At 58.9% G+C, this 57,671-nt stretch carries 47 protein-coding genes and 1 pseudogene (2 of these 48 running past the window's edge); 32 read left to right on the top strand and 16 right to left on the bottom strand.

Features of this window, described 5'->3' with window-relative positions; translation table 11 throughout:
• A protein-coding gene (locus tag ACFVTJ_RS12845) for a Y-family DNA polymerase (RefSeq protein ID WP_386907896.1) crosses the window boundary here: on the top strand, positions 1-346 show its 3' portion. 1,172 nt of this gene lie to the left of the window's left edge; only the last 346 of its 1,518 coding nucleotides appear in the window; its start codon lies beyond the left edge, outside the window; it ends in the stop codon at positions 344-346.
• The gene (locus tag ACFVTJ_RS12850) at positions 343-3,618 is read left to right on the top strand and encodes an error-prone DNA polymerase (RefSeq protein WP_386907898.1); all 3,276 of its coding nucleotides are present in this window, start codon (positions 343-345) and stop codon (positions 3,616-3,618) included. Before ACFVTJ_RS12845 ends, ACFVTJ_RS12850 begins: the two co-directional genes overlap by 4 nt.
• An 8-nt stretch (positions 3,619-3,626) precedes the next feature.
• On the opposite strand, the gene ACFVTJ_RS12855 is transcribed toward ACFVTJ_RS12850, so the two are convergent.
• The gene (locus ACFVTJ_RS12855; RefSeq protein WP_386907900.1) at positions 3,627-4,565 is read right to left on the bottom strand and encodes an AraC family transcriptional regulator; all 939 of its coding nucleotides are present in this window, start codon (positions 4,563-4,565) and stop codon (positions 3,627-3,629) included.
• 196 nt (positions 4,566-4,761) lie between these two features.
• Between ACFVTJ_RS12855 and ACFVTJ_RS12860 the strand changes: the two genes are divergently transcribed.
• A complete protein-coding gene (locus ACFVTJ_RS12860) occupies positions 4,762-5,979 on the top strand; it encodes an MFS transporter (RefSeq protein ID WP_386907902.1) in 1,218 nt (405 codons plus the stop codon).
• 128 nt (positions 5,980-6,107) lie between these two features.
• On the opposite strand, the gene ACFVTJ_RS12865 is transcribed toward ACFVTJ_RS12860, so the two are convergent.
• The 5 genes from ACFVTJ_RS12865 to ytfQ all read right to left on the bottom strand — a co-directional run bounded on the left by ACFVTJ_RS12865 (position 6,108) and on the right by ytfQ (position 11,654).
• A complete protein-coding gene (locus ACFVTJ_RS12865) occupies positions 6,108-6,842 on the bottom strand; it encodes a FadR/GntR family transcriptional regulator (protein ID WP_386907904.1) in 735 nt (244 codons plus the stop codon).
• 17 nt (positions 6,843-6,859) lie between these two features.
• Positions 6,860-7,840 (bottom strand): galactofuranose ABC transporter, permease protein YjfF, encoded by a 981-nt coding sequence (yjfF, locus tag ACFVTJ_RS12870; protein WP_386907906.1) that lies wholly within the window; start codon positions 7,838-7,840, stop codon positions 6,860-6,862.
• Positions 7,837-8,880 carry an ABC transporter permease gene (locus tag ACFVTJ_RS12875; RefSeq protein ID WP_386907908.1) on the bottom strand — a complete coding sequence of 348 codons (1,044 nt, stop codon included), beginning with the start codon at positions 8,878-8,880 and terminating at the stop codon, positions 7,837-7,839. The genes yjfF and ACFVTJ_RS12875 overlap by 4 nt, the downstream gene beginning before the upstream one ends.
• Positions 8,880-10,403 carry a sugar ABC transporter ATP-binding protein gene (locus tag ACFVTJ_RS12880; RefSeq protein ID WP_386907910.1) on the bottom strand — a complete coding sequence of 508 codons (1,524 nt, stop codon included), beginning with the start codon at positions 10,401-10,403 and terminating at the stop codon, positions 8,880-8,882. Before ACFVTJ_RS12880 ends, ACFVTJ_RS12875 begins: the two co-directional genes overlap by 1 nt.
• 291 nt (positions 10,404-10,694) lie before the next feature.
• Entirely contained in the window at positions 10,695-11,654 is a 960-nt protein-coding gene (gene ytfQ, locus ACFVTJ_RS12885) for a galactofuranose ABC transporter, galactofuranose-binding protein YtfQ (RefSeq protein ID WP_386907912.1), read from the bottom strand.
• A gap of 523 nt (positions 11,655-12,177) precedes the next feature.
• Between ytfQ and ACFVTJ_RS12890 the strand changes: the two genes are divergently transcribed.
• The gene (locus tag ACFVTJ_RS12890; protein WP_386907914.1) at positions 12,178-13,989 is read left to right on the top strand and encodes an IlvD/Edd family dehydratase; all 1,812 of its coding nucleotides are present in this window, start codon (positions 12,178-12,180) and stop codon (positions 13,987-13,989) included.
• 325 nt (positions 13,990-14,314) lie between these two features.
• Here the strand turns inward: ACFVTJ_RS12890 and ACFVTJ_RS12895 are convergent, their stop codons facing one another.
• The 7 genes from ACFVTJ_RS12895 to ACFVTJ_RS12925 all read right to left on the bottom strand — a co-directional run bounded on the left by ACFVTJ_RS12895 (position 14,315) and on the right by ACFVTJ_RS12925 (position 20,808).
• Complete coding sequence (locus tag ACFVTJ_RS12895) at positions 14,315-14,503, bottom strand: hypothetical protein (protein WP_386907916.1); 189 nt, start codon at positions 14,501-14,503, stop codon at positions 14,315-14,317.
• Positions 14,504-14,667: 164 nt separating this feature from the next.
• Positions 14,668-15,789, bottom strand: coding sequence for a pyridoxal-phosphate-dependent aminotransferase family protein (locus ACFVTJ_RS12900; protein ID WP_386907917.1), 1,122 nt, complete (start codon positions 15,787-15,789; stop codon positions 14,668-14,670).
• A gap of 3 nt (positions 15,790-15,792) precedes the next feature.
• Positions 15,793-16,578 carry an ABC transporter ATP-binding protein gene (locus ACFVTJ_RS12905; RefSeq protein ID WP_386907919.1) on the bottom strand — a complete coding sequence of 262 codons (786 nt, stop codon included), beginning with the start codon at positions 16,576-16,578 and terminating at the stop codon, positions 15,793-15,795.
• Positions 16,575-17,378 (bottom strand): ABC transporter ATP-binding protein, encoded by an 804-nt coding sequence (locus tag ACFVTJ_RS12910; protein ID WP_386907921.1) that lies wholly within the window; start codon positions 17,376-17,378, stop codon positions 16,575-16,577. Before ACFVTJ_RS12910 ends, ACFVTJ_RS12905 begins: the two co-directional genes overlap by 4 nt.
• Complete coding sequence (locus ACFVTJ_RS12915; RefSeq protein WP_386907923.1) at positions 17,375-18,205, bottom strand: ABC transporter permease; 831 nt, start codon at positions 18,203-18,205, stop codon at positions 17,375-17,377. The genes ACFVTJ_RS12910 and ACFVTJ_RS12915 overlap by 4 nt, the downstream gene beginning before the upstream one ends.
• Positions 18,202-19,191: an ABC transporter permease gene (locus tag ACFVTJ_RS12920; RefSeq protein ID WP_386907925.1), complete on the bottom strand. Its 990-nt coding sequence runs from the start codon at positions 19,189-19,191 to the stop codon at positions 18,202-18,204. The genes ACFVTJ_RS12915 and ACFVTJ_RS12920 overlap by 4 nt, the downstream gene beginning before the upstream one ends.
• A 9-nt stretch (positions 19,192-19,200) precedes the next feature.
• Positions 19,201-20,808 (bottom strand): ABC transporter substrate-binding protein, encoded by a 1,608-nt coding sequence (locus tag ACFVTJ_RS12925; RefSeq protein ID WP_386907927.1) that lies wholly within the window; start codon positions 20,806-20,808, stop codon positions 19,201-19,203.
• Here ACFVTJ_RS12925 and ACFVTJ_RS12930 point away from each other — a divergent pair.
• The 3 genes from ACFVTJ_RS12930 to ACFVTJ_RS12940 all read left to right on the top strand — a co-directional run bounded on the left by ACFVTJ_RS12930 (position 20,807) and on the right by ACFVTJ_RS12940 (position 25,313).
• Positions 20,807-21,031 (top strand): hypothetical protein, encoded by a 225-nt coding sequence (locus ACFVTJ_RS12930; protein WP_386907928.1) that lies wholly within the window; start codon positions 20,807-20,809, stop codon positions 21,029-21,031. The two genes, ACFVTJ_RS12925 and ACFVTJ_RS12930, sit on opposite strands and share 2 nt — an antisense overlap.
• Positions 21,032-21,184: 153 nt before the next feature.
• Positions 21,185-23,959: a DNA translocase FtsK gene (locus tag ACFVTJ_RS12935; RefSeq protein ID WP_386907930.1), complete on the top strand. Its 2,775-nt coding sequence runs from the start codon at positions 21,185-21,187 to the stop codon at positions 23,957-23,959.
• 277 nt (positions 23,960-24,236) lie between these two features.
• A complete protein-coding gene (locus ACFVTJ_RS12940) occupies positions 24,237-25,313 on the top strand; it encodes an Ldh family oxidoreductase (RefSeq protein ID WP_386907932.1) in 1,077 nt (358 codons plus the stop codon).
• A gap of 43 nt (positions 25,314-25,356) precedes the next feature.
• On the opposite strand, the gene ACFVTJ_RS12945 is transcribed toward ACFVTJ_RS12940, so the two are convergent.
• Entirely contained in the window at positions 25,357-27,351 is a 1,995-nt protein-coding gene (locus ACFVTJ_RS12945) for a putative bifunctional diguanylate cyclase/phosphodiesterase (protein ID WP_386907934.1), read from the bottom strand.
• A gap of 315 nt (positions 27,352-27,666) precedes the next feature.
• On the opposite strand from ACFVTJ_RS12945, the gene ACFVTJ_RS12950 reads away from it, so the two are divergent.
• From ACFVTJ_RS12950 to ACFVTJ_RS12990, 9 genes are all read left to right on the top strand, one after another.
• A complete protein-coding gene (locus ACFVTJ_RS12950; RefSeq protein WP_386907936.1) occupies positions 27,667-28,713 on the top strand; it encodes a class I SAM-dependent methyltransferase in 1,047 nt (348 codons plus the stop codon).
• A 122-nt stretch (positions 28,714-28,835) separates the two neighbouring features.
• Positions 28,836-29,660, top strand: coding sequence for a bifunctional allantoicase/(S)-ureidoglycine aminohydrolase (locus ACFVTJ_RS12955; protein ID WP_386907937.1), 825 nt, complete (start codon positions 28,836-28,838; stop codon positions 29,658-29,660).
• A 168-nt stretch (positions 29,661-29,828) separates the two neighbouring features.
• Positions 29,829-31,334: a diguanylate cyclase domain-containing protein gene (locus ACFVTJ_RS12960; RefSeq protein WP_386907939.1), complete on the top strand. Its 1,506-nt coding sequence runs from the start codon at positions 29,829-29,831 to the stop codon at positions 31,332-31,334.
• 225 nt (positions 31,335-31,559) lie between these two features.
• Complete coding sequence (locus ACFVTJ_RS12965) at positions 31,560-32,753, top strand: efflux RND transporter periplasmic adaptor subunit (protein WP_386907941.1); 1,194 nt, start codon at positions 31,560-31,562, stop codon at positions 32,751-32,753.
• Between the two features lie 12 nt (positions 32,754-32,765).
• Complete coding sequence (locus tag ACFVTJ_RS12970) at positions 32,766-35,900, top strand: multidrug efflux RND transporter permease subunit (RefSeq protein WP_386907943.1); 3,135 nt, start codon at positions 32,766-32,768, stop codon at positions 35,898-35,900.
• 115 nt (positions 35,901-36,015) lie between these two features.
• A complete protein-coding gene (locus tag ACFVTJ_RS12975) occupies positions 36,016-36,639 on the top strand; it encodes a TetR family transcriptional regulator (RefSeq protein ID WP_386907945.1) in 624 nt (207 codons plus the stop codon).
• 193 nt (positions 36,640-36,832) lie between these two features.
• A complete protein-coding gene (locus tag ACFVTJ_RS12980) occupies positions 36,833-38,356 on the top strand; it encodes a sugar ABC transporter ATP-binding protein (protein ID WP_386907947.1) in 1,524 nt (507 codons plus the stop codon).
• Between the two features lie 52 nt (positions 38,357-38,408).
• Positions 38,409-39,410 carry an ABC transporter permease gene (locus tag ACFVTJ_RS12985; RefSeq protein WP_386907949.1) on the top strand — a complete coding sequence of 334 codons (1,002 nt, stop codon included), beginning with the start codon at positions 38,409-38,411 and terminating at the stop codon, positions 39,408-39,410.
• Positions 39,411-39,495: 85 nt separating this feature from the next.
• Complete coding sequence (locus ACFVTJ_RS12990; RefSeq protein ID WP_386907951.1) at positions 39,496-40,449, top strand: substrate-binding domain-containing protein; 954 nt, start codon at positions 39,496-39,498, stop codon at positions 40,447-40,449.
• A 70-nt stretch (positions 40,450-40,519) separates the two neighbouring features.
• Here ACFVTJ_RS12990 and ACFVTJ_RS12995 read toward each other — a convergent pair whose 3' ends face one another.
• A complete protein-coding gene (locus ACFVTJ_RS12995) occupies positions 40,520-41,413 on the bottom strand; it encodes a LysR family transcriptional regulator (RefSeq protein ID WP_386907953.1) in 894 nt (297 codons plus the stop codon).
• A gap of 537 nt (positions 41,414-41,950) precedes the next feature.
• On the opposite strand from ACFVTJ_RS12995, the gene odc2 reads away from it, so the two are divergent.
• The 3 genes and pseudogenes from odc2 (at position 41,951) to ACFVTJ_RS13010 (ending at position 45,570) form a co-directional block, all read left to right on the top strand.
• Positions 41,951-43,084 (top strand): ornithine/lysine decarboxylase, encoded by a 1,134-nt coding sequence (gene odc2 / locus ACFVTJ_RS13000; protein WP_386907955.1) that lies wholly within the window; start codon positions 41,951-41,953, stop codon positions 43,082-43,084.
• A 192-nt stretch (positions 43,085-43,276) separates the two neighbouring features.
• Entirely contained in the window at positions 43,277-43,846 is a 570-nt protein-coding gene (locus ACFVTJ_RS13005; protein ID WP_386907957.1) for a GNAT family N-acetyltransferase, read from the top strand.
• A gap of 187 nt (positions 43,847-44,033) precedes the next feature.
• Positions 44,034-45,570, top strand: a pseudogene (locus ACFVTJ_RS13010) (IS3 family transposase).
• Between the two features lie 224 nt (positions 45,571-45,794).
• Here ACFVTJ_RS13010 and ACFVTJ_RS13015 read toward each other — a convergent pair.
• Positions 45,795-46,925: a hypothetical protein gene (locus tag ACFVTJ_RS13015; RefSeq protein ID WP_386907959.1), complete on the bottom strand. Its 1,131-nt coding sequence runs from the start codon at positions 46,923-46,925 to the stop codon at positions 45,795-45,797.
• Here ACFVTJ_RS13015 and tssI point away from each other — a divergent pair.
• The 13 genes from tssI to ACFVTJ_RS13080 form a co-directional block, all read left to right on the top strand.
• The gene (gene tssI, locus ACFVTJ_RS13020; protein WP_386907961.1) at positions 46,894-49,050 is read left to right on the top strand and encodes a type VI secretion system tip protein TssI/VgrG; all 2,157 of its coding nucleotides are present in this window, start codon (positions 46,894-46,896) and stop codon (positions 49,048-49,050) included. The genes ACFVTJ_RS13015 and tssI overlap by 32 nt on opposite strands.
• A gap of 16 nt (positions 49,051-49,066) precedes the next feature.
• On the top strand, positions 49,067-49,501 hold the full coding sequence (locus ACFVTJ_RS13025; RefSeq protein ID WP_386907963.1) for a hypothetical protein: 435 nt from the start codon (positions 49,067-49,069) through the stop codon (positions 49,499-49,501).
• A gap of 45 nt (positions 49,502-49,546) precedes the next feature.
• On the top strand, positions 49,547-49,981 hold the full coding sequence (locus ACFVTJ_RS13030; protein ID WP_386907965.1) for a hypothetical protein: 435 nt from the start codon (positions 49,547-49,549) through the stop codon (positions 49,979-49,981).
• A 5-nt stretch (positions 49,982-49,986) separates the two neighbouring features.
• A complete protein-coding gene (locus ACFVTJ_RS13035) occupies positions 49,987-50,982 on the top strand; it encodes a hypothetical protein (RefSeq protein WP_386907967.1) in 996 nt (331 codons plus the stop codon).
• A 94-nt stretch (positions 50,983-51,076) separates the two neighbouring features.
• On the top strand, positions 51,077-51,634 hold the full coding sequence (locus ACFVTJ_RS13040) for a hypothetical protein (RefSeq protein ID WP_386907969.1): 558 nt from the start codon (positions 51,077-51,079) through the stop codon (positions 51,632-51,634).
• Positions 51,635-51,649: 15 nt separating this feature from the next.
• Positions 51,650-52,036 (top strand): PAAR domain-containing protein, encoded by a 387-nt coding sequence (locus ACFVTJ_RS13045; protein ID WP_386907971.1) that lies wholly within the window; start codon positions 51,650-51,652, stop codon positions 52,034-52,036.
• A gap of 5 nt (positions 52,037-52,041) precedes the next feature.
• Positions 52,042-53,256, top strand: coding sequence for a hypothetical protein (locus ACFVTJ_RS13050; protein ID WP_386907973.1), 1,215 nt, complete (start codon positions 52,042-52,044; stop codon positions 53,254-53,256).
• On the top strand, positions 53,253-53,753 hold the full coding sequence (locus ACFVTJ_RS13055; RefSeq protein WP_386907975.1) for a hypothetical protein: 501 nt from the start codon (positions 53,253-53,255) through the stop codon (positions 53,751-53,753). The genes ACFVTJ_RS13050 and ACFVTJ_RS13055 overlap by 4 nt, the downstream gene beginning before the upstream one ends.
• 8 nt (positions 53,754-53,761) lie before the next feature.
• The gene (locus ACFVTJ_RS13060) at positions 53,762-54,211 is read left to right on the top strand and encodes a hypothetical protein (RefSeq protein WP_386907977.1); all 450 of its coding nucleotides are present in this window, start codon (positions 53,762-53,764) and stop codon (positions 54,209-54,211) included.
• A gap of 322 nt (positions 54,212-54,533) precedes the next feature.
• A complete protein-coding gene (locus ACFVTJ_RS13065) occupies positions 54,534-54,935 on the top strand; it encodes a MarR family winged helix-turn-helix transcriptional regulator (RefSeq protein ID WP_386907979.1) in 402 nt (133 codons plus the stop codon).
• Between the two features lie 88 nt (positions 54,936-55,023).
• Entirely contained in the window at positions 55,024-56,319 is a 1,296-nt protein-coding gene (locus tag ACFVTJ_RS13070; RefSeq protein WP_386907980.1) for an MFS transporter, read from the top strand.
• Positions 56,320-56,593: 274 nt separating this feature from the next.
• Positions 56,594-57,280 (top strand): OmpW family protein, encoded by a 687-nt coding sequence (locus tag ACFVTJ_RS13075; RefSeq protein WP_386907982.1) that lies wholly within the window; start codon positions 56,594-56,596, stop codon positions 57,278-57,280.
• A 208-nt stretch (positions 57,281-57,488) separates the two neighbouring features.
• Positions 57,489-57,671: the beginning of a glyoxalase superfamily protein gene (locus tag ACFVTJ_RS13080; protein WP_386907984.1), read on the top strand. It continues 261 nt past the right edge of the window; 183 of the gene's 444 nt are visible here — the first part of the coding sequence; the start codon lies at positions 57,489-57,491; its stop codon lies off the right edge, out of view.

A 57,671-nucleotide genomic window follows, 5' to 3' on the forward strand; every position in this document is an offset into this window, starting at 1 on the left:
GGTTGCGGCGCTTGCCCCTGATGATACGCTCGGCTGGCCCGGCCACTGGCCACGCCCGGTCAGGCTTTTTGCAAGGCCGGAACCCATCGAGACGCTTGCGCTGCTGCCGGATCATCCGCCGCGTTATTTCCTCTGGAAGGGCGTGCGCCATAATGTCAGGCGCGCCGACGGGCCGGAACGGGTGTTCGGCGAATGGTGGAAACGCGACCGGGAAAAGGCCGCCGTGCGCGATTATTTCATGGTGGAAAACGAAGGCGGCGAGCGCTTCTGGATTTTCCGCTCAGGCGATGGCGAACATGTCGAGACTGGTTCTCAGGGCTGGTTCATTCACGGGGTCTTCGCATGAGTGCGCCGCGTTATGCCGAACTTCAGGTGACCACGCATTTTTCCTTCCTGCGGGGTGCAAGCTCCTGTGACGAGCTTTTCGAACAGGCCAAAAGCCTCGGCATCGAGGCGCTTGGTATCGTGGACCGCAACAGCCTTGCGGGCATTCCCCGCGCTTACGAAGCCGCCAATAATCATGGCATACGCCTCGTCATCGGCTGCCGGCTCGATCTGGACGATGATCTTTCCGTGCTCGCCTATCCCATGGATCGCCCGGCTTACGGGCGGCTTTGCCGGCTGCTTTCCGTCGGCAAGAAAAGGGGCGGCAAGGGTAAATGCCGGTTGGCTTGGGACGATCTCGTTGCCTATGGCGAAGGCCTGATCGTCGTATTGCTCGCTGACCTCGCGGATGATCTCTGCGCGCTTCGCCTGCGACGTCTCAAAGCTGCCTTTGCCGACCGGGCCTATATGGCACTCAGCCTCAGAAGACGCCCCAACGACCAGATGCGGCTTTTCGAACTGTCAGAGATGGCGCAGGTCGCAGGTGTACCGACTGTTGTCACGAATGACGTGCTCTTTCATGTGCCGGAGCGGCGCATGCTGCAGGATGTCGTCACCTGCATAAGGCACAATTGCACCATCGATGAGGCCGGTTTCCGCCGCGAGCGCCACGCCGACCGCTATATGAAGCCGCCGGAAGAGATGCACCGGCTGTTTGCCCGTTACCCTGAAGCGCTCTCCCGCAGCCTTGAAATTGCGAAACGCTGCAAATTTTCGCTGAAGGAACTGGTCTATCAATATCCCGAGGAGCGCAGCCTGCCGGGGCTGACGGCGCAGCAGGCGCTGGAGAAGATGGTATGGGAAGCTGTGTCTAAACGTTATCCGCATGGCGCCCCTGAAAAGGTGGAAAAGGCGCTGCACCACGAGCTTGGCCTGATCGGCAGGTTGGAATACGCCCCTTATTTCCTGACGGTGAATGCTATCGTCCAATTTGCCCGGGGGGAGGATATTCTCTGTCAGGGACGCGGCTCGGCGGCCAATTCGGTGGTGTGTTACGTGCTTGGAATCACCGCCATTGATCCCCTCAAGGTTGACCTCCTGTTCGAACGTTTCGTTTCGGAAGAACGACGCGAACCGCCTGATATCGACGTAGATTTTGAGCACCAGCGGCGCGAGGAGGTCATTCAGTGGGTTTATGATACCTATGGTCGGGACAAGGCCGCCCTGTGTTCGGTCGTCACCCGTTATCGCGGGCGTGGGGCGTTACGCGATGTCGGCAAGGTTCTGGGCCTGCCGGAAGACTTGACGAAACTCCTCTCATCGCAGGTCTGGCGCTGGAGCGAGGGGGTGGGTGAAAACCAGGTGAAGGAACTGAACCTCAACATGGAGGATCGTCGCCTTAAGCTTGCCTTTGAACTGGCCAATCAACTTGTCGGCACACCGCGCCATCACAGCCAGCATCCCGGCGGCTTTGTGCTGACCCATGACCGGCTGGACGAGCTGGTGCCAATCGAACCCGCCGCCATGGATGATCGCCAGATCATCGAATGGGATAAGGATGATATTGATATTGTGAAGTTCATGAAGATGGACTGTCTGGCGCTCGGCATGCTTTCCTGCATGAAGCGAGGCTTCAATATGCTGGAGGAGCGTTATGGGAAGAAATACGATCTCACTTCCATGCCGGATGATGATCCCTCAACCTTCAAAATGATCCAGAAGGCCGATACGCTGGGCACCTTCCAGATCGAAAGTCGGGCGCAGATGTCGATGCTGCCACGTCTGAAACCGAAAAAATTCTACGACCTCGTCATACAGGTGGCCATTGTTCGCCCCGGCCCCATTCAGGGAGATATGGTGCATCCGTATCTGCGTCGCCGAGATGGAAAGGAAAAAGAGGATTATCCGAAGCCGGAGCTTAAAAATGTGCTGGGCAAGACGCTCGGCGTACCCCTTTTCCAGGAACAGGCGATGCGCGTCGCCATCGAATGCGCCGGGTTTTCACCCGGTAAGGCGGATCAGTTGCGCCGCGCCATGGCCACCTTCAAGAATGTCGGCACCATCTCCAAATTCAGGCAGGATTTGATCGATGGCATGGTGAAGCGCGAGTATGACAAAGAATTCGCCGAACGCATCTTCAAGCAGCTGGAAGGCTTCGGCAGTTATGGTTTCCCCGAAAGCCATGCGGCTTCCTTCGCGCTGATTGCTTACGCCTCGTCATGGCTGAAATGCCATCATCCCGATATTTTCTGTACGGCACTTCTCAACTCGCAGCCCATGGGTTTTTACGCCCCGGCGCAGATTGTGCGTGATGCGCGTGATCATGGTGTCGAGGTGCGTCCGGTCTGCGTTAATAACAGCCGCTTCGATTGTGCGCTGGAGCCTACGGGTAAGAAGAATGGCAAGGGTGAGGAACACTTTGCCGTGCGGCTTGGCCTGCGCATGGTGAAGGGGCTTTCCAATGACCATGCTGCAAAAATCGTCGCCGCCCGGCAGGATCGGCCTTTCGCCTCCGTCGACGATCTGTGGCGAAGGGCGGGTGTTCCGGCCGCCGCCCTTGTCTGTCTCGCCGAAGCCGATGCCTTTCTGCCATCGCTTTCGCTTGCCAGGCGCGAGGCGCTCTGGGCCATCAAGGCCCTGCGGGATGAGCCGCTGCCGCTTTTCGCCGCCGCTGCCATCAGGGAAAATGCCGTTATCGAAGAGCTTCAGGAGCCCTCCGTTGCGCTCAGGCCCATGACTGATGGTGGCGAGGTGGTGCAGGATTACGGTCATGTGGGGCTGACGCTGCGCGAACATCCCCTGACCTTCCTGCGGCGCGATCTTTCCCGCCGCCGCATCGTCACCTGTGCGGAGGCGGTGCGCGTTCGGGATGGCACATGGCTGGAAACGGCGGGTCTGGTGCTGGTGCGCCAGCGCCCAGGCTCGGCAAAGGGCGTGATCTTCATGACGCTGGAGGACGAGACGGGCATTGCCAATGCGGTGCTGTGGGTCAAGACCTTCGAAAAATACCGCCGCGTGGTGTTGTCAGCCGGCATGGTCGGCATTTACGGCAAGATCCAGCGGGAAGGTGAGGTGGTGCATCTTGTCGCCCACCGGCTGAGCGATCTGTCGGACGCCTTGGCAAGCGTGGGCGAGCGTAACCACCCCTTTCCTCTACCGCATGGGCGCGGTGATGAGTTTCATCGCGGCATTCCGCCGGATGATCATCGCACCATCAGGAAGCGTCCGCCGCCTGCCATGGATGATGCGGAAGCGGTGGAGCGGATAAAGGTCATTTCCCGCAATTTTCATTGAGGTGGATTTTACGCGGCATCCTCCAGCGCGGCCGTATCCTTCCTGCGGAACTGGCTGGGTGGCGCGCCGATCACGCGTTTGAAGGCGCGGCTGAAGGAAGCTTCAGAATCATAACCGAGCTTTTCTGCCGCCATCGTCACCCGCATGCCTTCGCGCAGCCACAGCCGTGCCTGGTGCATCCGCACACGCACCACATAACGCGCCGGGCTTTCACCCACAATGCGCGTGAAACGTTCCGCAAAACTGGAGCGGGATGCGCCCATCAGCGAGGCGAGTTCCTCCACGCTCCAGTCCTTTTCGGGTTTGAGATGGATGGCGGCAAGCACCCGCCCGAGTTCGGGGTTGCGCACGGCGGCGAGCCAGCCGCTGGAATCGCCGCAACCATGCTCCACCCATGTGCGGATCAGGGTCGCGGTCAACACATCGGCAAGCCTTGCCAGAATGCCACCCGCGCCGACGCGGTTCAGTTCCACCTCGCGCGTCATGGCTTCCAGCAAATGCGGAATGGCCGGATCGCTTTTAGCCAGATCGCTGGTCAGCATCACATCCGGCATCAGCTGCAAGAGCGGATGCAGATTGTCCATGTTGAAACGCATGGAGGCGGTGAAGGCAATGGTATCCCCACCGGCCTCCGCGCATTCCATGTCAAAAATGCCCTGGCAGACTTCCTTCTTGCCGAACCGGTCGAAAAGGACGGGCTTCACATTCTCGCTGCTGCCCAGCACATGGGCGTGGCCACGGGGCAGAAGAACGGCATCGCCGCATGTCAGCGTCAGCCACTCGCCGGAAGGCTTCTGCAGCTTCGCCTGACCGACGCCAATGAAATGAAACCGGGCCGCGTCCTGTTCGGGAAAAGCAGTCGCCCAAGGGGTCGCCATGCGGCAGCGGCCATATTCCACGCCGTCGAGCCTCAGGCCACGCAGCATTTCCGTCAGGGCATCGTTCATGGCAGCTCTCGCAAATTCGGACGATCGGTTAAGGAATGTGGATTTTCTAGCATGGAAACGCCAGGCTGTCACGCGTAGCCTTCACGGTATCGATTTACATGTGGTGAACCGGCCTCCCACCGGTTTTTACCGTTCGCCTTCATCTTCGCTTTTTTGTTTCAGAACGTATTCGGGGAATGCGTATCAGGAGATTTTCATGAACACTCGGACCATAAACGAACTCGAATATGTGCCGCGTCAAACGGAGCCGGATGCGAAGTGGGCCGCCGTGGTTTCGCTCGCGCTTGGCGTCTTCGGACTGGTGACGGCCGAATTTCTGCCTGTCAGCCTTCTGACGCCGCTTTCGGCCGATCTTGCCGTCAGTTCCGGCATTGCCGGTCAGTCCATCACCGTCACGGCGCTGGTTGCGGCGGTCGCTGGCCCGGGCGTCGTCATCGGCACACGCAGTATCGACCGCCGCTGGACGTTGCTGGGGCTCACCACGCTGCTGATCGTTTCCAGCGCGCTGGCCGCCCTTGCCAATGGCCTCGTCATGCTGTTTGCCTCGCGCGTCCTGCTGGGTATCGGCCTTGGTGGCTTCTGGGCCATGTCGGCGGCGCTGGCCCTTCGGCTCGTGCCACTTGATAAGATGCCGCGCGCCATGGCCATTATCCTGACAGGGGTTTCCGTCGCCACTGTTTGTGCCGCGCCGGTGGGTGCGTGGATCGGCGCGACGCTCGGCTGGCGTTCGGCCTTCGTCGTTTCGGGCGCTCTCGGTGTCATCGCGCTCATCGTGCAATTGCTGACCATGCCCTCGCTACCGCCGGCTGGCGCTCCCGGACTTTCCACCATGTTCCGGCTGCTGCAGCGTCCGCAGGTCCGCATCGGACTCCTGACGACACTCTTCATCGTCGCGGCCCATTTTGCCGGCTTCACCTATGTCCGTCCCTTCCTGGAAAATGTGACGGGATTTGGCGTCGAGGCTATTTCACTTGTGCTTCTGGCTTATGGTATCGGTGGCTTTTTCGGCAATCTCTTTGGTGGGTTCCTTGCCGAGAAAAACACGGCGTGGGCGGTAACCTTCGCCGCAACTTTGATTGCCGCCTCGGCTTCCGTTCTGGTCATTGCGGGTGCGGCACCCCTGATTGCCAGCCTTGCCATAGCCTCCTGGGGTTTTGCCTTCGGCGCGGTGCCGGTCAGCGTGCAGAGCTTTATAACCCGGGCCGCTTCCGATGAGGCGGAAAGCGCCGGCGCACTGCTGCTCACCACATTCCAGATCGCCATTTCCAGCGGTGCGGTTCTGGGTGGTCTGCTGATCGATCTTCATGGGGCGATCATGGTCTTCGTCTTCGTGGCGGTCTCCGCCCTTCTCGGCGCATCGCTGATGGCATCACGCCGGGGCGTGGTGCCGCAGGTCGAGGCTTCGCAGGGTTAAGGTAAAACCTGAAGCAAACAGGCCCGCAGGAATACGGGCCTTAATATTTACCAAGCCCTTGCCGGTCCTTCTTCCCCTTTTGGGAGCAAGCGGCAAAAGGCAGTCGCTCCTGCCGGATGGCTGCGTCTTCAAACCGTCTTGATCGCCTTCTGCGTCCGGTCCTTACCCACCTCGATCACATGCCGCATGGCTTTCACAGCCGCATCCGCATCGCGCGCCGCAATCGCATGCACGATGCGCAGATGGTTGGACGCGATCTCGGCTATGGTGCCGGGCGAGGCGGCGGGCGATGAAAGCTGGAAGGAAATGGCAAGTGCGGCTTCGATCAGCCCGCTTGCCGAGCGCATGAAGGGGTTGCCGGACATATGCGCCACTGCCAGGTGGAATTCGAGATCGACCTTGGCGATGGTTTCCGGCGTGTGTTTCGGATTGTCGAATTTGGCGGCGATGACATAGAGCGACACGATGTCGTCGTTGGAGGCCTGCAGGGCCGCCGCAGCTGCCGCTGCCGGCTCCAGCGCGAGGCGGATTTCCGCCAGATGCTTGACGAATTCCTGGTCTATGCCTGCTTCGCAGCGCCAGCCCAGCACGTCGGGATCAAAGAAGTTCCAGCTTGAACGATCAAGAACGCGGGTGCCGACCTTGGCCTTTGGTTCCACCAGCCGCTTGGCCGCCAGCGTCTTCATGGTTTCGCGCAAAACCGTGCGCGAAACGCCGAAGCGCATGGAAAGTTCGGCATCATTGGGCAGTAGGGAGCCTTCCGCAATTCTGCCCGAGACGATGGCGCTGCCGAGTTCGGAGACCACATGGGCGTGGCTGTTCCGGCGTTTTCGCCCGCTTATCGTCGTTTCGAGCAGCCCCAATAAAGCCTCCGTTTGCGTTATGCCGGATGTGGTCCGGCCAGTCTCCTGTTTGAATACCAGATGATTGCGCGCTGCAACACGATGAAGACGAAAAGCAGCACGCCAATGACGATTTTCGTCCACCAGGATGACAGTGTGCCGTCAAAAACGATGTAGGTCTGGATCAACCCCTGGATCAGCAGGCCGATGAAGGTTCCGGCCACCAGTCCCGTGCCGCCCGTCAGAAGTGTGCCGCCAATGACGACGGCAGCGATGGCATCCAACTCCACCCCCACGGTCGCCAGTGAATAACCCGACGAGGTATAGAGCGTGTAGACGATGCCGGCGAGGCCGGAGAGGAAGCCTGACAGCGCATAGATGCCAATGGTCGTGCGGCCGATCGGCACGCCCATCAGTTCGGCCGATTGCGGGTTGCCACCCAGCGCGTAGACATTGGCGCCGAAGCGGGTGCGGCTGGCGATCAGCATACCGGCGGCAAAGACGAGAATCATCACCATGGCGAGCGCCGTCAGCCGGCCGCCCCCCGGAAAGCGGAAATAAAAGCCCTGGATCTCGTCGATGAAAGGGTGCGAAATCGGCACCGATTGCGTGGAGATCAGATAGGCAGCACCGCGCGCCAGAAACATGCCCGCCAGCGTGACCACGAAGGGCGGTATGGACAGAAAACGTATCATCGCTCCCATCAGGCAACCGAACAGCGTAGAGACAACGAGCACGATGGCGAAGGCCAGAAGGGGATGAATATTATAGGTGCCGACCATGACGGCCACGAAAACGCTGGTGAAGGCGATGACCGAGCCGATGGAGAGATCGATACCGCCCGACAGGATGACGAAGGTCATGCCGACGGCGGCAATGCCGAGAAAGGCATTGTCGGTCAGAAGATTGCCGATCACCCGTGTCGACAGGATCGACGGATATTGCAGCACGCACAGCAGATAGGCGATCACGAAAATCGTCAGCGTGGTGAGGAAGGGCAGATTGCGGCTATGGATCATTGCGCGGTTCCTTCCTTTGTCATGCCGTTGGCAGCAGCCGGTTTTGCGTGCGGCTTGGGCGATCTGACGAAGCCTAGAACCGCCATGATTGCCGGGGACTGCAGTGTCAGCACGACCATGATGATGCCGGCCTTGATGATGAGGTTGAATTCCGGTGGGAAACCGGAGACCAGAATGCCGGTATTGATGGTCTGGATGATCAGAGCGCCGATCAGCGATGCGGTGATGGAGAAGCGGCCGCCATTCAGCGATGTGCCGCCGATTACCACTGCCAGGATCGCATCCAGTTCCAGCCACAGCCCGGCATTGTTGGCATCCGCGCCACGAATATCCGCAGTCACGATCATGCCAGCGATCGCCGCACAGAGGCCGGAAACGGCATAAACGAAAAACAAGAGAAAGCGTGCTCTAACCCCGGCAAGGGCTGCCGCGCGACGATTGATGCCGGTCGCCTCGATCAGAAAGCCGAGCGCGCTCTTGCGCACCAGAACGCCGATCACCAGAGCCGCCGCCACCCAGATGATGACGGGCAAGGGAACACCTGCAAAGGAGCCTGAGCCGATGGCGGCAAAGCCGTCATCGTTGAAGGTGAGGATGACACCCTCGGTGATGAGCTGAGCAATGCCGCGTCCCGCCACCATCAGGATCAACGTCGCGATGATCGGCTGGATATCGAGAAGGGCAACCAGCACGCCGTTCCAAAGGCCGCAGGCAATGCCGACTGCAAGCGAGACGGCAAGGACGGTGGGTATGGAATGGCCGTTGCTGATGAGCGTGGCGGCAACCGCGCCGCAAATGGCGATCACCGCGCCAATCGACAGATCGATACCTTTGGTCGCGATGACAAGTGTCATGCCGATGGTCAAAAGCGCCACGGGGGCTGCACGCACGAGAATATCGACCAGACTGCCGTAGAGCCTGCCGTTCTGGAACGAAACATTCAGAAAACCAGGCGAAATGATTGTAATCGCCGCCAGAATGATGAAGAGGGCGGCAAGCTGCGGTGCCAGCCTTTTAAGGCGTCGTGTTATGGCCACCATCACGCAGCCTCCGTTTTCGCCGCATCGGCGATCGCCCGCATGATGTTGTCGGCGGTGACTTCGCCTCCCTTCAACTCGCTGACGTGGCGGCGGTCTGACAGCACGACGACGCGGTGGGCAACGGCGGTAAGCTCTTCGAGTTCGGAGGAAATGACGACAAGCGACATGCCCTCGGTGCAGAGTTTTTCGATCATTTTGAGAATTTCTGCATGTGCGCCGATATCGATGCCGCGGGTCGGTTCATCGAGGATCAGAAGCCGGGGATGGGTGGCGAGCCAGCGGGCCAGAATGGCTTTCTGCTGGTTGCCGCCGGACAGGAATTTTATCGGCCGGTTGGGATCGGCCGGACGAATATCGAGCGACTTGATGAAGCTCTCGGCAAGCTCCGCCTTCTGCCGGCGCGACAGCGGTCGTGCCCAGCCCTGCCGGGCCTGAAGTGCCAGGGCAATATTGTCGGTCACCGAAAAGTCGCCGATGATGCCGTCCGTTTTGCGCTCTTCCGGGCAGAAGCCGAAACCGGCGGTGATCGCCGCTTCGGGTGAGGAAATTGCCACCGTCTTTCCGTCTATCATGGCCTTGCCGGTGTCGGGCTTGTCGACGCCGAACAGCAGGAACGCCGTTTCGGTGCGGCCGGAGCCGAGAAGACCGGCGACGCCAACGATTTCACCGGGGCGAATGCCGAGATCGAAGGGAGCAATGCTGCCGCGTTTACCGTAACCTTCGAAACGGATCGGCGGTTCGCCGTCCGCAACCGTATCGTCGGCCGCCTGATGCTCATGGGTGATGTGCTGCAGTTCGCGGCCCAGCATCATCGCAATGAGTTCGGATTTCGGCAGGCTGCCGATCTCACGCGTGCCGACGAGGCGACCATTGCGCAGAACCGTCACGCGGTCGGCGATATCATAGACCTGATTGAGGAAATGGGTGATGATGATGATACCGATGCCGCGGGCGCGCAGGTTTCTCAACACCCCGAACAACATCTCGACTTCATGGGCGTCGAGGCTGGCGGTCGGTTCGTCCAGCACCAGCACCTTGCCGGAAAGATCGACGGCGCGGGCAATGGCTATGATCTGGCGGATGGCGACGGAATAGCTGGAGAGCAGGGCGTTGACGTCGATGGAAAGACCGTATTGCGCCAGCAGCGCCTGGGATTGCCGCTGCATCGAGGCCCGGTCGATCATGCCGAAGCGGTGTGGCTGGCGGCCGAGAAACAGATTTTCGGCAACCGTCAGATTTTCGAGAAGGTTCACTTCCTGATAGACGGTGCCGATACCGAGCGCCTGCGCCTCGCCAACATTGGCGGGCGATATCTCTGAGCCCTCCAGAAAGATCGAGCCGCTGTCGCGGTGATAAACGCCGGTCAGGATTTTGATGAGCGTCGATTTGCCCGCGCCGTTTTCGCCCAGCAGCGCATGGATTTCACCGCGCCCGAGCGAAAAATCGACCCCATCGAGCGCCGTGATCCCGAGAAAGGATTTGCCGATGACGCGTGCGTCCAGAAGAGAGGCGGTTTCGGGCATGAGTTAATTCCGTATGGATATGGGTCTGGCGATTCAAAGCGCAGAGTGATCTCACATGGAGTGAGCGGATGCCGCCTGTTTCTTCTCCCCGCCGGGGAGAAGGTGGCCGGAAGGGGCGGATGAGTTGGTAACGGTGCCGGATTTCGGAGAGCTTGCCCCCTCATCCCGCTGCCGCGGACTTCTCCCCGGCGGGGAGAAGAAGCAAGCCTCATCCGCTCGCTTCATATACGATCGTTCTGCAGCCTGGGCGGAAACGGCGCAGCTCCTGCGCCGTTTCCCCGAGAAAATGGCTTAGTAGCCCAGGCCCTTCTTCGCCTCGTAGACCTTCATCGGGTCGTCAGATGCCGTGTAGAGCTTGGATTCAGTCTGAATCCACTTCGCCGGAGCCTTCTTGTCTTTCAGATAGGCTTCGAGCGCGTCGAATGCCGGGCCTGCCATGTCTGGCGTCAGTTCCACCGTTGCATTGGCTTCACCGGCGGCCATGGCCTTGAAGATATCAGGAACGGCATCGATGGAGACGACCTTGATATCGGTTCCGGGCTTCAGACCGGCTTCCTTGATGGCCTGGATTGCGCCGACGGCCATATCGTCATTATGGGCGTAAACGGCGCAGATATCCTTACCGCCGCCTTCGGCCTTGATGAAGCTTTCCATCACTTCCTTGCCCTTGGTGCGGGTGAAGTCACCCGTCTGCGAGCGCACGATCTTGATATTGGCGTGCGAAGCAATAGCCTCTTCGAAGCCCTTCTTGCGGTTGATGGCGGGCGAAGAACCGGTCGTACCCTGGAGCTCGACGACCTTGCAGTCCTTCGAACCCACATCCTTGACCAGCCAGTCGCCGGCAACCTTGCCTTCGTGAACCTGGTCCGAAGTGACCGCCGTCAGATAAAGATCATCCGGCGCTTCGATCTGGCGATCGAGCAGGATGACGGGGATCTTTTCTTCCTTGGCTTCCTTCAGCACGGCGTCCCAGCCCGTTGCGACGACGGGTGCGATCAGGATCGCATCGACGCCCTGCGCGATGAAGCCGCGAACGGCCTTGATCTGGTTTTCCTGCTTCTGCTGCGCGTCGGCGAATTTCAGCGTGACACCGCGCTTTTCGGCCTGCTGTTTGGTGACGGTGGTTTCAGCCGCGCGCCAGCCGGATTCCGAACCGATCTGCGAGAAGCCGACGGTGAGCGATTTTGCGGAAACACTTGAAGCGAGGCACAGCGAAACGGCGACAGTGACTGCCGCGAGAGCTTTTCTCATCTTATTCCTCCCAGAGATGATGTCAGCGTGACGACCACACTATGAGCATATAGTAATACTCTTGAAAAGAGGAATTTTCGTATGTTCCACTTTTAACGTGACGGAAAAATCACGTATTTTTGAAATAAGTTAATAAAAATCAATATGATAACATATTCATGTTTTCTGGTTCGAATAGACGATGTCGCCACCCGTTCAAACGCTATATCGCTTGACAGGATACAATGACGTCTAATAGTAATACAAATAAGAAGATGATTTTTGCCGGGATTCTGGGTCGCAGGACTCATGATTGAACCGGCAAAATGGGAGGGAGATTCCGTTGCGCAGTCCCGCGATGGCCTTAAATGCCGAAAAATATTCGGCTAAAGCCGAAGAGCAGCCCAATGCCACTCGTCTGGGCCTGCACTGTCGGTTATGCGTGATCTCCGAAACGCTGATTCCATTTTTCTTGCGCACAACATAAGCTTGTCGCAATTCGTAATATTTTACCGTTGGCCACTTCCGGCTGGAGACCCGCATCATGACGACATCTGAAAATCTTCCTGCAACTCAGGGCAAGCTCCGTTCGCGTGCCTGGTTCGACAATCCTGCCAATGCGGACATGACCGCGCTTTATCTCGAGCGCTACATGAACTTCGGTCTCAGCCAAGCCGAGCTTCAGTCCGACCGCCCGATCATCGGTATCGCGCAGACGGGTTCCGACCTTTCCCCTTGCAACCGTCACCACCTGGAACTGGCAAACCGCCTGCGTGAAGGCATCCGTGAGGCCGGTGGTATTGCCATCGAATTCCCGGTGCATCCGATCCAGGAAACCGGCAAGCGTCCGACGGCCGGCCTCGACCGCAACCTGGCTTACCTCGGCCTCGTGGAAGTGCTTTATGGTTACCCGCTCGATGGCGTCGTGCTGACCATCGGCTGCGACAAGACCACGCCTGCCTGTCTTATGGCGGCGGCCACCGTGAACATTCCAGCCATCGCCCTTTCCGTCGGCCCCATGCTGAACGGCTGGTTCCGCGGTGAACGCACCGGCTCCGGCACCATCGTCTGGAAGGCACGCGAACTGCTGGCCAAGGGCGAGATCGACTATCAGGGCTTCGTCAAGCTCGTCGCCTCGTCGGCTCCGTCGACCGGCTATTGCAACACCATGGGCACGGCAACGACCATGAATTCGCTTGCCGAAGCGCTCGGCATGCAGCTCCCCGGCTCCGCCGCCATCCCGGCGCCTTACCGTGATCGTCAGGAAGTCTCGTACCTCACCGGCCTGCGCATCGTCGAAATGGTCAAGGAAGACCTGAAGCCTTCCGATATCATGACCAAGGATGCCTTCATCAACGCCATCCGCGTCAATTCGGCCATCGGTGGTTCCACCAACGCGCCGATTCACCTGAACGGCCTTGCCCGCCATGTCGGCGTCGAGCTGACCGTGGATGACTGGCAGACCTATGGTGAAGACGTGCCGCTGCTCGTCAACCTGCAGCCCGCTGGCGAATATCTCGGCGAGGACTATTACCATGCCGGCGGCGTTCCCGCTGTCGTCAACCAGCTTATGAACCACGGACTGATCATGGAAGACGCCATGACGGTCAACGGCAAGACCATCGGCGACAATTGCCGTGGTGCGATCATCGAAGACGAGAAGGTCATCCGCCCCTATGAGCAGCCGCTCAAGGAGCGCGCCGGCTTCCGCGTGCTGCGCGGCAACCTGTTCTCCTCCGCCATCATGAAGACGAGCGTGATCTCGGAAGAGTTCCGCAATCGTTATCTCTCCAACCCTGATGATCCGGAAGCCTTCGAAGGCCGCGCCGTGGTGTTCGATGGTCCGGAAGATTACCATCACCGCATCGACGATCCGTCGCTCGGCATCGACGCCAATACCGTTCTCTTCATGCGCGGTGCAGGCCCGATCGGTTATCCGGGTGCAGCGGAAGTTGTGAACATGCGCGCGCCGGATTATCTTCTGAAGCAAGGTGTCAGTTCGCTGCCCTGCATCGGTGATGGCCGTCAGTCCGGCACGTCGGGCAGCCCGTCGATCCTCAATGCCTCGCCGGAAGCGGCGGCCGGCGGCGGTCTCGCCGTCCTGCAGACGGGCGACCGTGTCCGCATCGATGTGGGCCGCGGCCAGGCGGATATCCTGATTTCTGGTGAAGAACTGGCCAAGCGTTACGAGGCTCTGCATGCAGAGGGTGGCTACAAGTTCCCTGACCACCAGACGCCATGGCAGGAAATCCAGCGCGGCATCGTCAGCCAGATGGAAACCGGCGCGGTTCTGGAACCGGCGGTCAAGTACCAGCGCATCGCCCAGACCAAGGGCCTGCCGCGCGACAACCACTAAGGCGGAGCCGCCATACTCGCGCTTTTCTCATCAGCCCCGGGTTTACGATCGGGGCTGAAACGTTTTGGGAGATCAGCGCGGTTGGGATGTCGTAACCGGGCAACGACTTGCGAGGACAAACGAGAAGAGACGAGCTTACCGATTCTTCTCCCAGCCGGGGAGAAGGTGGCCCGAAGGGCTGGATGAGGGAGCAACGTCGCCGGATTTAGGAGAGCCAGCCTCCTCATCACTCTGCCGAGGACTTCTCCCCGGCGGGGAGAAGAAACAAGCGGCACCCGCTCACTTAACCAAAAGTAAGGGGCGAGAGTAGGCCAGATTCACAAGTTCAGATCACCGGATAAAGAGACCAGAAGAACAGTTCATATTCCTGGTCACGATCGTCGTCATGCTGTTCGTTGTCCGGTCTGCGCGGTGTTTTGTCCTGAAACTCGGTCTCCACCCGGTCATTGACGACGGGCATTCTTCGGCCGATGCCAAAGAGGTCAAAGGAGAGCATATTGAACCCTGCTACCATGGCCAGTTCCCTTCTTCACGCGAGTTAACGGTGTGTTAAGTTTCGCGCGTTGCCATGATTTCGTCAAGATTGACCGAGGAATTTGTCTACTATTTTTAACAACAATGTCGTGATGAGCGTTTCACCGGTGCCGGATTTCACGCAATGAATGTTTGTTGGTGCCGTCAAATGTCTTTCGAGGCGGCCTCGGAATAGCTCTTTTTTTCGGCCGCTTCCAGTGCGGAATCGGTATCGGTGGCATGGCCGAGGTTTTTCAGGGCACCTGAGACGGCAGCGATATTGGCTTTCACCGCCTGCGGATGCGCACGCCGGCCGGTGTGGTTGAGCCTTATCAGCCGTTCCGCGCCGGGGCCGACCCCGGCGGAAATATCCGCGCCATGCTCCTTCGATACAGCGGCGAGAAACGCTCCGGTTTCGACGGTATCCGGCAGGATCGCCGTGGAAACGAGGGCTGACGCGTGTGCGTCTTCCACCCAGTTTGTGATGCCGAGTGCCCTGATGCCATGACGGGTGGCTGCTGCTGCCCGCATATGGCGCTCATTGGCGGCTGGCAGACCCTCCGCCTCGATCCTGTCGAGTGCTGCTTCCAGCGCGTAAAATTCCAGCGGCGCCGGCGTTCCGGGCAGCGCGCCACGGCCGGCATCCAGCCAGAGCTGCTTCTGGTCGAGTAGCGAGAGCATCGAGTTGGTGGGCGCTTTGTCGTGCGAAAGAAGCTCCCATGCTTTTGGGCTGACCGAAATGGCGGATACGCCGGCAGGGCCGGCCAAGGCCTTCTGCGGCCCGATGACGGCGATATCGATGCCCAGCCTGTCGACCTCGAAGGCATGACCGCCGATTGAGGCGACGGCATCAACCAGCGTGACGACGCCTCTTTCCTGCGCCAGCGCGGCAATGGCGGGCAGGGGGTTGAGAATGCCACTTGCCGATTCCGCATGTACGATGGCGAGAAGATCGAAGCCCGGCCCGTCATCCAGCGCCCGCTCGACTTCTCCCAGCGTCACTGGCTTTGCCGGGCTTGCCGTCAGATTGATCACCGTTGCGCCGCCGCGTTCCAGCCAGCCGCCGAACCATGCGCCATAGGGGCTGGTGACGATGTTGAGCGCCCTCAGCCCCGGTCGCGCAAGGCTTGTCGCTGCCGCCTCCAGCGCTAGCACGGCTTCCGCCTGTATCAGCAGCACGTCATTTTTTGTTGCCATCAAGGCCGCCAGCCGGTCGGCCAGCACGGCGTAACGCTCGGCGGGGAAAGCGGGCGGGTCGAGAAGCAATGCGTAATCCGGGGCGGGCATGTCTTATCCTTGCATGGTGGTGATGAGCCGCGGGGCAGCATCGATCAGGCTTCTGGCAGTCGAGGATTGCGGCGCGGAAATGATCGCTTCGGTTCCGCCGATTTCGACGATCCGACCCGCCTCCATGATCGCGACACGGTGGCAGACAGCGCGGATGACGGCGAGATCATGTGACACGAAAATACAGGAAATCGCCGTTTCCCGCTGGATTTCCACCAGCAGTTCGAGAATTTGCCGGCGAACCGAAACGTCGAGCGCCGAGACCGCTTCGTCCATAATGAGAAGCGACGGCTTGAGGGCAATGGCGCGGGCAATCGCCACACGCTGCCTTTGCCCGCCCGAAAGTTCGAAGACGGAGCGGCCGGCATAGGCAGCTGGCAGGCCGACACGCTCGAGAAGGCGGCGTATTTCCGCCGGGCGGTCGCGCCTCTGAACGATGCGGTGAATGCGCAGCGGCTCGACTATGGCGTCCTCGACGGTAGCGCGTGGGTTGAAGGCGCCATGCGTATCCTGAAACACCATCTGCATCTGCTGCCGGGCGGCGCGCAATGCGCTGCCGCCAAGCGAGAGCCAGTTGCGGTTTTCGAAACGGACTGTGCCTTCGTCGGCGGGGATCAGCCGCATCAGGATGCGCGCCAGTGTCGATTTCCCGCAGCCGGAGGGGCCGGCAAGGCCCAACGTCTCGCCGCGCTTGAGCGAAAACGAGATATCGGAGAGCGCCGTCACCGTTCTTGCGCCGGTGCGGTAGGTCTTGGAAAGGCCGTCCACGCTCAGAAGGATTTCGTTCATGGCGCGGCCTCGCTGACGAGCGGCGGCGTCGAAAGATCGAGGTAATCGGCAAGCAGCGCCCGGGTATAGGCATGGGCGGGCGCGGAAAGCACCCGCCGGGCCGGGCCGTGTTCCACCAGCTCGCCGGCGCTTAAAACAGCGATGTCGTCGGCAAGGCTGGAGGCCAGGCCGATATCATGGGTGATGAATACAAGCGTTCTTTCTTCCTCGCGCACGAGATCATCGAGAAGGGTGGCGATGGCCGCCTGGGTTACCGTGTCGAGCGCGCTCGTCGCCTCGTCGGCAATCAGGATTGAAGGGCGCGCCGCAATGGCGGCGGCAATCGCCACACGTTGCCTCTGCCCGCCGGAAAGCTGGTGCGGATAGGCGGTGAGCAGATGGGAGGGATGCGGCAGCCGCACTTTTTCCAAGAGATCGCGGGCAAGATCGCGCGCGGCCCTCCATGAGATGCCGAGATGTCGCACCGCGCCCTCCGCCACCTGTTCGCCGATGGTTAGAACCGGGTTCAGTGTCGCGCCGGTATCCTGAAAGATCGTGCCGATATCGCGCCCCGGCGCCGGTCTGCCGGTGAAAAGGCCGCTGTCACGGCTCCAGGAAATATCGCCCGAGACCCGCGCGGCCTGCGGCAGAAGACCGGCGATCGCCTTGCCGAGCGTGGATTTGCCCGAGCCGCTTTCGCCGATGATCGCCAGCCGCTGCCCCTGCCGTATCGTCAGGGAAACCTTGCGCAGCGCCGGTGCATCGGCCGCGGCATAACGGACGGTGAGATCATCGATCCGGCAAAGGGCGTTACCGCTCATGGCGCCTGCCTCCTCGTCGCCATCGCCCTGTTGATGCCTTCTCCGAAAAGATAGACACCGAGCACTGTCACCAGCAGGCCGATGCCGGGGATGACGGACAGGAACGCGGCTGAGCGCAGTACGTTGCGTCCTTCCGCGATCATCGAACCCCAGGTAACGATATTGGGATCGCCAAGCCCGAGGAAGGAGAGTGCCGCCTCGGTGAGGATGGCCGCGGCAACGATGATGGCGGCGAGCGCCAGGACCGGCGGCAGGGCATTGGGCAATATTTGCCGGAAGGCGATTTCCAGCGGATGCATGCCGATGGTGCGGGCGGATTGCACATAGTCCCGCTCGCGGATGCTCAGCACCTGCGCCCGCATCAACCGCGCCGGATCCGCCCATCCGCCGAGCGCAATGGCCAGAATGACTGTCGGCATCGAGGGGCCGATGGTGCTGACGAAGGCAAGCGCCAGCAGGAAATTCGGCACGATCTGAAAGGCATCGGTGAAGCGCATAAGCGCCTCATCCACAAGGCCGCCGGCAAAACCGGCAATCGTGCCGATGACGGTGCCGAAAACAAGTGCTGCGGCCGCTGCACCCATGCCGACGAGCAGCGATGCCTGTGCGCCATGGGCAAGTTCGGCCAGCACATTGCGGCCCAGCCGGTCGGTGCCAAGCGGCAGGGCCGCATCCGTAAAGGGCGCAATCAGCGGCTCGCCGACGATCGCCAGCGGATCGCCGGGGAACAGGAGGGGAGCGGAGAGCGCAATTACCGCCAGCAATGTCAGGATGACGGTGCCTGTCACACCTTCGAAACTGCGCAGGAGCCGGAGAACGAAACTCATGCCGCGTTCTCCCCGCTGCCGATGCGCGGATCGAGAACGGAATAGAGAATGTCGATGGCGAGATTGACGAGGATGACGAAGATGGCGCTGGTGAGGATAATGCCCATCAGAAGCGGCGTATCACGACCGCTGACGGCCTCCTGCGCCAGCCGGCCGAAACCCGGAATGGCAAAGACGCTTTCAATCACCACGCTGCCGCCCAGCATGGTTGCGGCCTGCAGGCCAAGCACAGTGATGAGCGGCAGCGCCGCGTTGCGGGCAACATGACGCAGCACGATGCGCCGTCTGGAAAGCCCCTTGGATTGCGCAAAAAGCACGAAATCCAGGGGCAAGACGGCCGCCATGGCGGTGCGCATGACGCGCAGGAACAACGCCAGATAGATGAGGCCAAGGCTGGCGACCGGCAGTACGAGATGGCGGGCAATATCCAGCGCCCGGGAAAAGCCTTGCTTGCCCGAGGCGATGGTTTCTATGCCCGAGGTCGGCAGCCAGCGAAGCTGCACGGCAAAGACGATGGCAAGCACGAGGCCGAGCCAGAAGCCGGGCGTGGCGTAAAGTGTGAGCGACAAGGCGGAGAGCACCCGGTCGGTTACTCCACCGGGACGCGCGCCGGCGACGATACCGAGCGCGGTGCCGAGGATGAAGGCAAGAGCGGTGGCGCTGCCCATCAGAAGCAGCGTGTTCGGCAGCCGCTCGAGGATCAATCCCAGCACCGGCCGGTCAAAGGCAAGCGACCAGCCAAGATCGAGCCTCAGCACCGAACTGGCATAGAGCCAGAAGCGGGCGAGCATCGAGCCGTTGAGGCCATATTGCTCGCGCAGCGCATCCCGCAGCCCGGCATCGCCGCCGCCGATGGAAACGAGATAGGCATCCACCGCATCGCCGGAGGCATTTTCAAGCAGGGCGAAGGTGAAGATGAGAACGATCAGCAGCACCGGAATGGCGCTGATCGCCCTTCGCCGCAGCAAAGACGTCGCACGGTTCACGGCGCGGCCTCAGCTATCGACCGCGGTATCCGCCCAGTTGGAAACCGCCCAGCGTGGATTGCTGGCGACATGTTTGACCGTATCGCGCGCCACCGTGATGAAACCCCATTCGGCGACGTTGATGAGCGGCAGATCGGCTGTAACCTGTTTCTGGAAATCCTTGTAGAGCGCGGTGCGAGCTGCCGTATCCACAGTTTGCGCCGCCTTGTCGATCAACGTATCGAGCGTCTTGTTGTCATACCCGCCCTGATTGGAGAAGCCGACGCCGGCGGGGATGCCGGAGCGCACGAGAATCGTGGTGGATATTGCCGGGTCGCCACGGAACACAGGGGGAGCAACTGCCAGATCGAAGGCGTGGTCGGTATAGACGGCCTTCTGGTGGGCGGCAGCGTCGTTATTGACCAGCTCGGCATCGATGCCGATTTCCTGAAGCGCCTGACGAAGATAGGAGCCGAATTGTTTGGTTTCGTTGAAATAGGGCGCGGGCAGAAGTTTCAGCGAAAAACGCTTTCCGTCAGGTCCGCGAGCATATCCGGCCTCGTCCAGCAGGGCATTGGCCTTGGCGACGTCGAAATCATAGGTCTCCACATCGCCGGTATAAAATTCAGGGGCGTTTTTTGGCACGGGGCCTGTCGATGCCGTGGCATAACCGAGGAACACCTTGTCGATGACGAATTTCTTGTCGATGGCATGCGCGATGGCCTTTCTGACCTTGAGGTCGGCCAGTTCCTTGCGGCGGTGATTGATTTCCACCACCAGCTGATAGGTCAGCGCCTCGTAACCATCGGCGATCACCTTGATACCCGGCTGCTTGGCGATGCGGGCAAGATCGGCGAGCGGTACGGCGGAGAAGGCGGCCAGCTGGATTTCTTCGGCTTCCAGCGCCGAGGCTGCCCCTGCACGGTCCGGCAGGACGCGATAGATGATTTCCTCGAGCTGCGGCTGGTCTTTGCCCCAGTAATTCGGGTTGCGGGTCAGGCGGTAATATTCGCCGGGTTTGTATTCGGCAAAAACGAAAGGCCCGGTGCCGACCGGTTTGGTATTGGCCGGATTGGTGGCGATATCGGTGCCTTCATAAAGATGTTTCGGCACGACGCTGGTGACGACAGGCAAAGCATTACGGATGAGCTGGAACGGCGTGGGTTTGGAAAAACGGAAGACGGCCGTGTGGTCGTCAGGCGTTTCCACCTTGTCCAGATTGGCAAAGACCAGCCGGCCGAGGTTCTGCAATGGTTTCCACACCGAAAGCGCCGAAAAGGCCACATCCGCCGAGGTAAAGGGTTTACCGTCATGCCAGGTCACGCCTTCGCGCAGCTTGAAGGTGGCGCTGAGGCCATCATCCGATCCCTGCCATTCGGTCGCAAGCCGCGGTTCCAGCCCGTCCTTGCCATCGAAGGAAGCTTCCGCCAGCGGCTCGACGATCTTGCTGGCGATATAAAACACGCCATTGGAGGCGACGATGGCCGGATTGAGGTTTTTCGGCTCCGAATCGGCCGCGACGATCAACCGTCCGCCGGATTTCGTCTGCGCTGAGGCGATTCCCGCCAGTCCCGTGGTTGCGGCAAGAGCAAGTGAGGTCTTGAGAAGCGATCGGCGGGAAAGCTGGACAGGCGACATGAATTTCACTCCGGAAATGAGGGCGAGACGGGCTTTTCCGCTTGGCCCGCGGCATCCCGATCTTAAGACTGCAACCTCGGCAGTGTCCACGTTAATTCGCGGCCTTTACAGCAATGATTTTACGTTGCCGATGAGTTTGAAGAAACAATATGCCTCACCCGCGCCAATCTGGTTTTCCCCCGTTGATGCGGAATATCCCCAGTTTGAGGAAAAACAGATTTAATAAAATAAAAACAGAGTGTTGATCTTTGTTTTCGCTGTGGGCGTATACCGGAACGGACCTGTGGGTGAGGTGAAATCTGCCGCCGGAGCGCCGTTTGGAAAGGGGTAATTAACCTTTATTTTCTATTTCAGGGAGACCGAAATATGTACGTTTATGATGAGTGTGCACGCTGCCATGAGCTTCTCCCGATCCAGATTCCAGAATTCGTCCAATAACGCAGGGGAGGGGAGCGAAAACGCCCGTCATGCCGGCGGCAAGGCGGTTGCCGGGCAGCAGACGGCGGTGAAGGCAAGTGCCGCACCCCGGCCCAATGCCGATATCAGCGCAGCCGACGCCATTGAAGGCCGTGCCGAAATGCCCGGCTGGCAGAATGCTTTCGTGCTTGGCCCCAATGTGCGCTTTACCCGCACGCCGGAAAGCGCCTTTAGCCGACGCATGCCGGTCGAGACACCAAATATTCCGGAAGAGCTCCATATTCCCGAAGAGGAAATCGTTGCTGTCGCCGCGCCGAACACGGTGGAGCCGGAAGCGATGGCCCAGCGGGCCGTCGCACATGAGAATAATGCTGCCCCGTCCCATAAGGTCGTAAAACCGGCGGAGCAGCGCGTGCCGCCGCCGCGCATGCCGTTTTTGCCGCAGCCGCCCGATGCGCGCGGTGCCAGGGCGCTGACCTATAAATTGCGTCTCGAACTTGCGCGCAAACAGGCGGAAGAAGCCGCGGCGGCCGCACAGGCACCAGCGGAGGCCGTGACATCCGCACCCATGGTGGAAGCGCCGGTACAAAGCGTATCTGCCGCCATTCAGCCGCTGCCTGCCGTCCAGCCAAATGCTGTGGCGCAGGCCGCCATCCCGGCTGCATCCGTTCCCGCCTTTGCCGCGCACCTGCCGGATGAACTGTTTTGGGAGGTCATGACGCTTGATCTGCCGGGGGCTGCGATCGAGGCCGTTCCCGCCTATCTGCGCGCCAATTTTGCCGATCAGGCTTTTGCAAATACGGCGCTGGCAAATCCCGCTGTGACGAACCCGGCGCTGACGGCATCCGCCCCTGCCGTTGCCGCGTCGTCGGCCGCTGCCGTTGTGCTTTCAGCCGAGCCGCCGGTCGTCACCGTGCCAGGCGGTTCCGCGATCCGGCTTTACCGGGAAATCGGCGTACGTCAGGCTGTCGTTCCGGTCGCCACGCCGGTCGCAGAAAAGGAAATCACGCCGCAGCCGATGGCGGAGGCACCCGTCTTCGTCGAGCCGCAGCGGCCGGTCGAGCAGGCCCAGCCGATTGAAAGCCAGCCAGCAGCCAGAGTAGCGGCAGAGCCGCGCTTCACGCCGCGTGCACCCATCCAGGCTTCGCAGCCGATGTTCCGCGAAGCGCCGGTCTTTGCCGAGGGAGAATATCAATATCCCTCCATCGATCTCCTGCAGGAAGCCCGTGTCCAGCAGACCACAACCATGACGCCCGAAGCGTTGGAACAGAGCGCCGGGCTTCTGGAAAGCGTGCTTGAAGATTTCGGCATCAAGGGCGAGATCATTGACGTCCGCCCCGGCCCGGTCGTGACGTTATACGAGTTCGAGCCTGCCCCCGGCGTCAAATCCTCGCGCGTCATCGGCCTGTCCGATGATATCGCCCGCTCCATGTCGGCGCTGTCGGCCCGTGTCGCCGTGGTGCCCGGCCGCAATGTCATCGGCATCGAACTGCCGAACCCGGTCCGCGAAACGGTCTATCTGCGTGAATTGATCGAAGCGACCGATTATGCCGAAACGCGTCAGAAGCTCGCGCTCTGCCTCGGCAAAACCATCGGTGGCGAGCCTGTCATCGCCGAACTGGCGAAGATGCCGCATCTGCTGGTCGCCGGCACCACCGGTTCCGGCAAGTCGGTTGCCATCAACACCATGATCCTGTCGCTGCTCTACCGTCTGAAGCCGGAAGAATGCCGCTTGATCATGGTCGACCCGAAGATGCTTGAACTGTCTGTTTATGACGGCATTCCGCATCTGTTGACGCCTGTCGTTACCGATCCGAAAAAGGCGGTCATGGCGCTGAAATGGGCCGTGCGCGAAATGGAAGACCGCTATCGCAAGATGTCGCGTCTCGGTGTGCGCAATATTGACGGTTACAACGCACGGGCAGCGGCTGCCCGCGCCAAGGGCGAAACTGTGTTCTGCAACGTGCAGACCGGCTTCGACCGCGCCACCGGCGAGGCTGTTTATGAGCAGGAGGAAATGGACCTCACGGCCATGCCTTACATCGTCGTCATCGTTGACGAGATGGCTGACCTGATGATGGTTGCGGGCAAGGAGATCGAAGGCGCGATCCAGCGTCTGGCGCAGATGGCGCGTGCCGCCGGCATCCACCTCATCATGGCCACGCAGCGCCCGTCGGTCGATGTCATCACCGGCACGATCAAGGCGAACTTCCCGACCCGCATCTCCTTCCAGGTAACGTCGAAAATCGACAGCCGCACCATCCTTGGCGAACAGGGCGCAGAGCATCTGCTCGGCCAGGGCGACATGCTGCACATGATGGGCGGCGGCCGCATCGCCCGTGTCCACGGTCCGTTCGTTTCGGATGAGGAAGTGGAAAAGGTCGTGGCGCATCTGAAGACGCAAGGCCGTCCGGAATATCTGGGCACCGTCACCGAAGACGCCGAAGAGGCCGATGAAGAGGCGGAAGAGGATACGGCTGTTTTCGACAAGACGTCGATGGGCGACGACGATAGTGACGATCTCTATGAAAAGGCCGTCAAGGTGGTGATGCGCGACAAAAAGTGCTCGACCTCCTATATCCAGCGCCGCCTGTCTGTGGGCTATAACCGGGCCGCCTCGCTGGTGGAGCGTATGGAGCAGGAAGGTATTGTTGGCCCAGCAAACCATGTCGGCAAGCGCGCCATCATCGCCGGTGAGCGCGGTGCTTACGAAACGATGGGTGCGGACGACTGATTTCGCGCCGATTCTGCGGCGGAGATTTCCAGTGCCGCTCCGTCGAGCCCGCTATGCCGGGCTCGATCCGGCTCCATCCACGTCGCCTGCGGCAGACTCGGGTTCCTGAACCATGGACCTGATCGCCCTTGGTTCCGGGGCAAACCCTGAATTGTGGATATGAGGTATGTCGTATCCTCTGCGCTTATCAGCGTTTCGGCCGCGATATGCCATTGCAAAAACACGCCCCATGAATAGCCTGTGCGGCAAAGATTCTGGAATTGGGTAGGATTCCCTCATGACGCACGGTAACGAAAAGGCCACTGTTCTGGCGAGGCTGGACGAGTTGGAGCGGTTCTGCCGCGCCGTTTTTCTGGCCGTCGGCACGGATGAGGAAACGGCCGATGCGGCGACCCGCGCCATGATGCATGGCACAAGGCTCGGCGTGGACAGTCATGGGGTGCGCCTGCTCGCGCACTATGTCACGGGTCTTGAAGGTGGACGCCTCAATCGGCGGCCGCAGATCAGCCGCGTTTCCGGCTTCGGCGCCGTGGAAACGATCGACGCCGACCATGCCCATGGCGCCCGCGCCACCTATGCGGCCATGGAGAATGCCATGGCGCTGGCGGAAAAATTCGGCATTGGCGCGGTGGCGATCCGCAACTCCTCGCATTTCGGTCCGGCCGGCGCCTATGCGCTGGAAGCGGCCCGACAGGGCTATATCGGACTTGCCTTCTGCAATTCAGACAGTTTCGTGCGCCTGCATGATGGGGCAATGCGCTTCCACGGCACCAACCCCATTGCCGTCGGTGTGCCGGCAGCGGATGACTTGCCCTGGCTGCTGGATATGGCCACCAGCGCCGTACCCTATAATCGCGTTCTGCTTTACCGGAGCCTCGGCCAGCAACTGCCGCAAGGTGTCGCCTCCGATGGCGACGGCGTTGACACGCGTGATCCCAATGCCGTCGAGATGCTCGCCCCGGTCGGCGGTGAGTTTGGTTTCAAGGGCGCGGCGTTGGCGGGTGTGGTCGAGATTTTCAGCGCAGTTCTCTCCGGCATGAAGCTCAGTTTCGATCTCGCCCCCATGGGCGGGCCGGATTTTGCCACACCGCGCGGGCTCGGGGCCTTCGTTCTGGCCCTGAAGCCGGAGGCCTTTCTGGAGCGCGACGTGTTTGACGAGGGCATGAAGAGGTATCTCGAAGTGCTGCGAGGATCACCCGCTCGCGAAGACTGCAAGGTCATGGCCCCGGGTGACCGGGAGTGGGCCGTCGCGGCAAAACGGGAGAGGGAAGGCGCACCTGTCGATCCCGTCACACGGGCGGCCTTTTCGGAGCTCGCAGCAAGATTCTCGGTTGAGCCGCCCGCCTATCATTAAAGCGGCCTATGGATGCCGGCCGCCTGCCGCTGCCATCCTAAAATCAGGCGGGGCGCAGCAGCATGTTGGGGCGGGGATAGGGCGTTGCCGCCGCTCCCAGTCTTTCGGCGACGACCGGGCGGCCGAGATAATAGCCCTGCGCGTAGTCGATCTCCATCTGGCGCACGAGCCGTAGCTGCTCTTCCGTCTCCACGCCTTCGATGAGGATCTTGTGGCCGCGATTGCGGATGAGGCGGATCATGTCCTGCAGCATCGCCCGGCCGCGCGGCGTATTGCTGTCCTGCAGGAAGGAGCGGTCGATCTTGACGGTGTCAAAATCCGTCATGCGCAGCCATGAAAGGCCGGCGAAACCGGTTCCGAAATCATCCAGCCATATATTGATGCCGAGCGTCTTCAGATCGCTCAGGCAGCGCAGGACGTCCGAATGCATTTCCATGTCGACGCCTTCGGTGATCTCGAAGGCGAGCCTGTTGCCAGCAATGCCGGCCTCCACGAGGATGGCCGCAACCGAGGTGGCAAAACCGGGATTTTTCAATTGCATCGGTGAGACGTTGACGCTGACGACATCCACTCTGTCATCGGCAAGAAGCTGCTTGCAGACGGTCTTGATGGTCCAGAGGCCGAGTTCCATGATGGTGCCGGTGCGTTCGGCTATCGGAATGAAAATACCGGGCGAGACCGGATTACCGTCCAGCAGGCGAAGCCGCATCAGCGCCTCTACCCCCGCGGTCTCGTTGGTGGAGATGTTGAGGATCGGCTGATAGACGAGGGAAACGAGATTTTCCGCGATAGCGATCTTCAGCAGGGCGGCAATGTTCTCGGTCTCATCACTGGAATGCGGGTCTTCGGGGTCAAACAGTTTCATGCAGTTGCGGCCGTTGCCCTTGGCGATATAAAGCGCACGGTCGGCTTCGTTGATGATTTTCTCCAGCTTGCCGTCGGGATTCGGACGGGTGAAGGAGGCGCCAATACTGACGGTAACGATGAAGGTGCCATCGCGACGCTGGTCATGCGCAAGCGAAAGCTCTTCCACGGTATGGCGGATCGTCTCTGCCAGTTCGCCAACCTGCTGCTTGGATGTGAACGGCACCAGCACGATGAACTCTTCGCCGCCATAACGGCCGATCGAGGCGCCGTGGTCGATGATTGCATCCTGCAAGGCATTGCCCACCGTTATCAGGCATCTGTCGCCTTCCTGGTGGCCGTAGCGGTCGTTGTATTTCTTGAAGAAGTCGACATCGATCAGGAGAACGGCGAAACCCTCTTCCTTCCTGACCCAATTGTCCCACAACAGACGCAGATGGTGGTCGATGGCGCGGCGGTTCTGCAGACCGGTCAGGGAATCGGTATTGGAAAGCCGCAGCAACGCCTGACCACGCTCATCCGCCGCCTTCTGCTGCGCCTTTGCCTCCAGCCCGTTGACGAAGACGTGGTAACGCTCGCGGTTGAGGTTCCAGTTCACATAGGAGGTGAAGACGAAGCACGAAATGTAGAAGGTGCCGAATGCGAACTTGTAGAAAATATCCTCTGGAAACTGCGTCGCCGCCAGAAAATAGGTCACCAGAATGATGCCGGAGGACACCAGCGACAGATGGAAGCGGAAGCTGAAGAACAGATTGGCGCCCATCATGAAGATCGCCCCGAAAACCATGTAATAGGACATGTTTTCGAGATTGTCGGTCAGAAGCGACGGCAGCAGCCAGCCGATATAGCCCATGACAAGTGCAGTGGCGCAGGTCAGATCAAGGGCTGCCGTGCTGGCGCCCTTGTGCAGCTGGATCTCTAGCGTCAGCAAGGATGACAGGGCGACGACGAAGCGCGCAACAATGGTATAAGACGCGACGTCGGGTATCAGGATGATGTCGGATATGGCAAATAGCAGATAGATGAAAACGGCCGTCCACAAGCCTCGCCGGATTGAACCGCGGCGACTGCGCTCACCTTCCTGCTGGTAAAGGGCAAGAAGTTCATCAGAAAACCGGGAATCCGGCCGCCGATAGTCTTGTTGTCCACTCACCTCTCCCAATGTGTGCTTCATGCACTTTCCCATAGTGTTGCGTATACTTAATTAAGTAACTGCTTATTCCACTTTTCCGTGTGCAAATACACCGGCGCGGGTTCCTGTTCATCTATCCCAATGTGAGCGGCAGACACCGGGAGGAAGAACGCATCATACGTTCCCGACATTAAGTTTCACTGAATCGCGTATCCGCTCTCTCCTCTGCCCACGAGTGTGACCAAAAAAATACGCTAATTTACTAATGTATCCCTACACCGCTGAAAAATTGAAAGCGAGTGGCCATCCGTCTCCCAGAAACGTATAGTTAACAATGTGTTAATACTGGAGGCTGATGTGGTTCGGGTAAAGAAGAAAAATCTTGACGGGGCAAGTCTGATTACCCCGGATACTGTCGCAAAAGAGATTTTTGCGCGCAGAACGGAAACATTCGATGAGCAGTTCGCGGTTGCGAAAGCAGAGGTAGCACTCATTCTCGAATTGGCACAACAGCAATTCGACAGTCGTGTTTCAGCACATGAGATAATACATAGAACGGCGGGCGCACTTCATGGTCTGCGAGATAATCTCCACTCCAGCGTGTGGGCTGAACTGATTCCACTGGTGCAGAATCACTCCGTGTCGGAGCACTTTCTCGAAGATCCCTTCACCCGATGGTCGTTTGAAAAGCCGAGGGGCTATTCGGGCGACGCCCAGTTGCTCGACTTCATCTACGGTCACGACAGCGTTGCCGAACTGGTGAAGAACGCCTCGCCGCTGGGGTCCGCCCTTTACGATTACACGAAGGATGCGAGCTCCTCGGTTGCCGTGCGCGAGCGGCGGGACCTGCTGACACGGTTCGTGGATGAGGCCGCCGCCCGCCATGGCGAGGATACGGAAATCCTCACCATTGCCTCCGGCCACCTGCGTGAGGCCGATGCTTCGGTGGCGCTGAAAGAGGGCAGGATCAAGCGCTGGGTGGCGCTGGATCAGGACCCCTTGAGCGTCGGCTCGGTCGCCCGTGATTTCGGCGGTCGCGGTGTGGAGGCAATTGACGGTTCGGTGCGTGATATCGTGCTGCGCACGCAGGAGCTCGGCAGCTTCGATCTGATCTATGCAGCCGGTCTTTATGACTATCTGAACGACCGTGTGGCGATCAAGCTGACACGGCGCTGCATGGAGATGCTGAAACCCGGCGGCATGTTCCTCTTCGCCAATTTCTCAGAAGACATCGTTGTCGACGGCTACATGGAAACCTTCATGAACTGGGCGCTGCTGTTGCGTTCGAAGGCGGATATGTGGCGGATCATCAATGCCAGCGCTGATCCCTCAAGCATCGAAGCGGAGGTGTTCTTCGGCGAGAACCACAATATCGTCTATGCGACGATGCGTAAGAAAGGTTGAGATAGAAGGGTGCGCATATTTCTTCTCCGCGAGGGGACCCGTCCCCTGTCCATCGCCAATAACTATTTGATTAAACCACATCGCGGGCCTAAGAATCCGCGCCTGATGCGTCGCAGAATGGAATGGCTGAAATGAAGAGATATTATTCGGATATGGGCGGTCTCCAGGGGCAGACGGAACTGCTGTCAAGCAAGGCTGTTTTCAAGACCGCCTATGCCGTCATCCCCAAGACCGTGATGTCCGATATCGTGACAAGTGTGCTGCCGCACTGGACAGGTACGCGGGCCTGGATCATCGCCCGGCCGATGACCGGTTTTTCCGAGACTTTCGCGCAATATATCGTTGAGGTGCAGCCCGGTGGCGGCAGTGAGCGGCCGGAGCCGGACGAAAGGGCGCAAGCGGCGATCTTCGTTGTCGAAGGCGAAATGACCGTGACGTTCGAGGGTGCACAGCATGCCCTGCGCGAGGGCTCGTTCGCCTACCTGCCGGCCGGTACGCGCTGGCAGGTCGCAAATTCCGGCAAGGCGCCGGTCAAGTTCCATTGGGTCCGCAAGGCGTTTCAGAGGGTTGACGGGCTGGAGCCGCCGCCGGCGATCTTCTCGCATGAAGACGAGATCGCCATGTCGGCCATGCCTGATACGGAAGGCAAATGGGCAACGACCCGTTTCATCGATCCGGAAGATGTGCGTTATGACATGCATCTCAACATCGTTACCTTCGAGCCCGGCGCGACCATTCCCTTCATGGAAACCCATGTGATGGAACACGGCCTCTATGTGCTGGAAGGCAAGGCCGTCTACCGGCTGAACGAGGACTGGGTGGAAGTTGAGGCCGGTGACTTCATGTGGCTGCGCGCCTATTGCCCGCAGGCGTGTTATGCGGGTGGGCCGGGTCGGTTCCGTTATCTGCTCTACAAGGATGTGAACCGCCACGTGAAGCTCTGGTAAGGGCATCTACTGCGGGAACCAGGGAATTATCGCGCAATCCGGCAGTTTGCGCGATAAATGCTTGCTTAAAATCGAATATCCCTAATAAATTCCGATATGCGGGCGGCTGCCGCCATTCCGCACCATTCCGGCATCTGCCTGCATCTATTTTTCGAGAAGAATGCCCGTATGAGTGAGACGATCGATACCAATGTCTTCAATCTCGCCCCCGTGGCGATGTGGATCGAAGATTTCAGCGCCGTGAAGAGCCAGTTCGATATTTGGCGGGCTGAGGGTGTCGAAGATATCAGAGCTTTTCTTCTGGAGGATTTGTCACGGGTAGCGGCCTGTTCGCAGAAAATCCGCGTGATAAAGGTCAATGCCAAGACGCTGGAACTGTTCGAGGCCCGCGACCAGGCGCATCTCGTTGACAATCTGCACCGGATTTTTCGCGACGACATGCTGGAAAGCCATGTGAACGAGCTTTCCGAACTCTGGGCGGGCAAAACCGAATTCACCAGCAATGCGGTGAACTACTCGATCGGCGGCAAGCGGCTTGATATTCAGCTACGCGGGGCGGTCATTCCCGGCTACGAGGGCACCCTCGGCCGGCTGCTGTTGACCACCGAGGACGTGACGGAGCGGGAAGAAGCCCGCCGCAAGGAACTTCTCAACCGCCGCTATGCCGAGGGAATGTTCAAACATTCGCCGGTCTCCCTCTGGGTGGAAGATTTCAGCCGGGTGCGGCGGCTGATCGAGGAGGTCAGGGAGCGTGGCATCGTCGATTTCCGGGTGTTCATGGATGTTCATCCGGAGTTCGTGCGGCAATGCATGAGCGAAATCCGCGTTATCGACGTTAACCGGGCGACGCTCGACCTTTTCTGTGCACCGGACCGGCAGGTTCTTCTGCAGCGGCTTGGTGACATTTTCCGCGATGAGATGGAAAAGCCGTTTCGTGAGCAACTGATGGAGCTTTGGAACGGCAATCTCACCCACCACCGCGAGGTGGTGAATTATGCGCTAGATGGTTCCGAGCGGCACGTTCTCCTGCATTTTTCCGTCTTCCCCGGCCATGAGCGGGACTGGTCGCTGGTGCAGGTGGCGTTGACGGACATTACTGCGCGCAAGAAGGCGGAAGCCTATCTCGAATATCTCGGCAAGCACGATGTGCTGACCAAGCTGCACAACCGCGCTTTCTATTCGGACGAGCTGAACCGGCTGGAGCGCAGCGCGCTCAGGCCGGTTTCCGCCATCGTTATCGATCTCAATGGTCTAAAGGACGCCAACGACAAGCTGGGACACGATGCCGGCGATGCTTTGTTGCGACGCATGGGTGAGGTGCTGAACGGCGTGGTGACCGCACCAAACCATGCGGCGCGCATCGGTGGTGACGAATTCGCCATCCTTCTTCCCGGCGCCGACAAGCAGGTGGCCGCCGCCATGGTCGACACGGTCTACGAACTGCTGAAGATCAACAACCAGTTCTATTCCAGCGCGCCGCTCAGCCTGTCGCTGGGTGTCGCGACCAGTGAGGTCGGCGAGACGATGGAATCGGTAGTACGCCGGGCAGACATCAACATGTATGAGCAGAAGAACGCCTATTATACGGCACTGCGTAGCCGCTCGGCAGACAATAGCGATACGACGAAAAGTAGCCCTCAGTCAGAAGCCTCGTCGTTGAAGCGCCTCTTCTAAGGGTAACGCGGCGAGGGCAATGTCGCTCTGACCGCCAATAACCTTTCAGCTTAACCCCAATTCTATCATCTCGCCGGACGCGGGACACCATTTTCTCGTCCCTGACCGCAGTGCTTCACAAGCACGTGAGAGCGTTTTTGCGCTGCAACAATTCTATTGCCGAAATTTTACATACGTCTTAGTATGTATGTAAATACGACTTATTTTGTGGATTCGGAGCGCAGTATGGCGAAGAGATTTGGGCAGATCGTAGCGATGTTGTTGACAGGCATCGTTCTGGTCGGGTGCAGCGATGAGCAGGCGTCCGCGCCCGGCGCCCCGCCGCCCGGTGCGGTCAAGGTCGTGACCGTGAAGCCGGAAGAACTGCCCATCACCAATGAATTGCCGGGACGCATTGCGCCCACGCGGCTTGCCGAAGTGCGCCCGCGTGTTTCGGGCATCATTGTGGAGCGGGTGTTCGAGCAGGGCTCGCTGGTGAAGGAAGGTGATATCCTCTATCGGATCGATCCCGCGCCGTTCCAGGTGCGCGTCGACAGCGCCGAAGGCACGTTGCGGCGGGCGCAGGCCGCGCAACTGCAGGCGCGGCAGACGGCTGACCGGCAGCAACAGCTGCGCCGGTCCAATGTTGGCTCGCAGCAGGAATTCGACAATGCCATTGCCCAGCTGGCGCAGGCCGATGCCGAAGTGGCGGTTGCGGAGGCCGGCGTTGCGGAAGCAAGGCTCAATCTGCAATATGCCGATGTGAAGGCTCCCATCAGCGGCGTCATCGGCCGGGCGCGCATCACCGAAGGCGCGCTGGTCAGCGCTACCGGTTCGGAAAGCCTGGCGACGATCCAGCAGCTGGATCCGATCTATGCCGACTTCACGCAGCCGGCAGCCGATCTCATTCGCCTGCGCAAGGCGCTGCAGGACGGCCAGCTGATGACCGGTAAGAATGAGGCCGAAGTCAACCTGCTGTTTGATGACGGCAGCCGCTATCCGGTTTCCGGCCGCCTTCTGTTCTCCGAAGCGGCGGTGGATGAAACCACCGGCCAGGTGACGCTGCGTGGCGAATTTCCCAATCCGAACGGCGATCTTTTGCCGGGCATGTATGTCCGCGTCCAGATCCAGCAGGGCATCCAGAAGGCAGCCTTTGCCGTTCCGCAGCAGGCCGTACAGCGCGATGCGGGCGGGCAGGCGAGCGTGCTCGTCGTCAATGCCGAAGACACGGTCGAACAGCGGCGCGTCAGCGTCGGTCGCTCGATTGGCGATCGTTGGGTGATTTCGGAAGGCCTCAAGGATGGCGACCGCGTCGTCGCCGAAGGTTTCCAGAAAACCGCGCCGGGCGCCAAGGTGAAGCCTGAGCCGTGGTTGCAGGAACCCGACGTCGCCGCCGCCAGCAGCGAGGGCGCTGCCCCGGCCGCCGCCGCGAAGCAATAAGGACCGATCTCCATGGCACGTTTTTTCATCGATCGGCCCATTTTTGCCTGGGTCGTCGCCATCTTCATCATGCTGGCGGGAGTGCTCGCCATTCCCATGCTGCCGATTGCGCAATATCCGAATGTGGCTCCACCGCAGATCTCGATCGGCACCAACTATCCGGGTGCATCGCCGGAAGACATCTATCAGAGTGTTACCAGGCCCATTGAGGAAGAGCTGAACGGCGTTCCCGGACTCATTTACTTTGAATCGACCTCGGAATCCTCCGGCCGTATTTCGATCAACGTGACCTTCGAGCCCGGTACCAATATCGGCGAAGCCCAGGTCGAAGTTCAAAACCGCATTGCACGCGTCGAACCGCGTCTGCCCCGGTCTGTGACGCAGCAGGGTCTGCGCGTGGAACAGGCTGGCACATCATTTCTGATGATGGTGGCGCTGACCTCGGTTGACGGCAACACCGATGCGATTGGTCTTGGCGATTATCTCAGCCGCAACGTGCTGGGTGAATTGCGGCGCGTGCCAGGCGTCGGCAGCGCGCAGCTGTTTGCCACTCAACGCTCCATGCGTATCTGGATGGACCCCGACAAGATGTTGGGTCTCAGCCTGACGTCAAACGATGTCATCAGCGCCATCCAGGCGCAGAACTCGCAGGTTGCCGCTGGTCGTATCGGCGCATCGCCGAACCCCGTCGGCCAGCAGATTTCAGCAACCGTCAACGTTCAGGGTCAGCTGACCTCGCCGGAGGAATTCGGTTCCATCGTCCTGCGCGCCAATCCCGATGGCTCATCGGTGCGGCTGCGTGACGTCGCGCGTGTTGAAGTGGGCGGCGAGAGCTACAATTTCTCGAGCCGTCTCAACGGCAAGCCCAGTGCCGCCATCGGTGTCCAGCTGTCACCGACGGGAAATGCGTTGCAAACCTCAGAGGGCGTGCGTGCCACGATGGATGAGCTTTCGCGCTATTTCCCACAGGGCATCGAGTACGAAATTCCCTATGACACCAGTCCCTTCGTGAAGATTTCGATCGAAAAGGTCATTCATACGCTGATCGAGGCCATCATTCTGGTCTTCGTGGTGATGTTCGTGTTCCTTCAGAACATCCGCTACACCATCATCCCCACGCTGGTGGTTCCGGTGGCGCTGCTCGGCACATGTGCCATCATGTATGTATCGGGTTTCTCCATCAATGTGCTCACCATGTTCGCCATGGTTCTCGCCATCGGCATTCTCGTCGATGACGCGATCGTCGTCGTTGAAAATGTCGAGCGCATCATGGCGGAGGAGCATCTGTCGCCAAAGGAGGCGACCCGCAAGGCAATGGGCCAGATTTCGGGCGCCATTATCGGCATCACGCTGGTTTTGACGGCGGTCTTCGTGCCCATGGCTTTCTTCCCCGGCGCCGTCGGCATCATTTACCAGCAGTTCAGCCTGACCATGGTGGTTTCCATCCTGTTTTCGGGCTTCCTTGCGCTATCACTCACGCCGGCGCTCTGCGCGACGTTCCTGAAGCCGATCAAGGCCGGCCATCATGAGAAGAAGGGTTTCTTCGGCTGGTTCAACCGCGGCTTCGACAAGGCCTCACACAAATACTCGTCTTCAGTCGGCAGCATCATCAAACGCTCTGGCCGTTTCATGATCATCTATGCGGCGCTGCTTGCCGGTCTCGGCTGGGCCTATATGCAACTGCCAAGCTCGTTCCTGCCGAACGAGGACCAGGGTTATCTGATTGTCGACGTTCAGGCGCCAGCGGAAGCCAGCACCGAGCGTACTCTCCAGTCCATCCAGCAGATCGAAAAAATCTTCATGGAAGAACCTGCCGTGGAAAGGGTCATCGCTGTTTCAGGTTTCTCCTTCTCCGGCTCCGGCCAGAATGCGGGTCTCGCCTTCGCAACGCTGAAGGACTGGAGCGAGCGCGGACCTGAGGATTCGGCTGCTGCCATCTCCGCCCGGATCAACGGCAAGCTTTGGGGCCTTCCCGATGCCATGTCCTTTGCCCTGTCGCCGCCGCCTATTCAGGGTCTGGGCAACTCGAGCGGCTTCACGTTCCGCCTTCAGGACAGGTCGGGTGCCGGTCAGACCGCACTCAGCGCGGCGGGTGCCCAACTCATGGCTGCCGCCCGCCAGAGCCCCATTCTTGCCGGTCTTCGTATCGAAGGCATGCCGGATGCGGCGCAGGTCAATCTCATCATCGACCGTGAAAAGGCCAACACCTTTGGTGTGACCTTCAGCGACATCAACGCCACCATCTCGGCCAATATGGGGTCGTCCTACGTCAACGACTTCCCCAATGCCGGCCGCATGCAGCGCGTGACGGTGCAGGCCGAGCAGGGCCAGCGCATGAAGACCGAGGATCTTTTGAACCTCAACGTCCGCAACGCCAATGGCGGCATGGTGCCGGTAAGCTCATTCGCTTCGGTGGAATGGGTGCGCGGTCCCTCGCAGGTGGTCGGTTATAATGGCTATCCGGCGATCCGTATCAGCGGCCAGTCTGCCCCCGGTTACTCCTCCGGTGATGCGATTGCCGAAATGGAGCGTCTCGCGCGCGAATTGCCTAGCGGTTTCGGTTTCGAATGGACCGGCCAGTCGCTGCAGGAAATCCAGTCCGGCTCGCAGGCGCCGGCGCTGATCGCCCTCAGCGTGCTGTTCGTTTTCCTGTTGCTGGCGGCGCTTTACGAAAGCTGGTCCATTCCGCTCTCCGTTATGCTGGTGGTACCGCTCGGCGTCATCGGTTCAGTGGCGGCGGTGATGCTGCGTGGTATGCCGAACGACGTCTACTTCCTGGTGGGCCTCGTCGCCATCATCGGCCTCTCGGCGAAGAATGCGATCCTTATCATCGAATTCGCCAAGGATTTGCGGGCGGAGGGAAAATCCACCTATGATGCCACGGTGGAGGCGGCACATCTGCGTTTCCGGCCGATCCTGATGACCTCGCTCGCCTTCTCGCTCGGCGTCCTGCCAATGGCGATTGCGTCAGGCGCGAGTGCGGCCAGCCAGAACGCCATCGGTACCGGCGTTCTCGGCGGCATGATCTCGGCGACGATCCTTGCGATCTTCTTCGTTCCCGTGTTCTTCGTCTTTGTCATGAAGATTTTCGGAGATCGGAAGAAGGGCAGCGAGATTGCTGCTGACGCCGTATCGCCGGCCGAATAAAACGATGGGAAGGCCGGGTAGATATGCGATCAAGGCAATCATCTGAGTGACAGCCCGGCACAGCAAAGAGGCACGGTGCGAAAGCACCGTGCCGTGATTGAAAGGAGACATCAGCATGCGCCGAACCAAGGCCGAGGCAGAAGAGACGCGTCAGGCGATCCTTGCCGCCGCCGAGCGGGTGTTCTTCAAAAAGGGCGTGGCCAACAGCTCTCTTGATGAGGTGGCGGCCGCAGCCGGTGTCACGCGCGGCGCGATATATTGGCATTTTTCCAGCAAGGCCGACCTTTTCATCGGCCTCTACGAATCGGTGGCGCTGCCGGAATCGGATCTGCTGGATTTTGGTGATCCTGATCTCAAGGGAACGGCACTGCTGGCCAAGATCGAGGAGGCGGTCTGCAAGTGGTTGGCGCTTCTAGTGGAAGACGAGCAGCGTCAGCGCATCATGACCATCAGCCTGCGCACCAGCTATTCCGACGAATTCGCCCCCGTGCTGCATGCGCAGGAAGAGCTGGACCGTAACCAGAAGGAGCGGCTTGAAGCGGCTTTTCAGCGGGCGCAGGCAGAAGGCGTCTTCAATGACAACTGGACGGCGGAATCGGCGCTCGGTGCGCTCTACTGGCTGATTAAAGGCATCGTTTACGACTGGCTGCTGTTTGGAAAACGTTTCGACCTGGTGAAGGAAGGCGCAGAAGCCATGCATCGTCTCATGAAAGGCTTCCAGCGTCCCCCTTCTGTATGAACGAAGCGCTGGAACGTGCTGTCTGGCCGGTAAAATTTCAGTGTATTCTAAAAGACGAGCGAAATTTGCTTTACGTACCTCAAAACGGACGTTAGCTTCTTCTCAGAGCTTTGGGAGGAGTTCGCTTATGGTCAAATCAAGTAAGATCGAGGCGCAAAAGCCGTTCGTTTTCACCTGTTGTCGGTGACGGCGCATGATTTCTGCTGACGAGACTTCAGACCCCGTTCTTGTCCGGACGGTGGGGCTGTCGAAATCCTTTGGACCGGTTCAGGTTCTGAAGGACATCGAGATCGCGGTGCGCGCCGGCGAGGTGCACGCCATCATCGGCGAGAACGGTGCCGGCAAGTCGACGCTGATGAAGCTCCTGGCCGGCAATGAAAAGCCGACGGGCGGGGAAATCCGCATCGATGGTGAGGCAGTTGCGCTCAGCGGACCGGTGGACGCCGAACATCGCGGCATCGTCCTCGTGCATCAGGAAATATTGCTGGCGCCGGATCTGACGGTGGCGCAGAACATCTATCTGGGTCGTGAATTGCGCCGGGGGCCGGTGATGGACGACCGGGCCATGCGGGCTGGAGCCCGAAAGGCGATAGCCGATCTCGGCGGCACGATCGATCCAGACTCCATCGTCGGCAGTCTTTCGATTGCCCAGCGGCAGCTGGTGCAGATCGCCCGCGTTCTGCTCGTGCCGCATCGCGTCGTCATTTTCGACGAGCCGACCGCAAGCCTTACGCCCATCGAGACCGATGCGCTGCTGAATGTCATCAGCGACATCAGGGCAAAGGGTGTGGCCGTGCTTTATATTTCGCATCGCCTGCCTGAAGTGAAGCAGATCGCCGACCGGGTGACTGTCCTGCGTGATGGCCGGCTCGTCGCCTCGCATCCGGCCTCGGAGCTGGAGCCGGCTGATATGGCGCGGCTGATGGTGGGGCGCGATGTCGCCAAGCTTTATCCGGATCGGCATGCCGGCGGCGAGCACGAACCGGTTCTGCAGGTGGAGCACTTCACCGTTCCAGGTTATGCGCAGGATGCCGGTTTCAGCCTGCGCAAGGGTGAAATCCTCGGTTTTGCCGGCCTTGTGGGGGCGGGCAGAACGGAGTTGATGGAGGGGATACTCGGCCTGCGGGCCGGACGCGGAACAATCCGCCATCGCGGTCGGCAGGTGCACTTCGCAAAGGCGGAAGACAGCCTGAAGGCCGGCATCGTTTACCTGAGCGAAGACCGCAAGGGCAAGGGATTACTACTGAGCAAGGATCTGCGGGTTAATCTTACGCTCGCATCACTCAACAAGTTCAGCCGGCTGTTTCAGATCGATATCCGCCGGGAGGCGCAGGCGCTCGATGATGCTGTGCGCGATTTCGACATCCGCACCGGCCGCAAGGACCTGCTTGCGGGCCAGCTGTCAGGCGGCAACCAACAGAAGCTGCTCTTGGCCAAGATGATGCTGCTCGATCCCTCCATCGTCATCATCGATGAGCCGACGCGCGGTATTGATATCGGCACCAAGGAGCAGATTTACCGTTTCATCGCGAACCTTGCGGATGAGGGTCGGTCGATCATCGTCGTTTCCTCTGAAATGCCGGAGCTGATCGGCATCTGCGACCGTATTCTGGTGATGCGTTCGGGCCGGATCGTCGGCGAGGTAGCGGGCGAGCGGATGACCGAAAACGACATCGTGGCGCTGGCGACGGGCGTTCACACGCAGGAATTCGCCTGAGGCGCGCCTGTCATTCGAATAAGGCCTGAAGAAAAGACAATTGAGGGGAAATATGACTGAGGCCGCAATTGATAACGGCAAAACGCCGAAGACCTCGAAGGACTGGGACCTGCGCGCCGTCGCGCCTTTCGTGGCGCTGGCCCTGCTGCTGGTGCTTGGCACCATCGCCAATCCGAATTTCATCGGCATCGACAATCTTTTGAATGTCGTGACCCGCAGCGCCTTCATCGCCATCATCGCGCTTGGCGCCACCTATGTCATCACATCGGGCGGGCTTGATCTTTCCGTTGGCGCCATGGTTGCCTTCGTCGCCAGCCTGATGATCCTGTTCATGAACAGCGGTGTCATCGCCAGCCCGGTGCTGATGCTGCTCGCCGCCATGGCGCTGGCCATCGCCATCGGCGCAGCCTGCGGGCTGACCAATGGTCTCATCACCACCATCGGCCGCATCGAGCCTTTTATCGCCACGCTCGGCACCATGGGCATTTATCGCGGGTTGACCACCTGGCTGTCGCAGGGCGGAGCGATCACGCTTCGCAATCCGGAGATCCAGACGCTTTATCGTCCGGTCTATTTCGGCAATATTCTCGGTGTGCCGGTGCCGGTCGTCGTGATTTTCGTGACGGCGGCTATCGCCGCCTTCGTGCTGTACCGCACCCGTTACGGAAGGCACCTGACGGCCGTCGGTTCAAGCGAGGATGTAGCGCGCTATTCCGGCATTTCGGTCGTGCGGGTCCGCACGATTGCCTATGTGGTTCAGGGGCTCTGTGTCGCCGTTGCCGTGCTTCTTTACGTGCCGCGTCTCGCCTCCACATCCGCCACCACAGGCATGTTGTGGGAATTGCAGGCCATCACCGCCGTCGTCGTCGGCGGCACGGCGCTGCGCGGCGGGGTAGGGCGCATCTGGGGCACGATCTGCGGCGCCTTCATTCTGGAGATCGTCGGCAACATCATGATCCTGTCGAACTTCGTCAGTGAATATCTGATCGGCGCCATTCAGGGCGCGATCATCATCATCGCCATGCTGGTGCAGCGCTCTTTGAGCCGCAGGTAGCGGAATGATGGGAGTTTGGCCGCGCCATGTGGGGCAGGCGCGGTTGTAAGAGGAGGAACGCCCCGGTCTTGGGAGGAAAGAGACTATGCGTAGAAAATTCATCGGCGTGGCCTTTGCCGCGCTGGCAACGGTGCTGGCAGGTTCTGCTCAGGCGCAGGACAAGAAGGTTACGATCGGCGTGTCCATTCCGGCGGCCGACCATGGCTGGACGGCGGGCGTCGTTTATCATGCCGAGCGTGTGGCCAAGCTCCTGATGAAGGAGCATCCGGGCCTGAACGTCATCGTCAAGACCTCGCCGGATGCCGCAAACCAGGCAAACGCGCTTCAGGATCTTGCCGTGCAGGGGCTAGACGCATTGGTGGTTCTGCCGTCGGATCCCGATCCGCTCGTTAACGCCATCAAGGAGATCAAGGACAAGGGCACCTTCGTTGCGCTGGTGGACCGCGCGCCGAGCGTCAACGACAACTCGATCCGCGATCTCTATGTCGCGGGTAACAATCCGGCACTTGGACAGGTGGCGGGCGAATACATCAAGAAGACTACGCCTGATGCGGAAGTGGTGGTCATTCGTGGGCTGCCGATCCCGATCGACCAGCAGCGCCAGGATGGTTTTGACAAGGGCATCGCCGGGTCCAGCGTCAAGGTTCTTGACCGCCAGTACGGCAACTGGAACCGCGACGACGCCTTCCGCGTGATGCAGGACTATCTGACCAAATACAAGAAGATCGACGTGGTCTGGTGTCAGGACGACGACATGGCAATCGGCGTGCTGGAAGCCATCCAGCAGGCGAAACGCACCGATATCAAGTATATCGTTGCTGGCGCCGGTTCCAAGGACATGATCAAGAAGGTCATGGACGGCGACAAGCTGGTGCCGGTCGACGTGCTGTATCCGCCGGCGATGGTGGCGACCGCCATGCAGCTGACAGCCGGTCATTTCTACGATCAGGTGCCGGTTGCCGGCGAGTATATTCTCGACGCGACGCTGATCACCAAGGAAAATGCCAAGCAGTTCTATTTCCCGGATTCGCCGTTCTGAGGATCACGCCCCATGAAAACGCCCGCCGAAAGGCGGGCGTTTTATTTCGGTGGTTGATGAAAGCCATTCCTCACTCGTTCTTGCGAAACCACGCCGAGAGATAGTCCACGAAACTGCGCACCTTGGCAGGCAGGTAACGCCGGTGCGGATAGACGGCATAGATGCCGCGATCCTTTGAGATATAGTCGTCGAACAGGGTCACCAGTTCACCGGAGTGGATATGCGGCCGGGCGATGAAATCCGGCACCATGGCGATACCGAGCCCGGCACGGGCCGCGCGCAAGGTTGCCTGCGGGCTGTTCACCTCTATCGGCCCGCTGATGGCGACCGAGTTCGAGCCGCCGTCCGGTTCCAGATAACGTACAGTATTGTGAAAGCGGGTATTGGTATCGATGATGAAGGGCACGCGGGCAAAATCCTGCGGTCCGTCGAGCGGCCCGTGTTTCGCAACGAAGTCCGGCGTCGCCACCGCATAGACCCGGAAATCGGAAAGCTTGCGGGCAATAAGACCCGAATCCTCCAGCCGCGTGATACGGATCGCAAGGTCGAAACCTTCTTCGATCAGATCGACGAACCGGTCATCGGCGACTATTTCCAGCATCAGTTCCGGGTTTTCCTTGGCGAAGTCGATGAGGCTTTGGCCCACATCGGCATCGATGAAGGTGCGTGGCACCGAAATTCTAAGCTTGCCCTTGAGATCGGCATTTTTCTCGCGCACCAGGTCGGCAAGGTTGTCGATCTCCTTTAGAATGTCGGAGGCGGTGCGATAATAGGTATGTCCGGCCTCGGTCAGCGAGAACTGCCTCGTTGTACGGTTGAGGAGCAACGCGCCGAGATCGTCTTCCAGTTCCCGGACATATTTGGACAGAAGCGCCTTGGAGCGCCCGGTCTTGCGCGCGGCGGCGGAAAAGCCCTCCGCTTCGACGACATCGATAAAGGCGCGGATGCGGGTGAGCGTGTCCATGAAAATCCTCCGGTTCGTTCCATATAATTGAACGCTGCGGACTGACTGTTCAACCCTAAATTCACTGCCGAAAAAATCCGCTAAATGGTGAAAAAAACCTCTTGATTATGACTGCGAATATTCTTATCTCCCGTGCTGCCCAAAGTCGCACGTGCCCATGTGTGTCCGCCGATTCCTCGATGTGGTGAGGATTTAGGTAAGGTACCTGGAACTAACCCCTCCAGTCGCTATTCCGGCCAACCGGGAAATGCGAGGACATACGAAGCAACGACGGTGCGGGCCTTTCTGGTTCTCTGCCGGCTTTCCATCAGCCGGGGTACTGAAGAGGCACACCATCATTGCCTGAAGTGCGGTCGGGTCATTCCCTCCAATCCATGGCAGACAAAGCCGAATGATGCTCTGGCAGGGCATCGTTCATATTCGCGCCTTGAGCGTATGCTATCGATTCTGCGCCTCCACCGGCTGATTCGAATGCATATCTCGAGCGTCCTTTGTCCTCTGGATTTTTCCGGAGTCGGTTTTATAGGGAATATATCGATGACGACTGCACGCATTCTCGACTTCATCAAGACCCGTCGTCCCGAAGGCCCTTGCCTTGTGGTCGATCTCGACGTCGTGCGCGACAATTTCAACGCGTTCCGGCATTCCCTGCCGAACAGCGCGATCTATTACGCAGTCAAGGCAAACCCGGCTCCGGAAATCCTGAAGCTGCTCGCTTCGCTCGGCTCCAACTTCGATTGCGCCTCCGTGGCTGAAATCCAGATGGCTCTCGATGCCGGTGCGACGTCCGACCGCATCTCCTTCGGCAACACCATCAAGAAGGAACGCGATGTCGCCCGCGCCTACGCGCTCGGCATCGATCTCTTCGCCGTGGATAGCCATGAGGAAGTCGAGAAGGTTGCCCGTGCCGCTCCCGGCGCGCGCGTATTCTGCCGCGTGCTGACGGATGGCGAAGGCGCTGAGTGGCCGCTGTCGCGCAAGTTCGGCTGCGTGCCGCAGATGGCTGTCGACGTTCTGGTTTACGCCCATCAGCTCGGTCTTGAGTCCTACGGCGTATCCTTCCACGTCGGTTCGCAGATGATGAACCTCGACGCATGGGATGCGGCGCTGGCTGACGCCAAGCGCGTTTTCGCATCGCTTGCCAAGCAGGGCATCCACCTGCAGATGGTCAATATGGGCGGTGGCTTCCCGACCAAATACCTGCGCGACGTTCCGGCTGCCGAAGAATACGGCCAGGCGATTGATGAGGCACTGCGCAAGCACTTCGGCAACCAGATCCCGAAGACGATCATCGAGCCGGGCCGCGGCATGGTCGGCAATGCCGGCGTCATCAAGGCGGAAGTCGTTCTTGTGTCGAAGAAGTCCGACAACGACAACCACCGCTGGGTATTCCTCGACATCGGCAAATTTGGCGGTCTCGCCGAAACGATGGACGAGGCCATCCGTTACCCGATCCGCACGGAGCGTGATCAGGACGAGATGCAGCCCTGCGTTCTGGCCGGCCCGACCTGCGACAGCGCCGACGTGCTGTATGAAAAGAACATGTACCCGCTGCCGGTCTCTCTGACCATCGGCGACGAAGTTCTGATCGAAGGTACAGGCGCCTACACGACCACCTATTCGGCGGTCGCGTTCAATGGCTTTGAGCCGCTGAAGGCTTACGTCATCTGATCCGAACGCCGCCCGCTGAACAGGGCGGCGTCTCGACCAAGCTTCCGTTCCGGCCCTGCCGATTGTGCTGTTGCGCAAATCCCTGCTTGCTGCACCTCTTCCAGCCGAGGAAAGCGTGTCGGCGGGCCGGAACGGTTTCACCATTTTTCATCAAGGGCCGCGTGTGGGCGGTTGTGTGACGGGAGGCCAAAGATGGCCGCTCTTTTGAATTCGGTACGGGCATTTTTCACACCACAGACATTTCATGTCGATCAGGAGAACCCGGGCGATGTCGTTGCCCGTGAGAATCTGCTGGACCGCGCCATGGGCGCTGGCCGCCGCCGCAAGTCTTCGGAAAAGCTGCGCGCCGGCCGCGTTCCGGCCGAAGGCCTGGCGCTTGTCGCCCGTGACGAGGATGGCCATGTCATCGCTACCGTGCGCCTATGGAATGTCGAAGCCGGCATATCGCGCGAAGGTCGTCCCGTCGAGGCGCTGCTGCTTGGCCCGCTGGCCGTCGATGCCGCCCACGAGGGCAAGGGCATCGGCTCCGCGCTGATGCGCGCGGCAATTGCCGAGGCTACCAGACGCGGCCATGGCGCTGTCCTTCTCGTTGGCGACGCGCCCTATTACGAGCGCTTCGGTTTCTTCGCCGACAAGGCGCAGCACCTCATCATGCCCGGCCCGTTCGAACGCAGCCGTTTCCTGGCGCTGGAGTTGAAATCCGGTTGGCTGGAAGGTGCTGCCGGTCTTCTGGTTGCAAACGGCCGCCGGCTTTCGGCCTGAGGCGAGCTTCGATGCTTATTATCAAACCCCGGCTCAAAGTCGGGGTTTATTCTTTCGACCATATCATGTGTGCGGACTTCCTTTCCAACTGACATTTGTACGGAGTCACGCAAAATGACCGGGGATATACTTGAATCTGGGAGTATGGGGGTGCGGACAAAAACTTGGACCACCGAGGAGGTAGTTCATGTATTCCTACGCAGACAGACTTCGAGCGGTTGAGCTCTATATCCGGCTTGGCAAGCGGCTTAACGCGACCATTCGCCAGCTGGGATATCCCACCAAGAATGCGCTGAGGGGCTGGTACCGCGAGTACCTACAGCATCTCGACCTACGTACTCAGCCGGTAGCGCGAGCGCCAAAATATTCAGAGGCTCAGAGGCAGGCGGCACTTGAGCACTTTCGCACCCCAATCGTTGCATCTCTGCGACGATGAGGGCGCTGCGCTATCCCGGTCGAGGAACTCTAACCGCATGGGTTCGTGAGGCGTTTCCGGAGGCGCGGACATCGATGGTCGGTCGATCGTGGCACCCTGGCTATTCCGAAGAGGTCCGGCAAGCGGGGGTCAGCGGATTGTGCAGTGGAGATGAAAGCGCTCAACAGGTAGCTGACCGACTGGGCGTCTCAAGGCCGACATTGTACAACTGGAAAGATCAGCTACTCGGTCACGAGGCTCCCTCATCCATGAAACGCCGCGAATCCAACTCTAAGCTGCCTGAACGTGTAGAGCTCGAGCGACAGCTTGAAGCGCTCCAGCGTGATGTCCGCCAGTTACAACTCGAGCACGATCTCCTGAAGAAGGCCAACGAACTCCTAAAAAAAGACCTGGGGCGTCGATCTGCAGATCCTGAGTAATCGGGAGAAGAAACAGCTGATTGACGTCCTTAAGAAAGTTTATCGCTTGCCAGAGCTGCTTGCCCAGCTTCGGATTGCCCGCAGCTCCTACTTTTACCATCGCGCCTGCATGTGCCTGGCAGACAAGTATGCCGCCGTCCGCCACAGCCTAGCTGAGATCTTTGAAACGAACCGTCGTTGCTACGGTTATCGACGACTGCAGGCGTCGCTGACCAGACAAAACGTGGTAATCTCGGAAAAGGTTGTCCAGCGATTGATGAAGCAGGAGCAGTTAGTTGTTGCCAGGCCGCGTCGGCGGCGTTTTGGATCATATATGGGAGAAATCAGTCCGGCACCCGAGAACCTGATCAATCGCGACTTCCATGCTGAGGCGCCGAATGTGAAATGGCTGACAGATATCACCGAGTTCCAGATCCCAGCCGGGAAGGCGTACCTTTCGCCTATCATCGACTGCTTTGACGGCATGGTCATCAGTTGGTCGGTCGGGACGCAACCAGATGCTGGCCTAGTCAATACCATGCTGAACGCCGCAATCGAGACCGTGACCGACGTAGCGGAACGGCCAATCATCCATTCTGATCGCGGAGCGCATTATCGATGGCCCGGCTGGTTAACCCGTATCAGCGAAGCAAGACTGGTTCGCGCGATGTCTCGAAAGGGTTGCTCGCAAGACAACGCCGCGTGCGAAGGGTTCTTCGGTCGGTTGAAAACCGAGCTCTTCTAGACGAGACTGGAAGGTCATCACGATCGAGCAGTTCGTGGCAGAGGTGGACGCCTACATCCGATGGTACAATGAAACGCGCATCAAAATATCACTGGGATCACTTAGCCCGGTCGAATATCGTAAGAGCCTCGGCCTGACTATTTAAAACAGTCCAACTTTTTATCCGCACCCCCACCGGCTCAGTTCTGCGCGGAAACCAACATGCAGCGGCTTAAGGAGTAAGCGGGGCGTTCCCGTTTTTCTACTTGTTCGTTGGTCATCAAGAAACAATATCACTTTTGATTTCTTTCTCGATCATAGTCGGCGGTTTTTCCGCGATGGCTACGAGATATGTGGCGACGCACTTCTTACGCGAGCTGGGTGGATAATTTACGGATATCGGTCGGGCCTGTGCGTTACGCGGGAACTTGAGTCCTCGGGCACAATAACGAGCACGTTGAAACCGTCATCGATACTGAATGCCTGAGGGTTGAGCAGCTCGTTTCCATAGGTTGAACAGAACCATCTCGCGATTTTCTCATCATGAATTGCTGTCACGGTTTCTCGGACGCTTCTATTGATCGCGTCTATGATTTCGATCCCTGTCTTGCCCCGCCTGTTGAGATGCATAAGTTTTTTGCGCGCGGGGCTTTCTGCATCGGAAACTGCGATGGATACCCTGTCCGTTGAATAGCTTTTTACCCGAACCCGCAGCCGCTTCGGCCGAGCTGCATCAAATTGGTCGTTAATCTCTTTGATGCGCACCTTGATGTCAGCATCGGCCAGACGCACCTCCGGCAAAATATCATCTGCTGGCGCAAGTTTGTCGCCGAACTGCGCGCGCGCCACTTCCGCGGCGTGATGGGCATAGGCGAGATGTGTCACCGGCAACGCCTTCAGCCAGGTGCGTCGCTGAGTGATCGCCATCGATTTTGCCGCCTCCTCACCGAACTTCGCGATTGAGAAGTTTTCTCTTTTTTGCCCCTCGTTGGTCATCAAGGTTGCCTGCCAGACATCTCCATCAGCCGTCTCGACGCGCCTGACGCCGGAGATTCCGCTTCGGTTGTTTTTACGCAGAAGCACCGCCTGCTCGAGGTTGGTCGCGGGCGGAATGGCAAGAATGATGGCGTCGCGGTAGGCGCGAGCCTGACGGTAGGCTTCGTCGCCGGAACCGTAGATACTGTCCTTAAACAGCCTGACAATCCTGTGGCCACGCCGCCGGATACTGACCCACCAGCCAGCCCCGTGGTGAGCCCCAGCGGCTTTTTCGCGGCGCAGGCCGTAGGTATCGGCATCGTGTTTCGTTTGCCTCGAAATTTTCTCGACCGTCACGCGATGCTCCAGCTTGTCAGATATCACCGATGGATATTTAGCGTATCCAGGTTGCAAAATTCGTGATGAATCCTTGGTTTCGCCACAATGTTTGATTGCATTCTGTCGAGATTTTGACAGCCGATTGATTTTTTGTGCTCTGCTATCGAGGTTCCCGATGAACGACCAGCCCTCATCCTCTGACTTCATCCAGGCGAGCCGCGTCCTCAAGGTCAAGTCGCCACTTGGCGAAGACCAACTGCTGCCGGAACGCCTGACGGTAGAGGAGGGCGTGTCGCAGCTCTTCGATATCCGCCTCACGGTGCGGGCCAAGAAAGAAGCGGTTAGGCCCGAAGAGCTGATCGGACGGCTGGTGGATGTGTCGGTCGAGGTTGAGCAAGGGGACGGCGAAGAGGGCAGCGGCATCCGCCGTCCGTTCAACGGCCTGGTAACGGAGCTCCATGAAGGTCCTCCGATCACGCGTGGGTTGCGCTCTTATTCGATGACCATCCGGCCACAGATGTGGCTTCTGTCGCGCCGTTCCGACTGCCGTATCTGGATGGACAAGACGGCAGTGGATATCGTCGAGACCCTGTTTTCCGAACACGGCATTCCCGCACCCGATACGTCAGGCATCATTTCGCCGCCGCCTGCACAGCATTACAGCGTTCAATGGAACGAAGATGATCTCTCCTATCTCATGCGTCGTTTCGAGGAGGACGGCCTGTTCTATTGGTTCAGCCACGAGGATGGCAGCCACAAGCTGCATGTGGCCGATAGCGCCGGCGGCTGGCTTGGGCCGTCACCATCCGCTAAAGGCGAGGGCAGGGTGCGTCTGGCGCAGGGGTCATCGGACCGTAACCACATCAATGACTGGGCGCGGCGGTTCTCCTATGTCTCCGGCCAGCGTGCGGGCGCGGACTGGAATTTCGAGACGCCGGGCATGGTCCCTGGCACGATGACGCCGTCGCTGGTGCAGATGCCGGATGCGACCAAGCGCGAGCTTTACGAATATCCGGCCCGGATCAGCACCGTTGAAGAAGCGGAGCGGGCGCAAAAACTCAGAACCCAATCGATCGAGGCGGATCACGACCGGGTATTCGGATCGTCCACCTCGCGCATTCTGGAGGCGGGCCGACGGTTCACGCCTTACGAGGTTGCCCATCCCGATCATGCCTATGAAGAGCATGTGGTCATCAGAGCAAGCCACAGCATTGTCGATCTCTCCTATGAGACAAACAGTAACGAGCCTGAGTATCGTAACCATTTCGAGGCGATCCCGGCGCGCGTGCCGCTGACGCCGCACCGGTCAACAAAACGCCCGCGCATCGAAGGCACGCAGGTGGCGATCGTCGCTGGCCCGGAGGGTGAGGAAATCCATCCGGATCAATATGGCCGCATCAAGCTGTGGTTTCCTTGGGATCGCAAGGCGAAGAAGGATGGTACGGATACGTGCTGGGTGCGGGTGGCGCAGAACTGGGCGGGCTCCACCTGGGGCGGTCAGATCATTCCGCGCATCGGCATGGAGGTGATGGTCGCCTATGTCGACGGCGACCCTGACCGGCCGCTTGTGACCGGCGTGGTGCCGAACGCACGCCAAACCGTGCCTTACGACCTGCCGGCGAACAAGACGAAGAGTACATTCCGCACGAATACCCACAAGGGAACCGGCTTCAACGAATTGACCTTCGAAGACGAAAATAGCCGCGAAGAAATCTATGTTCATGCACAAAAAGACATGAATACGAAGGTCCTCAACAATAACACACATGCTACGGACAACAATGACGTCCAATTTGTTGGCAATAACAGGCAGATCGAAGTCCGGAATAACCATGATGAAATCATCGGAGGGAATCTTTCGATCAGCGTAGGGCCAGCAAATATTGGTCGCATCGTTACTAGAGTACTGGCGTCCCTCACCGCCGGGATTGGTCAGGCCGCTGCCAAATTGGGTTTGCCCGGTGCTCTCAACCCGGGTGAGGGCAACATGTTGCTGACGGTTGAAAAGAACAAGACCGAGACTGTTGGCGTCTATAACTCGATCAATGCGGGCGTGGGTATGATGACCAACGTCGGGTTATCTTATGGCGTCAACGCGGGCCGGCGGATCGCCTTTACCAGTAGTGACACAATGGGACTTTCGGCTGGAAAATCGATAACAGTTGGCAGTTCCGGAGAGGTTCACATTCACTGTGGAGAATCGCACATCCTGCTTCATCAGGACGGCACGGTTTGTCTCGGCGGGGCACGTCTTTTCCTTGATTTTAAGGATATCGAGATTAACGGCGAAAACACAATAATAGCCAATGCCGGTCGCATTGACCTGAACTAATATCGGAGACCTCTTCATGCAGTTTTCCGCACTCGCTCTACTTGTTACACTGGCTTCGCCCAGTGGTTGGTCCCCGAGTTGTGTAACGGATGTGTCGGAATTTGATTTCCTCAGAACGTCTCCGACAAATTTTGCGTTTGGTTCGCGTAATGACGTTTCGGCAGCCTATCAAAAACTAATAGAAGTAATTGGCGATCCGGCGCACTTTGAAAAGCCCACCTTGTTCTATGTGACCAAAGACTTTTCGCACTTCACCAAATCAGAATGCTCTGGAGACAAATGTCGCGGGATGGATATCCTGATTGGCGAACAGCAATGCGCAGCCGATCCTGGGAGTAACAAGACGGCATGTACACCTATCGCAGCAGTATATCAGTCGCGCGTCTATTGCCTCCTTGAGCCTTCACTGGAGGATTTCGACGCTGAAAATCGTTTTCGCCCTTTCCAATAGGAAGCGTGATGCGTTCCTAGTCCTCAATGTCGCCGGGAAAATTCGATGCAGTTTATAACCTTTATTTCACTTATCGTTTTAGCCTCTTCTTCTGGTTGGACGCCGAGTTGTACTAGCGATGAGGCGGAATTCGATTTTTATGCAGCGCGGCCGCAGAAATTTGCATTTGGGACCCGTGATGAGGTTGCACAGGCCTATGAAAGGCTTGTCGACAATGTCGGCAATCCGGAGTGGTACTCCAAGCCAACTCTCTTTTATGTGACTGGGGCTTACACCCAGTTCACTAAAGCCGAATGCGCTGGCGACAAATGTGACGCGATGGATGTTTTCAACGGCCTGCAGCAGTGCTCCAGCGGTGCTCAGGCATCTGCCGATACCTGCTATCCAATCGCCGCTGTTTACAATTCCAAGCTCTACTGTCTTCTTGAGCCCTCGCGTGAGGGAACCAATAGCAGTGAGCCATTTCATCCATATGAGTAGGAAGCATGGCTAAGGAAACATTCCCTTATGGCAACGATCTGAAGCATCCTGAGCGGTGGGCAGGTTTGGCCAACACAAAGTCCGAAAGCTGGCTGGTCGGCTATCACAAAGGGGCCTCCTTGATCGTCGGGGGACACACGTTTCTGTTCTTCGGAAAGGAAAGCCTCGTTGCATTTTCCGCTCGATTTAGAGGAGCCGGACTAACAGCGGGTTATGGTCTTTCGAATATTACAAAGAGGGCGACCCGCGGCGGAGGCCAAACGCCACGCTATCCGGGATCGAACCAGCAGCACAGCGATCCAGCTCAAGTCGTAGAAGCTTTCGAGCATACGCGTGACGGAGTTGATACGCTGAATTGGCATTACGAAGAAGATGATTTTGGCTCCGCGCATCAAATATACCGGACGCTTGCGGCAAATGTGTCTGGGTTCAATGCACTGAAACCGTTTTCGTCGAATGATTTGAACTGGACATATGGTGCAGTATCAGGTGTTTCCGTTGAGGCTGTTATAGGTGCCGGGACAGCATACCTCGCCGACGCGAGCAATCTCTTCACTGAAGCAAGAGCTATAAACATTACCCAAGAACCTACGTTGCTTTCGGCCTCTCTCGGCTCAATGCGGGGGTTCTGGTTCGTCGATAAATTCTATTCGCTCTGGACCGAGCGTGCCTATTCCAAAACGGAGGAATATCCCTTTCGCGGTTACAGTGTCCATCCATACTTCCATCAATGGAAGTCGCCTGCATATGCACAAGCACAGCAACTCTCACGGATACAGGAACAGGATCGCGTCCTAAGCAACATTAAGAAAGAGATGATGGAGAATCCCACTAAGTTCGGTTACCCCGACAGTGATTACGCTCTTCAGGAAATTATCAAAATGGATGAGCAGTTAAACCGAGGAGCGCGCGCCCCGGCATCAAATCCTTATCTGCCATGGATTGCAGCAGAACATCGTGAGGTCTTTGGCGCACCGCGCTGGGGACCCTTACCCCGTTGATCAGGAACGGCTGCAGGAATTTTGCAGAGTATTTTCAAGCGCAATGTTTAACGATGGCGCGATCCGATACCCGAGTTAAGAAACATACGTCAATATGAACATAGACAGGTTTTTTGATAGCGTGCCCTTTACAACATTGGTTCAGTTCGACCGCGGTCGAACGCCAATGAGCGTATGGTTCGAACTGCATTCTCTAAACAAGTTTTGGGAGAATAATTATCTTTCAGAGATAAAAGCTGGAAGACCCGCACTGGCGTTGGAGGTGCTTGATAAACACCGGCAGGAAGCGCGCTTCTTGGCGGACTTTGAGGTCGAGCGTTGGGTATATATGTGTGCAGCAGTGGGATGGACACCGATAGCTTGCACCGCAACATCTTGGTGCAAGGGCGCTTCACTCGACGACGTCTTGGCGCTATGGCGTAAGCTCGGAGCACCTTCGCCCGTTACGGACGGCAATACCAATCTTGCCGCACTTCTGATCAATCCCGAGATTCTCCCGAGAAATACACTGGTCGAACTTATTGCTGCAGGTAAGGATGTCGGGGGTATTTCGCTTCTGCTGGCAGCGAGGTTTGAGAAACCGAATGATGATCTAACTCTGGATCACAAAGAAACCTTATCGTTAGAGCTCAAAGAGATTCTGGGAATCTAGGATAGGAATTAAGTAATGCCCTCAGCTCATCGCCGTTCCGACATAGGCTCAGGCCATTCTTGCCATTTCCCGCCGACACTTGCGACCGGCGGCAGCCCTAACGTATTCGTCAACAAAAAGTCGCTGATGCGGGTAGGCGATGCGTATGTTCCTCATGGTTGTCCGGTTTGTCCGGAGCCCTCGCATGGTCGCAAGCTTGCTGCTGGCTCGTCGACGGTCTTCATCAATGGTAAGCCTGCTGGCCGTATAGGAGATGCGATCGATTGCGGTGGGCAGGCGCAAACGGGCTCCTCCAATGTTTTTATTGGTGACGGTTCCGGCTCCATTAAAGCTGGAGACGCTGGTGGCACCAATTGCCAGAAAAGTATGGCAGCGAGATCGATGCCGATGGTGCGGGGATAGTTTCAATGCTTCCTGAGCCCACTGACGAGAGACAACAGGACACGGCCTCTCAAGCTCTGCTGAAAGCAGTTTGCGAACTCGCGGCCAATCCGGAAAAGCGTGTTTACGCCGTCATGGATGGCTCGCAATACAGCGATCTGCCGCAACTGCTGAAAGAGGCGAATGTTGCCCACCGACCGCTCTACCGTTATGCGAGCGATGATTACGACGTCATTCTCGGTGGCCCTTGGCTGGTCGACCCTTACCAGGCTGCGATATCCTGTTCTGCGGGCGCACCGTCATCTACGGATGAGGTGGAGGATGATCTGTCTGAAGAGGTTCTGCAGACGCGCTCAGCTGCGCTTTCCGCGAAGATGATGTTATCTCTGCAGGAAGGTGATCCGACGGGTGGTGGAATGCTGCCGGTGCCTGAAGGCGATAAAGTAAAGGTAGAGGAACGCCTTCGGAAGATAGTTTTGTTGAGCCAGGGCAAACCCGCTGTGGTTTTCTGGTCCGGGGAAAACGATTTGGCTTCCGAGCGGCTTTATCGGCATCTGCGCGGTCTCAACCGGATATTTGTGCCGAAGACATGGAGGGGCCCTGACGTTTCAGACGAATTGCTGCGCAGCGAAAAGGCCTCACCTGCAGCTGAAGGCGATCTCTCAGCCTCTGAGAGCGGGACGTTCGCTGCGTATGAGCCGTTCATCTTCCGGCATGCGGATGCGAATGTTATGATGCAGATCATTCCAGTCTTGGACGAGGCCCAACTCAGTCATCTTTTCGGCCCCGCTACACAGCTGTTGTTCGCACCCGGTCACGAATGGGGCGGTGGCGTGAAGCGGGCAAGGATGGCAGTTTCGTCGGATCGACCGCTTGGTGAGCCGATTCTTATGTCACAGGACATGATGGCGTCTGTTTCCGAAACGCGCGATCAGGCCTCTCGCCACAAAATATCTGGCTATCTTGAGCGCAACGCCGGAGATCACCTCAAAGGTATGGGCGAGGAGGAGCGCGATATCTGGATAAGGTCTCATATTCGCGAGGCAAGGTCGCTTGGTGTGCGATCGGAAGCGGGGTTGGGACGCTGGTGTTATCTCCAGGCGATAACGGGTGGTCGGCTGACGCAACAACCTGGCGTGACTGACTATATGACGGGCGGAGGAGAAGGGACACCGGATGAGAAAGTGCGGTTGTTGCTGAAGTCCGTCAGGGCTGCTGCGCATCGCGGAGTGAGCGCATGACGACGCTTGTTGCTGGCGCGCCCCTTTTGGCGGCTGGGCCACCCGGCTGGGTGGCCTATGGTGTTCTTGCGGCAGTGACGATCATCGGTGGCGCTTATATCGTCAGTCAGCAGATGTCGAAGGCGGACGACGATGCGGACAACACGCTGCAGAGCAACGATGCGTCTGAGTGCACCGGCGACTGCGCGGAGGCGAAGGAGAAGAAAGAGAAAGAAAAGATCGGGGAGATGGATGCGGATTCCACCCAGAAACCCGGTGACAAGGATTTCAACAGAGACAGGCCTGGGACCGTCAACGATGCGAACAAGGATTTTGACGACCTTGTGGGAGACAATGCGATCGATAAAGGAAATGGTATTAGGATAGGCAAGCTGTCTGACGGCCGGACCGTAACGGTGCGACCTGAAAGTAAAAGCAATGGGCCAACACTCGATATTATCAAGCCGAACGGACGGCCTTTCCGAAAATACAGATATCCCGGCAGCCCATCGACATGAGGCCAAAGATGAAATCCGATCGATATGGAATAGACAAGGAGTTCTGCCGCAGGAACGGTTTCAGGATTTTCTTTGGTGTGGACTGGCTGGATGACGCCGAATATGGTGCCTTCCAGGCGTTTTTCGGTTCGCGTCAACTGTTTGTTTCAAGCGGGAATAAATCGCTCGAGCATTCGTTAGCCTCATCATTTTCCGAAGCGGTTAAACTGGAAAGTGAGTTTGTCGACACTGATAAATATATTTTCTCGCCAAATGACGCTCTGATTTATGTGAGTGACGATCGTGACGTTTTTCTCGTTGCTGCATCAAGCGAGCGTCTTGCAACGTTGATCGACGGAATATCAGCCCGTGGAGGGAGAACGTACTCCTCCCTGGTCCGGAACGGCACGGCTGACCCGAAGAAGCAGGTCAAGACGCTATTCGATTATTGGTCTGACTTCAATTTCGAGATCGCCTGACTAATAGGCAGTTGCAGTTCACCGGCTGGCTCAATTTCAACGATCCCCTGTTGAATTTCGAGTAGCACCGGAAAAGGTATGGTCAAGTAGTGTTGTTTCGCGAGCCAGCTGGCGACGGACGAGTGCGCTCTTTCGTATTGCGCTTGGCTCAGAACACTCGTATCTAAAAGAAACATGCCCGGGTCTCCGTCGGGACATTGTGAAGTGATTTGGAAAGTTTTGATTGCGGGAGCTGTTTGGTCAACCGTAAGTAATTGTGATTCAGAACATTTTTCCAAACACCCCTTGCCTGCAAGAATTTGCGGGTATATACCCGAGACAAATGCCAAACGATAGCTGCCATTGCATTCTGTTGCGCAAAGCATCCCGCAAGGTCTCGTCCTATTATGACGACGCATTGGCGCCGCTTGGCGTGAATATCGGCCAGTTCAGCCTGCTGCGGAACATCAATCGCACTGCGCCGGTGTCACTCACCGATCTTGCCGCGAGGGTGGAGCTGGACCGTTCCACCGTGGGTCGCAATGCCAGGGTGCTGGCGCGCATGGGGTTGGTAGCAATTGGTCACGGCGAGGATCAGCGGGAGGCAATGCTGACCGTGACGGAGGAAGGGCAGGCCGTCCTGAAGACTGGCGCGCCGCTCTGGGACAGGGTGCAGGAAGAAATCGAGGCCCGTCTGGGTCCGGAAAAGACCGCTCAGTTGCAGGAACTTCTCGCGGCCCTGTAATTTTTTGATCAAAAAGCGGGTATCTGCCCGTAAATCCGGGTAGATGCCCGAAAGACTCGGCCGAAGGCCATGGAAAGGGATTTTGAACATGCTCTCCACACGCCTTGCCAGCTGGATGGCCGGCAGAAACCTGCATTACGGCTGGCTCGTTGCCGCCACCACTTTTCTGACCATGCTGGCCACCGCCGGCGCGATGGGGTCTGCAGGGGTTATGATCCAGCCGCTGCATCAGGAATTCGGCTGGGATATCGCCGATATTTCCTCCGCCATGGCTGTCAGGCTGGTGCTTTTTGGTCTTCTCGGGCCTTTCGCTGCCGCCTTCATGAACCATTTCGGCATCCGGCAGGTGGTATCGACGGCGCTTGCCTTGATCATGGGCGGCATCGTCGCCTCGTTCTTCATGACGGAAGTCTGGCAATTGCTGCTTCTGTGGGGCGTGGTGATCGGCGTCGGCACCGGCATGACCGCACTGGTGCTGGGTGCGACGGTGGCATCGCGATGGTTTTCCAAACGCCGTGGCCTGGTGATCGGCCTGATGACGGCCAGCAACGCCACGGGTCAGCTGGTGTTTCTGCCGCTGCTGGCGGCGCTCACCGAGGCCTATGGCTGGCGGACGGCACTGACTCTCTCCGTTGCGGTGATTGCGACCGCCATGGTCCTCGTCTTGCTTCTGATGCGTGACCACCCTTCCGACGTCGGGTTGCCGGCCTATGGTGAGACGGCGGTGGTAAAACCGCCGAAGCAGGACCACAATCTTCTCGCTACGCTGGTTTCACCGCTGGTGACGCTTAAAAGCGTGTCCGGTAACTCCGTTTTCTGGGTCCTGTTCGGTACATTCTTCGTCTGCGGGCTTTCCACCAATGGTCTGATCCAGACCCACTGGATTTCCATCTGCGGTGATTTCGGCATGGCCGCGGTTACGGCGGCGGGTACGCTGGCGGTGATCGGCATTTTCGACTTCTTCGGCACGATTTTCGCCGGATGGCTTTCCGACCGTTTCGACAACCGGTTCCTGCTGTTCTGGTTCTACGGTCTGCGCGGACTCTCCCTGCTTTATCTTTCCTTCTCCGGTTTCAGCGTCGTCGAGCTTTCGGTCTTCGCCGTCTTTTACGGACTGGACTGGGTGGCGACGGTGCCGCCGACGGTGAAGCTCGCCGCTGAAAATTTCGGCCGCGAAAAAGCGGGTCTCGTTTTCGGTTGGGTATTTGCAGGTCATCAGCTGGGTGCGGCCACCGCCGCTTTCGGCGCCGGTTTCTTCAAGAGCGATTTCGATACCTATATGCCTGCGTTGCAGATTGCCGGTCTGATGTGTCTTATCGCGGCTGTCTCGGTACTGCTTCTCAGGAAGCCGGGCTCCGCCACTCTGACGCCGCAGGCGGCCTGAGGGTGAAAAGAGGACGCCGGACCGGCGTCCTCCGGCTTTTCAGGCTATGGAAGCACACTTCACGGGGTAGCGGCTGTTGCGTAATTGTTACAATGCCGCTTGCTTCTTTGGCCTGAGGAGCGATCGTCGTGCCCATTTGATCCATCTCAATCGGCCCATCCCGTCCATCGCCATAGTGGCTGCGATCCGGCACGGCAGGCGAAGAGTCGCCAGCCCGCCGTCATCAGCCGGTTTCGGGAATTGCCCGGCCGCGCTGCGCTATAGGAGAGATGGAATGACAAAGATGAACAAGAAGACCGCCCTGCTGGCCAGTGTTGCGGCGATGATGATGGCGAACGGCGCACTGGCCGCCGATCTGGCCCCGGCAGCGCCGGCACCCACCGCCGAAGAGGCGATTGCGGCGGCAAGCCCATGGATGCTGCGCGTGCGCGGTCTCGGCGTCATCACCAATGACAGCGGCAGCGTCGACGGTGTGCCGGGGGCGGGTCTGTCCTATTCGGATACGGTGATCCCGGAACTCGACATCACCTATTTCTTCACGCCGAATTTTGCCGCCGAACTCATTCTCGGCACCACCTATGCCAAGATCAATGGCGAGGGCGTGTTGGCCGGCACGCCGGTTGGCAAGACATGGCTGCTGCCGCCGACGCTGACGCTGCAATATCACTTCACCGATTTCGGCGCCTTCAAGCCCTATATCGGTGCAGGCGTGAACTATTCGCTGTTCTACAACCAGTCCGAACAGCCCGGTTTCAGCAATCTTGACGTGAAGAACAAGCTCGGTGCTGCCGTGCAGGTCGGTTTCGACTATATGCTGGACGAGCATTGGGGCGTGAACTTCGACGTGAAGAAGATTTTCCTGAAGACCGACTGGACCGCCGAACTCGGCGGCACGCCGATCAGCGGCAAGGCGAAGCTCGATCCCTGGCTCATCGGTGCCGGTATCACCTATCGCTTCTGATTCCGGGTGGTCGTCAGCGCCGCCTTTGACGGGCGGCGCATTCTGAGTTATACGGATGGCCACGGGCAAAGAGCCCCGGCCGTCCGCAGGCATTTTGCCCCTGGTGAAGCTCTTTTCCTTGATTTCGGTCATCCCATGTTTTGCATGTCGTCGATGGCAACGCGGACCCCCTTCGGAAAATTCGGCATGTCGATGTTGGAGAACCGTTATGAACGTGTCCAAACCGTTTCCCGCCCTTGAAGGGCTGAAAGAACAGGCAAAACGCCTGCGCACAGCGCTTGAGGAACAGGGACAGGCAATCACCCACTCCAAGGCGCTGGAACTTATTGCCGCGCAATATGGCTTTCGCGACTGGAACACCCTGCACGCAGCAGCCGGCAACCGCCCCGCT

Origin of the sequence: Agrobacterium sp. NPDC058088, assembly GCF_042885035.1 — a bacterium.
Classification (GTDB): Bacteria; Pseudomonadota; Alphaproteobacteria; order Rhizobiales; family Rhizobiaceae; genus Agrobacterium.

Excerpts from the sequence above, each read along its gene's own strand:
- ACFVTJ_RS12900 (WP_386907917.1), bottom strand. The coding sequence starts at position 15,789 with ATGCCCGCCCCGGATTACGCATTGCTTCTCGACCCGCCCGCTTTCCCC.
- ACFVTJ_RS12890 (WP_386907914.1), top strand. The coding sequence starts at position 12,178 with ATGACGACATCTGAAAATCTTCCTGCAACTCAGGGCAAGCTCCGTTCG.
- ACFVTJ_RS12875 (WP_386907908.1), bottom strand. The coding sequence starts at position 8,880 with ATGGTGGCCATAACACGACGCCTTAAAAGGCTGGCACCGCAGCTTGCC.
- ACFVTJ_RS13050 (WP_386907973.1), top strand. The coding sequence starts at position 52,042 with ATGCTTCCTGAGCCCACTGACGAGAGACAACAGGACACGGCCTCTCAA.
- ACFVTJ_RS13025 (WP_386907963.1), top strand. The coding sequence starts at position 49,067 with ATGCAGTTTTCCGCACTCGCTCTACTTGTTACACTGGCTTCGCCCAGT.
- ACFVTJ_RS13065 (WP_386907979.1), top strand. The coding sequence starts at position 54,534 with ATGCCAAACGATAGCTGCCATTGCATTCTGTTGCGCAAAGCATCCCGC.
- ACFVTJ_RS12975 (WP_386907945.1), top strand. The coding sequence starts at position 36,016 with ATGCGCCGAACCAAGGCCGAGGCAGAAGAGACGCGTCAGGCGATCCTT.
- ACFVTJ_RS13060 (WP_386907977.1), top strand. The coding sequence starts at position 53,762 with ATGAAATCCGATCGATATGGAATAGACAAGGAGTTCTGCCGCAGGAAC.
- ACFVTJ_RS12980 (WP_386907947.1), top strand. The coding sequence starts at position 36,833 with ATGATTTCTGCTGACGAGACTTCAGACCCCGTTCTTGTCCGGACGGTG.
- ACFVTJ_RS12930 (WP_386907928.1), top strand. The coding sequence starts at position 20,807 with ATGAATTTCACTCCGGAAATGAGGGCGAGACGGGCTTTTCCGCTTGGC.
- ACFVTJ_RS13005 (WP_386907957.1), top strand. The coding sequence starts at position 43,277 with ATGGCCGCTCTTTTGAATTCGGTACGGGCATTTTTCACACCACAGACA.
- ACFVTJ_RS13045 (WP_386907971.1), top strand. The coding sequence starts at position 51,650 with ATGCCCTCAGCTCATCGCCGTTCCGACATAGGCTCAGGCCATTCTTGC.
- ACFVTJ_RS12970 (WP_386907943.1), top strand. The coding sequence starts at position 32,766 with ATGGCACGTTTTTTCATCGATCGGCCCATTTTTGCCTGGGTCGTCGCC.
- ACFVTJ_RS12945 (WP_386907934.1), bottom strand. The coding sequence starts at position 27,351 with ATGAAGCACACATTGGGAGAGGTGAGTGGACAACAAGACTATCGGCGG.
- ACFVTJ_RS12990 (WP_386907951.1), top strand. The coding sequence starts at position 39,496 with ATGCGTAGAAAATTCATCGGCGTGGCCTTTGCCGCGCTGGCAACGGTG.
- ACFVTJ_RS12955 (WP_386907937.1), top strand. The coding sequence starts at position 28,836 with ATGGCTGAAATGAAGAGATATTATTCGGATATGGGCGGTCTCCAGGGG.
- ACFVTJ_RS12965 (WP_386907941.1), top strand. The coding sequence starts at position 31,560 with ATGGCGAAGAGATTTGGGCAGATCGTAGCGATGTTGTTGACAGGCATC.
- ACFVTJ_RS12915 (WP_386907923.1), bottom strand. The coding sequence starts at position 18,205 with ATGAGTTTCGTTCTCCGGCTCCTGCGCAGTTTCGAAGGTGTGACAGGC.
- ACFVTJ_RS12910 (WP_386907921.1), bottom strand. The coding sequence starts at position 17,378 with ATGAGCGGTAACGCCCTTTGCCGGATCGATGATCTCACCGTCCGTTAT.
- odc2 (WP_386907955.1), top strand. The coding sequence starts at position 41,951 with ATGACGACTGCACGCATTCTCGACTTCATCAAGACCCGTCGTCCCGAA.
- ACFVTJ_RS13015 (WP_386907959.1), bottom strand. The coding sequence starts at position 46,925 with ATGAAGTCAGAGGATGAGGGCTGGTCGTTCATCGGGAACCTCGATAGC.
- ACFVTJ_RS12985 (WP_386907949.1), top strand. The coding sequence starts at position 38,409 with ATGACTGAGGCCGCAATTGATAACGGCAAAACGCCGAAGACCTCGAAG.
- ACFVTJ_RS12855 (WP_386907900.1), bottom strand. The coding sequence starts at position 4,565 with ATGAACGATGCCCTGACGGAAATGCTGCGTGGCCTGAGGCTCGACGGC.
- ytfQ (WP_386907912.1), bottom strand. The coding sequence starts at position 11,654 with ATGAGAAAAGCTCTCGCGGCAGTCACTGTCGCCGTTTCGCTGTGCCTC.
- ACFVTJ_RS12850 (WP_386907898.1), top strand. The coding sequence starts at position 343 with ATGAGTGCGCCGCGTTATGCCGAACTTCAGGTGACCACGCATTTTTCC.
- ACFVTJ_RS13040 (WP_386907969.1), top strand. The coding sequence starts at position 51,077 with ATGAACATAGACAGGTTTTTTGATAGCGTGCCCTTTACAACATTGGTT.
- ACFVTJ_RS13075 (WP_386907982.1), top strand. The coding sequence starts at position 56,594 with ATGACAAAGATGAACAAGAAGACCGCCCTGCTGGCCAGTGTTGCGGCG.
- ACFVTJ_RS12925 (WP_386907927.1), bottom strand. The coding sequence starts at position 20,808 with ATGTCGCCTGTCCAGCTTTCCCGCCGATCGCTTCTCAAGACCTCACTT.
- ACFVTJ_RS12860 (WP_386907902.1), top strand. The coding sequence starts at position 4,762 with ATGAACACTCGGACCATAAACGAACTCGAATATGTGCCGCGTCAAACG.
- ACFVTJ_RS13030 (WP_386907965.1), top strand. The coding sequence starts at position 49,547 with ATGCAGTTTATAACCTTTATTTCACTTATCGTTTTAGCCTCTTCTTCT.
- ACFVTJ_RS13055 (WP_386907975.1), top strand. The coding sequence starts at position 53,253 with ATGACGACGCTTGTTGCTGGCGCGCCCCTTTTGGCGGCTGGGCCACCC.
- ACFVTJ_RS12895 (WP_386907916.1), bottom strand. The coding sequence starts at position 14,503 with ATGGTAGCAGGGTTCAATATGCTCTCCTTTGACCTCTTTGGCATCGGC.
- ACFVTJ_RS13035 (WP_386907967.1), top strand. The coding sequence starts at position 49,987 with ATGGCTAAGGAAACATTCCCTTATGGCAACGATCTGAAGCATCCTGAG.
- ACFVTJ_RS12995 (WP_386907953.1), bottom strand. The coding sequence starts at position 41,413 with ATGGACACGCTCACCCGCATCCGCGCCTTTATCGATGTCGTCGAAGCG.
- ACFVTJ_RS12905 (WP_386907919.1), bottom strand. The coding sequence starts at position 16,578 with ATGAACGAAATCCTTCTGAGCGTGGACGGCCTTTCCAAGACCTACCGC.
- ACFVTJ_RS13070 (WP_386907980.1), top strand. The coding sequence starts at position 55,024 with ATGCTCTCCACACGCCTTGCCAGCTGGATGGCCGGCAGAAACCTGCAT.
- yjfF (WP_386907906.1), bottom strand. The coding sequence starts at position 7,840 with ATGATCCATAGCCGCAATCTGCCCTTCCTCACCACGCTGACGATTTTC.
- ACFVTJ_RS12880 (WP_386907910.1), bottom strand. The coding sequence starts at position 10,403 with ATGCCCGAAACCGCCTCTCTTCTGGACGCACGCGTCATCGGCAAATCC.
- tssI (WP_386907961.1), top strand. The coding sequence starts at position 46,894 with ATGAACGACCAGCCCTCATCCTCTGACTTCATCCAGGCGAGCCGCGTC.
- ACFVTJ_RS12940 (WP_386907932.1), top strand. The coding sequence starts at position 24,237 with ATGACGCACGGTAACGAAAAGGCCACTGTTCTGGCGAGGCTGGACGAG.
- ACFVTJ_RS12935 (WP_386907930.1), top strand. The coding sequence starts at position 21,185 with ATGATGAGTGTGCACGCTGCCATGAGCTTCTCCCGATCCAGATTCCAG.
- ACFVTJ_RS12960 (WP_386907939.1), top strand. The coding sequence starts at position 29,829 with ATGAGTGAGACGATCGATACCAATGTCTTCAATCTCGCCCCCGTGGCG.